The 57,671-nt window shown below is 39.6% G+C and carries 56 protein-coding genes and 2 tRNA genes (1 of these 58 running past the window's edge); 29 read left to right on the top strand and 29 right to left on the bottom strand.

Annotation, left to right across the window (positions count from 1 at the left end; genetic code table 11):
- From ACXIUD_RS03865 to mutS, 8 genes are all read right to left on the bottom strand, one after another.
- Positions 1 to 265, bottom strand: partial view of a carboxypeptidase-like regulatory domain-containing protein gene (locus ACXIUD_RS03865; RefSeq protein WP_458051299.1) — the 5' end (the start) only. 2,549 nt of this gene lie to the left of the window's left edge; only the first 265 of its 2,814 coding nucleotides appear in the window; it begins with the start codon at positions 263 to 265; its stop codon lies beyond the left edge, outside the window.
- Between the two features lie 209 nt (positions 266 to 474).
- Positions 475 to 1,446 (bottom strand): AAA family ATPase, encoded by a 972-nt coding sequence (locus tag ACXIUD_RS03860; RefSeq protein ID WP_458051298.1) that lies wholly within the window; start codon positions 1,444 to 1,446, stop codon positions 475 to 477.
- Between the two features lie 147 nt (positions 1,447 to 1,593).
- On the bottom strand, positions 1,594 to 2,253 hold the full coding sequence (locus tag ACXIUD_RS03855) for a pseudouridine synthase (protein WP_458051297.1): 660 nt from the start codon (positions 2,251 to 2,253) through the stop codon (positions 1,594 to 1,596).
- A 156-nt stretch (positions 2,254 to 2,409) separates the two neighbouring features.
- Positions 2,410 to 2,661 (bottom strand): GIY-YIG nuclease family protein, encoded by a 252-nt coding sequence (locus ACXIUD_RS03850; RefSeq protein ID WP_458051296.1) that lies wholly within the window; start codon positions 2,659 to 2,661, stop codon positions 2,410 to 2,412.
- A 55-nt stretch (positions 2,662 to 2,716) separates the two neighbouring features.
- A tRNA-Leu gene (locus ACXIUD_RS03845) sits at positions 2,717 to 2,800 on the bottom strand.
- A 62-nt stretch (positions 2,801 to 2,862) separates the two neighbouring features.
- Positions 2,863 to 2,935 (bottom strand) — tRNA-Gly (locus ACXIUD_RS03840).
- A 136-nt stretch (positions 2,936 to 3,071) separates the two neighbouring features.
- Positions 3,072 to 3,872, bottom strand: coding sequence for a LuxR C-terminal-related transcriptional regulator (locus ACXIUD_RS03835; protein WP_458051295.1), 801 nt, complete (start codon positions 3,870 to 3,872; stop codon positions 3,072 to 3,074).
- A gap of 50 nt (positions 3,873 to 3,922) precedes the next feature.
- Positions 3,923 to 6,526, bottom strand: a complete 2,604-nt coding sequence (gene mutS, locus ACXIUD_RS03830) for a DNA mismatch repair protein MutS (protein WP_458051294.1) — start codon at positions 6,524 to 6,526, stop codon at positions 3,923 to 3,925.
- 85 nt (positions 6,527 to 6,611) lie between these two features.
- Between mutS and ACXIUD_RS03825 the strand changes: the two genes are divergently transcribed.
- Positions 6,612 to 7,148: an RNA methyltransferase gene (locus ACXIUD_RS03825; RefSeq protein WP_458051293.1), complete on the top strand. Its 537-nt coding sequence runs from the start codon at positions 6,612 to 6,614 to the stop codon at positions 7,146 to 7,148.
- A 46-nt stretch (positions 7,149 to 7,194) separates the two neighbouring features.
- On the opposite strand, the gene ACXIUD_RS03820 is transcribed toward ACXIUD_RS03825, so the two are convergent.
- A complete protein-coding gene (locus tag ACXIUD_RS03820; RefSeq protein WP_458051292.1) occupies positions 7,195 to 7,563 on the bottom strand; it encodes a hypothetical protein in 369 nt (122 codons plus the stop codon).
- A 76-nt stretch (positions 7,564 to 7,639) separates the two neighbouring features.
- Here ACXIUD_RS03820 and ACXIUD_RS03815 point away from each other — a divergent pair, with 76 nt between their 5' ends.
- Positions 7,640 to 7,975 carry a tRNA-binding protein gene (locus ACXIUD_RS03815; RefSeq protein WP_458051291.1) on the top strand — a complete coding sequence of 112 codons (336 nt, stop codon included), beginning with the start codon at positions 7,640 to 7,642 and terminating at the stop codon, positions 7,973 to 7,975.
- 65 nt (positions 7,976 to 8,040) lie between these two features.
- Here the strand turns inward: ACXIUD_RS03815 and ACXIUD_RS03810 are convergent, their stop codons facing one another.
- Positions 8,041 to 8,370, bottom strand: coding sequence for a Rieske (2Fe-2S) protein (locus ACXIUD_RS03810; protein WP_458051290.1), 330 nt, complete (start codon positions 8,368 to 8,370; stop codon positions 8,041 to 8,043).
- Between the two features lie 51 nt (positions 8,371 to 8,421).
- On the opposite strand from ACXIUD_RS03810, the gene ACXIUD_RS03805 reads away from it, so the two are divergent.
- The gene (locus ACXIUD_RS03805; protein ID WP_458051289.1) at positions 8,422 to 9,165 is read left to right on the top strand and encodes a hypothetical protein; all 744 of its coding nucleotides are present in this window, start codon (positions 8,422 to 8,424) and stop codon (positions 9,163 to 9,165) included.
- Between the two features lie 95 nt (positions 9,166 to 9,260).
- On the opposite strand, the gene ACXIUD_RS03800 is transcribed toward ACXIUD_RS03805, so the two are convergent.
- Positions 9,261 to 9,563, bottom strand: coding sequence for a DUF4286 family protein (locus ACXIUD_RS03800; RefSeq protein WP_458051288.1), 303 nt, complete (start codon positions 9,561 to 9,563; stop codon positions 9,261 to 9,263).
- 91 nt (positions 9,564 to 9,654) lie between these two features.
- Here ACXIUD_RS03800 and ACXIUD_RS03795 point away from each other — a divergent pair, with 91 nt between their 5' ends.
- The 12 genes from ACXIUD_RS03795 (at position 9,655) to ACXIUD_RS03740 (ending at position 21,481) form a co-directional block, all read left to right on the top strand.
- Positions 9,655 to 10,329: a carotenoid biosynthesis protein gene (locus ACXIUD_RS03795; protein WP_458051287.1), complete on the top strand. Its 675-nt coding sequence runs from the start codon at positions 9,655 to 9,657 to the stop codon at positions 10,327 to 10,329.
- Between the two features lie 31 nt (positions 10,330 to 10,360).
- Positions 10,361 to 10,807, top strand: a complete 447-nt coding sequence (locus tag ACXIUD_RS03790) for a sterol desaturase family protein (protein ID WP_458051286.1) — start codon at positions 10,361 to 10,363, stop codon at positions 10,805 to 10,807.
- 1 nt (position 10,808) lies between these two features.
- Positions 10,809 to 11,705 (top strand): MerR family transcriptional regulator, encoded by an 897-nt coding sequence (locus tag ACXIUD_RS03785; RefSeq protein ID WP_458051285.1) that lies wholly within the window; start codon positions 10,809 to 10,811, stop codon positions 11,703 to 11,705.
- A gap of 215 nt (positions 11,706 to 11,920) precedes the next feature.
- Positions 11,921 to 12,433, top strand: coding sequence for an RNA polymerase sigma factor (locus tag ACXIUD_RS03780; protein WP_458051284.1), 513 nt, complete (start codon positions 11,921 to 11,923; stop codon positions 12,431 to 12,433).
- Between the two features lie 4 nt (positions 12,434 to 12,437).
- Positions 12,438 to 13,919, top strand: coding sequence for a phytoene desaturase family protein (locus ACXIUD_RS03775; RefSeq protein WP_458051323.1), 1,482 nt, complete (start codon positions 12,438 to 12,440; stop codon positions 13,917 to 13,919).
- A gap of 21 nt (positions 13,920 to 13,940) precedes the next feature.
- Positions 13,941 to 14,783, top strand: coding sequence for a phytoene/squalene synthase family protein (locus ACXIUD_RS03770; RefSeq protein ID WP_458051283.1), 843 nt, complete (start codon positions 13,941 to 13,943; stop codon positions 14,781 to 14,783).
- 73 nt (positions 14,784 to 14,856) lie between these two features.
- Positions 14,857 to 15,702 carry a 4-hydroxy-3-methylbut-2-enyl diphosphate reductase gene (locus tag ACXIUD_RS03765; RefSeq protein ID WP_458051282.1) on the top strand — a complete coding sequence of 282 codons (846 nt, stop codon included), beginning with the start codon at positions 14,857 to 14,859 and terminating at the stop codon, positions 15,700 to 15,702.
- A 23-nt stretch (positions 15,703 to 15,725) separates the two neighbouring features.
- The gene (locus tag ACXIUD_RS03760) at positions 15,726 to 16,433 is read left to right on the top strand and encodes a fatty acid desaturase (RefSeq protein ID WP_458051281.1); all 708 of its coding nucleotides are present in this window, start codon (positions 15,726 to 15,728) and stop codon (positions 16,431 to 16,433) included.
- A gap of 92 nt (positions 16,434 to 16,525) precedes the next feature.
- Positions 16,526 to 18,934, top strand: a complete 2,409-nt coding sequence (locus tag ACXIUD_RS03755) for a TonB-dependent receptor (protein WP_458051280.1) — start codon at positions 16,526 to 16,528, stop codon at positions 18,932 to 18,934.
- Positions 18,935 to 18,979: 45 nt separating this feature from the next.
- The gene (locus tag ACXIUD_RS03750; protein ID WP_458051279.1) at positions 18,980 to 20,113 is read left to right on the top strand and encodes a BamA/TamA family outer membrane protein; all 1,134 of its coding nucleotides are present in this window, start codon (positions 18,980 to 18,982) and stop codon (positions 20,111 to 20,113) included.
- A 5-nt stretch (positions 20,114 to 20,118) separates the two neighbouring features.
- The gene (locus tag ACXIUD_RS03745) at positions 20,119 to 20,763 is read left to right on the top strand and encodes a TatD family hydrolase (protein ID WP_458051278.1); all 645 of its coding nucleotides are present in this window, start codon (positions 20,119 to 20,121) and stop codon (positions 20,761 to 20,763) included.
- On the top strand, positions 20,756 to 21,481 hold the full coding sequence (locus tag ACXIUD_RS03740; RefSeq protein WP_458051277.1) for a tRNA threonylcarbamoyladenosine dehydratase: 726 nt from the start codon (positions 20,756 to 20,758) through the stop codon (positions 21,479 to 21,481). Before ACXIUD_RS03745 ends, ACXIUD_RS03740 begins: the two co-directional genes overlap by 8 nt.
- Positions 21,482 to 21,523: 42 nt before the next feature.
- Here the strand turns inward: ACXIUD_RS03740 and ACXIUD_RS03735 are convergent, their stop codons facing one another.
- Positions 21,524 to 22,303: a superoxide dismutase gene (locus tag ACXIUD_RS03735; protein ID WP_458051276.1), complete on the bottom strand. Its 780-nt coding sequence runs from the start codon at positions 22,301 to 22,303 to the stop codon at positions 21,524 to 21,526.
- A gap of 192 nt (positions 22,304 to 22,495) precedes the next feature.
- On the opposite strand from ACXIUD_RS03735, the gene dapF reads away from it, so the two are divergent.
- The 5 genes from dapF to ACXIUD_RS03710 all read left to right on the top strand — a co-directional run bounded on the left by dapF (position 22,496) and on the right by ACXIUD_RS03710 (position 29,447).
- Positions 22,496 to 23,275 (top strand): diaminopimelate epimerase, encoded by a 780-nt coding sequence (gene dapF / locus ACXIUD_RS03730; RefSeq protein ID WP_458051275.1) that lies wholly within the window; start codon positions 22,496 to 22,498, stop codon positions 23,273 to 23,275.
- Positions 23,276 to 23,390: 115 nt separating this feature from the next.
- Positions 23,391 to 26,771: a preprotein translocase subunit SecA gene (secA, locus tag ACXIUD_RS03725; protein ID WP_458051274.1), complete on the top strand. Its 3,381-nt coding sequence runs from the start codon at positions 23,391 to 23,393 to the stop codon at positions 26,769 to 26,771.
- Between the two features lie 9 nt (positions 26,772 to 26,780).
- Positions 26,781 to 27,359 carry a hypothetical protein gene (locus ACXIUD_RS03720; RefSeq protein WP_458051273.1) on the top strand — a complete coding sequence of 193 codons (579 nt, stop codon included), beginning with the start codon at positions 26,781 to 26,783 and terminating at the stop codon, positions 27,357 to 27,359.
- Positions 27,319 to 28,512 carry a M20 metallopeptidase family protein gene (locus tag ACXIUD_RS03715; protein ID WP_458051322.1) on the top strand — a complete coding sequence of 398 codons (1,194 nt, stop codon included), beginning with the start codon at positions 27,319 to 27,321 and terminating at the stop codon, positions 28,510 to 28,512. The genes ACXIUD_RS03720 and ACXIUD_RS03715 overlap by 41 nt, the downstream gene beginning before the upstream one ends.
- Before the next feature lie 155 nt (positions 28,513 to 28,667).
- Positions 28,668 to 29,447, top strand: coding sequence for a S1/P1 nuclease (locus tag ACXIUD_RS03710; protein WP_458051272.1), 780 nt, complete (start codon positions 28,668 to 28,670; stop codon positions 29,445 to 29,447).
- A 99-nt stretch (positions 29,448 to 29,546) separates the two neighbouring features.
- Here the strand turns inward: ACXIUD_RS03710 and ACXIUD_RS03705 are convergent, their stop codons facing one another.
- From ACXIUD_RS03705 to ACXIUD_RS03660, 10 genes are all read right to left on the bottom strand, one after another.
- Complete coding sequence (locus ACXIUD_RS03705) at positions 29,547 to 30,188, bottom strand: carboxypeptidase regulatory-like domain-containing protein (protein ID WP_458051271.1); 642 nt, start codon at positions 30,186 to 30,188, stop codon at positions 29,547 to 29,549.
- Between the two features lie 5 nt (positions 30,189 to 30,193).
- The gene (locus ACXIUD_RS03700; protein ID WP_458051270.1) at positions 30,194 to 31,576 is read right to left on the bottom strand and encodes a CsgG/HfaB family protein; all 1,383 of its coding nucleotides are present in this window, start codon (positions 31,574 to 31,576) and stop codon (positions 30,194 to 30,196) included.
- Between the two features lie 18 nt (positions 31,577 to 31,594).
- A complete protein-coding gene (locus ACXIUD_RS03695; protein WP_458051269.1) occupies positions 31,595 to 32,017 on the bottom strand; it encodes a curli production assembly/transport component CsgF in 423 nt (140 codons plus the stop codon).
- A 12-nt stretch (positions 32,018 to 32,029) separates the two neighbouring features.
- Positions 32,030 to 32,533, bottom strand: a complete 504-nt coding sequence (locus ACXIUD_RS03690) for a CsgE family curli-type amyloid fiber assembly protein (RefSeq protein ID WP_458051268.1) — start codon at positions 32,531 to 32,533, stop codon at positions 32,030 to 32,032.
- A gap of 131 nt (positions 32,534 to 32,664) precedes the next feature.
- Positions 32,665 to 33,930: a hypothetical protein gene (locus ACXIUD_RS03685; RefSeq protein WP_458051267.1), complete on the bottom strand. Its 1,266-nt coding sequence runs from the start codon at positions 33,928 to 33,930 to the stop codon at positions 32,665 to 32,667.
- 300 nt (positions 33,931 to 34,230) lie between these two features.
- Positions 34,231 to 34,881, bottom strand: coding sequence for a hypothetical protein (locus ACXIUD_RS03680; protein WP_458051266.1), 651 nt, complete (start codon positions 34,879 to 34,881; stop codon positions 34,231 to 34,233).
- Between the two features lie 107 nt (positions 34,882 to 34,988).
- Positions 34,989 to 35,912 (bottom strand): hypothetical protein, encoded by a 924-nt coding sequence (locus ACXIUD_RS03675; protein ID WP_458051265.1) that lies wholly within the window; start codon positions 35,910 to 35,912, stop codon positions 34,989 to 34,991.
- A gap of 134 nt (positions 35,913 to 36,046) precedes the next feature.
- Complete coding sequence (locus ACXIUD_RS03670) at positions 36,047 to 36,466, bottom strand: hypothetical protein (protein WP_458051264.1); 420 nt, start codon at positions 36,464 to 36,466, stop codon at positions 36,047 to 36,049.
- A 240-nt stretch (positions 36,467 to 36,706) separates the two neighbouring features.
- Positions 36,707 to 37,699, bottom strand: coding sequence for a hypothetical protein (locus ACXIUD_RS03665; protein WP_458051263.1), 993 nt, complete (start codon positions 37,697 to 37,699; stop codon positions 36,707 to 36,709).
- A 191-nt stretch (positions 37,700 to 37,890) separates the two neighbouring features.
- The gene (locus ACXIUD_RS03660; RefSeq protein ID WP_458051262.1) at positions 37,891 to 38,862 is read right to left on the bottom strand and encodes a LuxR C-terminal-related transcriptional regulator; all 972 of its coding nucleotides are present in this window, start codon (positions 38,860 to 38,862) and stop codon (positions 37,891 to 37,893) included.
- 258 nt (positions 38,863 to 39,120) lie between these two features.
- Between ACXIUD_RS03660 and recG the strand changes: the two genes are divergently transcribed.
- Positions 39,121 to 41,211 carry an ATP-dependent DNA helicase RecG gene (gene recG, locus ACXIUD_RS03655; protein ID WP_458051261.1) on the top strand — a complete coding sequence of 697 codons (2,091 nt, stop codon included), beginning with the start codon at positions 39,121 to 39,123 and terminating at the stop codon, positions 41,209 to 41,211.
- 13 nt (positions 41,212 to 41,224) lie between these two features.
- Here the strand turns inward: recG and mtgA are convergent, their stop codons facing one another.
- On the bottom strand, positions 41,225 to 41,920 hold the full coding sequence (gene mtgA, locus ACXIUD_RS03650; RefSeq protein ID WP_458051260.1) for a monofunctional biosynthetic peptidoglycan transglycosylase: 696 nt from the start codon (positions 41,918 to 41,920) through the stop codon (positions 41,225 to 41,227).
- Entirely contained in the window at positions 41,920 to 42,741 is an 822-nt protein-coding gene (locus tag ACXIUD_RS03645) for a class I SAM-dependent methyltransferase (RefSeq protein WP_458051259.1), read from the bottom strand. The genes mtgA and ACXIUD_RS03645 overlap by 1 nt, the downstream gene beginning before the upstream one ends.
- Positions 42,742 to 42,837: 96 nt before the next feature.
- On the opposite strand from ACXIUD_RS03645, the gene ACXIUD_RS03640 reads away from it, so the two are divergent.
- Genes ACXIUD_RS03640 through ACXIUD_RS03630 form a run of 3 tightly spaced genes read left to right on the top strand, consistent with a single transcriptional unit; the run spans position 42,838 to position 44,369 of the window.
- Positions 42,838 to 43,305, top strand: a complete 468-nt coding sequence (locus tag ACXIUD_RS03640; RefSeq protein ID WP_458051258.1) for a MaoC family dehydratase — start codon at positions 42,838 to 42,840, stop codon at positions 43,303 to 43,305.
- A 3-nt stretch (positions 43,306 to 43,308) separates the two neighbouring features.
- Positions 43,309 to 43,776 carry a pyrophosphohydrolase domain-containing protein gene (locus ACXIUD_RS03635; protein WP_458051257.1) on the top strand — a complete coding sequence of 156 codons (468 nt, stop codon included), beginning with the start codon at positions 43,309 to 43,311 and terminating at the stop codon, positions 43,774 to 43,776.
- Between the two features lie 8 nt (positions 43,777 to 43,784).
- A complete protein-coding gene (locus ACXIUD_RS03630; protein WP_458051256.1) occupies positions 43,785 to 44,369 on the top strand; it encodes a DJ-1/PfpI family protein in 585 nt (194 codons plus the stop codon).
- A 34-nt stretch (positions 44,370 to 44,403) separates the two neighbouring features.
- Here the strand turns inward: ACXIUD_RS03630 and ACXIUD_RS03625 are convergent, their stop codons facing one another.
- From ACXIUD_RS03625 to ACXIUD_RS03615, 3 genes are read right to left on the bottom strand one after another with little or no spacing between them, the layout of a single operon-like run.
- Complete coding sequence (locus tag ACXIUD_RS03625) at positions 44,404 to 45,558, bottom strand: lycopene cyclase family protein (protein WP_458051255.1); 1,155 nt, start codon at positions 45,556 to 45,558, stop codon at positions 44,404 to 44,406.
- A gap of 12 nt (positions 45,559 to 45,570) precedes the next feature.
- Positions 45,571 to 46,263 carry a response regulator transcription factor gene (locus ACXIUD_RS03620; protein WP_458051254.1) on the bottom strand — a complete coding sequence of 231 codons (693 nt, stop codon included), beginning with the start codon at positions 46,261 to 46,263 and terminating at the stop codon, positions 45,571 to 45,573.
- The gene (locus ACXIUD_RS03615; RefSeq protein ID WP_458051253.1) at positions 46,260 to 47,957 is read right to left on the bottom strand and encodes a sensor histidine kinase; all 1,698 of its coding nucleotides are present in this window, start codon (positions 47,955 to 47,957) and stop codon (positions 46,260 to 46,262) included. Before ACXIUD_RS03615 ends, ACXIUD_RS03620 begins: the two co-directional genes overlap by 4 nt.
- Positions 47,958 to 48,111: 154 nt before the next feature.
- On the opposite strand from ACXIUD_RS03615, the gene lysA reads away from it, so the two are divergent.
- From lysA to ACXIUD_RS03595, 4 genes are all read left to right on the top strand, one after another.
- Positions 48,112 to 49,344 (top strand): diaminopimelate decarboxylase, encoded by a 1,233-nt coding sequence (gene lysA, locus ACXIUD_RS03610; RefSeq protein WP_458051252.1) that lies wholly within the window; start codon positions 48,112 to 48,114, stop codon positions 49,342 to 49,344.
- Positions 49,345 to 49,750: 406 nt separating this feature from the next.
- Positions 49,751 to 51,604, top strand: coding sequence for a T9SS type B sorting domain-containing protein (locus ACXIUD_RS03605; protein ID WP_458051251.1), 1,854 nt, complete (start codon positions 49,751 to 49,753; stop codon positions 51,602 to 51,604).
- A gap of 4 nt (positions 51,605 to 51,608) precedes the next feature.
- The gene (locus tag ACXIUD_RS03600) at positions 51,609 to 52,637 is read left to right on the top strand and encodes a PorP/SprF family type IX secretion system membrane protein (protein ID WP_458051250.1); all 1,029 of its coding nucleotides are present in this window, start codon (positions 51,609 to 51,611) and stop codon (positions 52,635 to 52,637) included.
- A 108-nt stretch (positions 52,638 to 52,745) separates the two neighbouring features.
- Positions 52,746 to 54,275, top strand: coding sequence for a cryptochrome/photolyase family protein (locus tag ACXIUD_RS03595; RefSeq protein WP_458051249.1), 1,530 nt, complete (start codon positions 52,746 to 52,748; stop codon positions 54,273 to 54,275).
- Between the two features lie 27 nt (positions 54,276 to 54,302).
- Here ACXIUD_RS03595 and ACXIUD_RS03590 read toward each other — a convergent pair whose 3' ends face one another.
- Both ACXIUD_RS03590 and ACXIUD_RS03585 read right to left on the bottom strand, forming a co-directional pair.
- Entirely contained in the window at positions 54,303 to 55,400 is a 1,098-nt protein-coding gene (locus tag ACXIUD_RS03590; protein WP_458051248.1) for a DmpA family aminopeptidase, read from the bottom strand.
- 51 nt (positions 55,401 to 55,451) lie between these two features.
- A complete protein-coding gene (locus ACXIUD_RS03585; RefSeq protein WP_458051247.1) occupies positions 55,452 to 56,885 on the bottom strand; it encodes an aldehyde dehydrogenase family protein in 1,434 nt (477 codons plus the stop codon).
- Between the two features lie 577 nt (positions 56,886 to 57,462).
- Here ACXIUD_RS03585 and ACXIUD_RS03580 point away from each other — a divergent pair.
- The coding region (locus tag ACXIUD_RS03580; RefSeq protein ID WP_458051246.1) for a type IX secretion system membrane protein PorP/SprF at positions 57,463 to 57,671 on the top strand (209 nt) is incomplete at its 3' end.

Here is a 57,671-nt window from a genome sequence, read left to right as displayed (position 1 = left end):
TTTGGATGTCTTCAAACTTGATGGACTTGTATGAGATAAAAGAGATGAGCACTGTATATTTCCCAGGTTCAACTCTCGTAATTTCAAAATCTCCATCTAGACCCGTGGCAACTCCATAAGAAGTCCCTTCCAAACGGACGTTTGCTCCGATAATGGTTTCACCCGTACGGGCATCTTTCACTACTCCTCTAAGTGAACCGGACTGGGCTATTGCAGCAGACCCAATCAGGACGAGTAGAAATGTTATAAGTAAATTCTTTTTCATTGGATGTTCTCTTTGTACAGCGTGTTTTTTACGAACGCTACAAAGGTCTTCACCAAATGTTACTTGAGTGGGTATGAAAAATTATGAATTTATGAATCTGCTAGCCTAAAATGAAAGAAGCCATCACAATAGTTTCATATTGCAATGGCCTCAAACTGTGTATAAATAATTTAAAACTTACAAAACCCTGAAAATTTGGATAATTTGAGTTATTTCAATGTTACGGATTTGTTAATTGGGATTTTATCCAAAAAGCGCTTCACCAAGTCTCTCGTACTTACATTATCGGCCTCCGCTTCGTAATTCAAAATAATGCGGTGGTTAAGCACGTCTTCAGCAATGGCCTTGATATCTTCCGGCAATACGTAGTCACGCTTATCCATGTAGGCCACAGCTCTGGCTGCAAGATTGAGGTTGATACTTGCCCTAGGAGACACCCCAAATTGGATGTATTTAGACTCCTCTTTTAGGCCATACTTCTCTGGGAATCTCGTTGCAAAAACTAACTCAATAATGTAATGTTCTAACGGTTCTGCTATTTTGACTTCATTGATCTGATTTCTGATAGCGAAAATATCTTCTTTCGAAAGAATAGCCTGAACATCTGAAGTAAAGGTCATATTGGACATTCTTCTCATAACTTCCATCTCATCTGCTTTGGAAGGATAATCAATATGCACTTTCATCATAAATCTATCCACCTGCGCTTCGGGAAGTGGATAAGTACCTTCTTGGTCTACAGGGTTTTGAGTTGCTAATACCAAAAACGGTCTATCCAATTGAAACGTAGTTTCACCGATGGTTACTTGCTTTTCCTGCATGGCTTCCAACAAAGCTGATTGAACCTTTGCTGGAGAACGGTTGACTTCATCTGCTAAGATAATATTGGCGAATATCGGACCTTTCTTCACTTCAAAGTTAGCCTCTTGCTGATTGTAAATCATGGTACCAACCAAATCGGCGGGTAACAAATCAGGGGTAAACTGAATACGCTTGAAATCTAGATGAAGTACCTTTGCCAAGGTGTTAACTGTCAAGGTCTTTGCCAAACCAGGTACACCTTCCAAAAGAATATGCCCATTAGTAAACAATCCGATCAATAATCTATTGATCATACGGTCTTGGCCTACCACTACCTTTTTTACTTCCTCTATTGCCTGTTGGATCTTCTCCTGATGCATGAAATTTATATTTTCTTCGATGAATAGCTATTTAACTAATTGCCTGTTTATTCTTTTTTCTAAACAATCCGCCTAAATTAGAATAATTTGATTTTTTTGGCAACGTGCCGGCCTTCTTCTTGATAAAAGGTAAGAATAATTAACATTTCAACGTCTTCGCTTGACTGAAGGATTGTAGGAAGTCTTTTTTTCTGAACCTTTTTTAGTGTTTTGGATTTTTTTATCGGAAGTATTCAGAAGCTTATAGATTTCCTCCTGGGTAAACTCGCGGACCTCACCTACCTCATAACCTTCAATCGTCAGGTTCTCCATCGACCACCGAACCAATCTTAAGGTAGGAAAACCAACAGCAGCAGTCATCTTTCTCACCTGCCTATTTTTTCCCTCCACCAATGTCAGGGAAATCCATGCATCAGGAACTGACTTTCTGTAACGGATAGGCGGATTCCTCTCTGGAAGTAAAGGGGTCGATTCCAAAAGTTTAGCAAATGCCTTTTTGGTCTGATACATTTTCCCGTCTACATTGATAGAAACACCATTTTCTAAAGCATGAATAGCCTCATTTGTAGGCGTTCCCTCCACTTGGGCCAAATAACTGCGTTTATGACCAAAGACAGGATGCAACAAGAAATTATTTAACGCTTTATCATCTGTGATCAACAGTAATCCCTCACTATCCTTATCCAAACGACCTACAGGATAAACATTTGGGGGAAAATTGAACACATCTTTCAATGTTTCTTGATCCCCACTAAATTGGCTTAGGATTCCAAAGGGTTTGTAGATGACGAAGTAGCGGTAAGACATGTTGATAAGTAATAATTAGATTACAAAGCTAGAAAAAACGATGGGAATGCCATTAAACAAAAAACCCCACATTTCTGTGAGGTTTTGTACTAGGAGCGGGAGCTACCAAAGGTAGCTAAAATCGAATCTACCTGTCGGTAGACAGGCCTGCACGGCTTAGTGGCTACTAGACTCTTCTAAAGCACGTAAAAAGCTTTTTCCACTAGTTGTTTTTAAATATTTCTCTCTTTCACGTGCTTCAGATCTAGTCATAAACTCTTGTGTATAAATTAACTTAAATGGTCTATAAGGCTTTGTTATTCGCTCATATCCACTATTATGTCTATGTAGTCTGTCATCGAGGTTTGATGTTAGACCCACGTAAATATATTTTCTCTCTTTGCTTGAAATAGCATACACGGTAACCATATTCCTTAAAATTAGCTAAAAAAGAAAAACCCTCACAATAAATGTAAGGGTTTTGTACCAGGAGCGGGAATCGAACCCGCACGGCCTAGTGGCCACAAGATTTTAAGTCTTGCGTGTCTACCAGTTCCACCATCCCGGCTTACTCTACTGCTAGAGTGTATGCTTTAAAATACGAAAGCCCTTTATCCAAGGGCCTTTTTGAGCGAGAGACGAGATTCGAACTCGCGACCCCGACCTTGGCAAGGTCGTGCTCTACCAACTGAGCTACTCTCGCTTTTGTGACGTTCACCGTGCGTTTCCGTCTTTTGTGAGCACAAAGGTATACCAGTTTTCTAAATTTGCAAAAGGTGTGAATAAAAAAAATTTCACTTTTTTTCTCAGAACTAGGCTTGAATTTGATTTTCAAGGCCTTACTTTATTCCATTTGCAAAAAGAATTTTCAACATTTCCGGTGTATTCTTTGCACCTACCTTTTTCAATATATTTTTCCTATGTGTATATACTGTATTCACGGAAATATGGAGTTGACCTGCAATCGCTTCAGAGGTAAGTCCATTCATTAGCAGACGAGCCACTTGTTTTTCCTTTTTTGTCAAGTTGACATTCATCTTGAGAGGTTCAGTACGGGTACTTAGGATTTTAGTTCCGTCCTCAAGGGTGTAAGATAAGCTCCAATCATAGCCGGATGTTTGGGGTACAGTAGTGAGCTCTACTATCAAATGTAGGTCAAAAACAATATTACCATTATTGTCTACTAAATAGGGCCTCACCCTGGCGAAAAACCACTTGACTTTTTTGGTATCCTTATGCACCCAACGTACCGTATATGTCCACTCAAATGTCTCCTTCTGTTTTGGTGTTAAGGAATGCCAAGTATCGAATACAATCTTTTGGAAGCGGAACAACTCCGGTAAATCATCTGGGTGAACCATACCCAAGCCCCCTTCCATTCCCTCATTTTTAAGGTAGGATGAAGAAAAACCAGAGATATCCTCGACATTATCCGTGTAAAAAGCCAATTTTAATGCACGGTAATCGAAACAAGCAATTACCAAGCCCTCCTTTAAGCCAATATTTTGTGCCGTAAATTCCAAATTGGCTAATAGTTGGTTTTCATCAGGGTTTGGAACAAACTCCCTCGCCTGCCATTCTTTAAAATAGACAGCATATTTGTCCTGCTTTTGCAGATCTTGAATCAATGACTCTTTCATAAATCGTTCAAAAAACTAATCTAAGAAATTAAAGGAAATTAATTACTTATTTAGTCAAGTTTTTTCTTGATTTCATTTAATTTTAAAAGGGCCTCAATGGGTGAAATCGTATTAATATCAATCGCCTGTAAGATTTCCTGAGCCTCTTTAAACTTGGGGTCAATTTCAAACAGACTTAGCTGATAATTGTTTTTGGGAACGTCTTTCATTTTGTCCGTGGGATGATTCATAGCCTTGTCTTTTTCCAAGTGTGCCATTATCTCTGAAGCACGAAGGACTACCGGATTTGGCATACCTGCCATTTGGGCTACGTGTATACCAAAACTATGTTCACTACCCCCTTCTTTTAACTTCCTCATAAAGATCACCTTATTGCCCACCTCTTTTACAGAAACATTGAAGTTCTTAATCTTTGGAAAATCGCTGGCTAATTGGTTTAATTCATGATAATGGGTAGCAAACAAGGTTTTCGCTCTATATTTTGGATGATTGTGCAAATACTCCACTATGGACCAAGCAATGCTAATGCCATCATAGGTTGAGGTCCCTCGACCTATTTCATCCATTAAAACCAAAGATCTATCCGAAAGGTTATTTAAAATGCTTGCTGTTTCCGTCATTTCAACCATAAAGGTGGACTCTCCTTTGGACAGGTTATCAGAGGCACCCACACGGGTAAACACCTTATCAATAATACCTATCCGAGCATAACTTGCAGGAACAAAGCTTCCCATTTGAGCCATCAACACGATCAATGCTGCTTGTCTTAGTAAAGCAGATTTACCTGCCATATTGGGCCCTGTAATGATGATAATCTGTTGGGAATCATTATCTAGGTAAATATCATTTGGGATGTAAGGCTCCCCTACCGGCAATTGTCGCTCGATAACTGGATGCCTACCGTCTTTAATTTCCAAGGTATCCGTATCCGAAATCTTGGGCATTACATAGTTATTCGTCCGCGCCACGGTTGCAAAAGACAACAGACAGTCAACAGTAGCTAGAATCCGTGCATTTTGCTGTATATTGACCACATATTCAGAAGCATCCTTGACAAGTTCTGCAAAATAGCGTTGTTCAATGGCAATCATTCGATCCTCTGCATTCAGGATTTTTTCTTCATACTCCTTTAATTCTGGAGTTATGTATCGTTCTGCATTGACAAGAGTCTGCTTGCGTATCCACTCTTGAGGCACTTTGTCTTTATGGACATTAGTGACTTCTAAATAATACCCGAACACCTTATTATAAGCGACCTTCAGTGAAGAAATCCCTGTACGCTGTGTTTCTCGTTGTTGTAATGCCACCAAATAGTCTTTTCCTTGATTGGCAAGACCTCTGTATTCATCCAACTCAGCATCCACTCCAGATTTGATGATATTTCCTTGATGCACCAACATGGGTGCATCCTCCATCAATTCCCGCTCAATTTTTTCTAATAAAAACTCACAGCTATGAATTTGATCAGCTAGCTTCTTTAATGATTCATTGGATGATTGCCTCAGCGCCTCCTTAACAGGTAAGGTGTTTTTTAGTGCTTTTTTGAGCTGATTCATCTCCCGAGGATTGATTCGGGCAACAGCAACTTTGGAAATTAACCGTTCCAAATCTCCAATTTGCTTCAAATGCTGTAGAATATCATCCACCAATTCCGCATGCTGATAAAAATAATCCACGATACGCAAACGCTCATCTATGGGCTCTTTCTCTTTCAATGGCAAAACGAGCCACTTGCGCATCATGCGAGAGCCCATAGGGGTGATGGTCTGATCAAGGATCGTAATCAATGGGATACCTCCATCCTGCGGCGAGTATACCAACTCCAAATTGCGAACTGTAAACTTATCCAGCCACACATATTTTTCCTCTGCTATGCGTGCTATGGAAGCAATGTGTTTGACCTCTTTATGTTCCGTTTCTTCCAAATAATACAGAATCGCTCCAGCAGCAATAATCCCTTGCGAAAGATTTTCTATTCCAAAACCTTTCAATGAGGCGGTTTCGAAGTGATTAGTTAATTTTTCATAGGTATAATCATACTGAAAGACCCAATCCTCGCAATGAAATGTTGAAAAATTTTCTTTAAGCATCTCTTGGGCTTTTTGCTTGAAAGCTTTGGAATAAATCACTTCTGATGGGGCAAAAGACTGTATCAGTTTTTCTACATAGGCTTCATTGCCCTCTGCCACCATAAACTCACCCGTCGATAAATCCAAAAAAGCAATTCCAAATAGATCTTTTGAAAAAGCAATTGAGGCCAAATAATTGTTTTTACGCTTGTCGAGGACATTGTCATTGAAGGAAAGTCCAGGTGTCACGAGTTCTGTCACTCCTCTTTTAACAATACCCTTGACCTCTTTAGGATCTTCTAACTGATCGCATATAGCCACTCTATTACCAGCGCGCACCAATTTGGGCAAATAGCTATCCAAGGAATGATGCGGAAATCCAGCCAATTCGATATGGGCTGCCGCACCATTGGCCCGTTTGGTCAGGACAATATCCAAAACCTTACTCGCAACGATTGCGTCCTCTCCGAATGTCTCATAGAAATCCCCTACCCGAAATAGCAATAATGCTCCAGGGTGCTTTGCCTTAATGGCATTGTACTGCTTCATCAATGGGGTTTCTTTTGCGTCCTTTGCTTTGGCCATTTCAACCTGATTAAAATCTTTCTGCTATTTTTGAACTGGAATAAAGCCTGAAATTAACGCATATCATCAGCCTAAACAAAAACACATGAAAAAATTAAGCATGGATGAACTCAACCGACTCAGTGTAGAGGAGTTTAAAAAGGTAGAAAAGATTCCACTAGTGATAATTCTAGACAATGTAAGAAGCCTCAATAACGTGGGGTCTGCCTTTCGTACATCCGATGCTTTTTTGATTGAGAAAATTTATTTGTGTGGGATTACCGGCACTCCTCCCCATAGGGAAATCCAGAAAACTGCACTGGGCGCCACCGAGTCTGTTGCATGGTCTTATGTGGAAAATACCCTTCAGGCTATTGAAGAGTTGAAGAAAGAAGGCTACACTATTTGCTCAGTAGAACAAGTAGATGAATCTATTGCCCTCCACCGATTTGAAGTCGAAAATTCAGGAAGGTATGCCTTAGTTTTCGGGAATGAAGTATTTGGAGTAGATGAAGCTGTGATAAAATCCTCAGACAAGGTAATTGAAATCCCTCAATTAGGAACAAAGCACTCGCTCAATATTTCTGTTTCTATGGGTATCGTAATTTGGGATTTTGTCTCCAAACTAAAAGTTTTACCATAAAAAAAGAGGCTAATAGCCTCTCTTTTGGGTTTATTGGTATTTGCATTTAATCTTCTCTGAATTTGTCTACGATATACAAAAATAAATTGAATGATAACGTAGACATACTTTCTTTTTTAACCTGTTCTTTATCACTCCCTTGTTTGAACAAAGGGTTTTCTTTGCGCTGAACTGGCAGTGCTGGACTTTGAGTAGGCTTAGTTGGCGCTGGTCTCACACCGACAGCGTCTCTTGATTCCATGTATGAGGCATCTGATGATTCAAAATTGATTACATCGGCTGTCCTTGGTACATCCGGCATATTCCTATCCTTATCACTTTGAGCTTCAGCTTTACCGGAGAATAAAAAACCGAAAAATATAAAGCTTAGTATTGCTGGGAAATATTTAAATTCGATTTTATTAAGAGAGTTCATATGATTGATGGCTTGTACAATCTTTTAACACCTAATTTTACGTAAGGTTTCCAAAAGTATAAAAATTTCTTATCGAATGCAAACGATTGACTTTAGTGATTTTCAAAGAATTGAGCTCAGAGTAGGCACAATCGAAAGATGTGAAATCTTCGAAAAAGCCAAAAAACCATCATTTAAGTTATGGATTAATTTAGGCGATCTTGGAATCAAAAAATCTTCTGCTCAAATCACTCAAATTTACAAACCCAAGGACTTAATAGGTAAACAAGTATTGTGCGTCTGTAATTTTCCTCCGAAGCAAATCGCAGATTTTATGTCAGAGGTACTTGTGACAGGTGTGAATAATGAGGAAGGGCATGTGGTTTTGATGACTGTTGATCAACAAGTCCCGAATGGAAGTAGACTTTATTGAAAGAACGAGTTAGGAAGGAGGAAGGGTGAAGGAAGATCATGGCGTAAAAGGCATAAACACAAAATTCAAATTTGAGGAACGTCGATCTCCAATCCACTTTCTGACAGCCTACATGGATATACTTTCAAATCTGGGCAAGCTCCAGCTTTTACCTGGCCACTTTGGAGATCAAACCTGTATTCATGGAGTGGACAAACCACCTCTTTATAATGTGTGATACGGCCCTGGGTTAAGTCTGCTTTTCTATGGGGACACTGTATCTCAAATGCAAAAACCTCTTCTTCCATCCGTACAATTCCCAAATTCATTTCTCCAACCTTAATTTTTTTTACCCGTTGATTGGGAAGGAAGCTTTGAACCTCTTCTTTGCTCCGTCCAAGGAAATATGTTTTCATAAGCGTGAATTTACTCCTAATTTAGTATTTAAACATCTATCAAACTACTGTATGAAAAAGCTATTGATACTACCGTTCCTATTTCTAGGTTCCATCCTAGTAGCTCAAAGCATCGAAGGAGCTTGGAAATTGACCCATCAAAATGGACAAGAAATCACCAATGCCGAATACATCAAACTGATTCAGGATGGTTATTTTGCATTTGGAGCCAAGCTAATGGATGGCAACAAATTTTTAGGAGCAGGGGGCGGAAACATGAAAGTAGAGGGAAATCAATATATAGAATACTTAGATTTCTACACATTGGACCCCGAGCTTGTTGGTACATCATTGATTTACACTTTTGAATTAAAAGGAGACCAACTAGTGTTGAACAAAACGGTGGACGGTCAATCAGTCCAAGAAACCTGGCAGAAGGTGGGTAGTCGCAATGATGCCTTGACAGCCAACTGGGTATTCACAGGAAGAAAATCTGATGGGGAAATCCGAAGAAGTACACCTGGCGATAGAAGAACTGTTAAGATTTTGTCAGGAGGCAGATTTCAATGGATAGCCTTCAATTCTGCTACCAAGGAGTTTATGGGTACAGGAGGAGGAACTTACATTGCTGAAAATGGAAAATATATAGAGGATATTACCTTCTTCTCAAGAGATGACAGTAGAGTCGGCGCATCCTTAGGCTTTGATTTTGAAGTGAAGGATAATGAATGGCACCACTCTGGACTCAGTTCTACCGGAAATCCAATTTATGAGATTTGGAGCAAGTATCGTGACGCCTATAAGCCAGTCAAATAACTTAATAATCCATCTGGATCTAAAAAAAATTTAAGTTTGGTGTCTTTTGGATATATCCCACAGGATACCAAACTTTTATATTTATTACGGAAAGCTTAAACCAGCTTTAACAAGGTTCTGAAGATGACCAATCTATCTCCATACTTCTTTTGTGTTTCAGCCTGAAGTTGGGGAGCAAAATTGCGTTGATAATTCATAATATGGTCCATGCTTTCTGCGAAGTATTGCACCGAATAATTAAGGCTACCATCTTCCGAATCGTGCATGATTTTGAATAGTTTGTTTTCAAGAAACATCCCAGTACTTAGAACATCAGGGATATGGACAGACTTCATCCAGTCCAGCCACTCTTCTTCCATTTCTTTCTCTACATTGACGGTCACATTATATAAATACATATTTTTACGCGTTGAATGAGTTTATATACCAAATAAGTCAACAAATATAGGGTAGTCTTGTTAATTATCAGGGGAAAATAACGCATCATACATGTTCACAAGTACGCTTACCGATAAACTTACTATGCTCGATACTTTCAGACAAAAGCAATCACTTGTCAAACTCGTACTATCCATTGTGTATATCGTGGGAATAGTAGGCATGAGTATTCCTGCTGTAAGGCCTATATTTCAGGCATTAACTCCATTACATTTATTATTTAGTCTTGGTATACTTTTATTATTCCATACTGATTGGAGCAAGGCTTTTATCGGGTTTGCAGTTGCAGCATTTGGAATTGGTTTTATGTCAGAAGTATCTGGCGTACATACAGGTTTTCCATTTGGAAATTATATATACGGACCTGTTTTAGGGTTGAAGCTTTGGGAAGTACCCTTGATGATTGGTGTTAATTGGTTTTTGCTGATCTACACAAGCGGAGAACTCCTCAGAAGAGTTATTTCCAATAAAGTCATGGCTTCCTTGGTAGGTGCTTTGGTTATGACGGGAATTGATTACTTAATCGAACCAGTCGCAATTGCTTTAGACTTTTGGACCTGGGAAGGAGACATTATTCCTCTATCCAACTATTTAGGCTGGATTGGCGTATCTTTTTTAATTCAATTGATTTACCATTATGTGCCATTTAGGAAAGATAATCCTTTGGCAAGTTACTTACTTATCCATCTGATTATTTTCTTTGCAGTGTTGAATTTTATACTTTGAGATATTTGAACAATCTAATTATATCCAAGTTATGTCTGTAATGTATGCTGTAATATTTACAATTTTGGGTTTTTTGTCCATGGAATTGGCAGGTTGGTTCATACATAAGTATATAATGCATGGTCCCTTATGGTCTATTCATAAAACACATCATGAGCCGTCTAAGTCGTTCTTTGAGCTTAATGACATCTTTTCCTTCATCTTTGGCTCTGTTGCCATTGCTCTGATCTTTTTGGGAGTTGGAGAATTGGATTACCGATTCTGGATGGGTGTTGGAATCAGTATTTATGGAATGAGTTATTTCTTTATCCATGATGTACTGGTGCATAGAAGGTTCAAGTGGTTTGATAGACCTAAAAGCAAATGGCTTTTAGGAATATTTAAAGCACATCAAGCGCATCATGCTACCAATAAAAAAGATGATGCGGTATCCTTTGGTCTGTTTATAGTTCCAAAAAAATACTTTAAATTCAAGTAACGTGAGTACCTATTCAATTAAAGATCTCGAACAGCTTTCAGGAATTAAAGCGCATACACTACGTGTATGGGAGCAGCGCTATAATCTATTGCTGCCAAAGCGGACAGATACCAATATCAGGTACTATGATGATGATGACTTAAAGCTGATTCTCAACGTAGCATTATTAAATGATAATGGCTATAAAATCAGTAAAATAGCTAACATGTCTGACGCAGAAATGCGGGAGGAAGTAATGAAGCTTACCGATCGTACCCTAACGCACGATGATCAAATTCACGCATTGACCCTTAGCATGATTGAAATGGATGAGGAGAGGTTTGATAAGGTGTTATCAACCAATATTCTCAAACTTGGCTTTGAACAAACGATGATGAATATCATCTATCCATTCATGTCAAAAATCGGTGTATTGTGGCAAACAGGTGCAATAAATCCTGCGCAAGAGCATTTTATGAGTAATCTGGTACGTCAGAAACTTATTGTGGCTATCGATGGACAATTGTATAAAGGCGGAGGAAAAAAATTCCTATTATTCCTTCCAGAAGGTGAATTACACGAAATCTCCATCCTGTTTGCCGCATATCTCATCAAACTGAGTGGGCATAAAGTAATTTACTTAGGTCAAAGCACTCCAAGTGCTGATTTATTTTCAGTTTATAAATTGCACAAGCCAGATTTTTTAATGACGGTGATCACAACTTCACCGGCAACTGAGTTTGTACAGGACTATATGGATAATCTTGCTGAAAATTTTCCAGATGCTAAAATCATCGTTTCCGGTTATCAAATAGTTGGACAAGACTTTAAGTTTGCAAAAAATGTAACTCCACTTTATTACTTAAGAAGTCTAAAGGAGTATTTGTCTGAAATCAATCAAGTGCTTCAGGAGAAATAGTTGAGCGAATTAGAATAAATGTTAAACAAGGCAGGTTTTTATAAATCTGCCTTTTTTTATTTTAAACCGCTTCAAAATGGGTATAAATGGATATTATGGGACATTCATCGACTAACAATTTTCTTTTTGTTTAAGTTTTTGAAAAAATAATTAGACAAAATTTTTGCAAGTTGTTTAAGTTTTACTACATTTGATTAAACAAAATGATAGAAGCCATGACAACTCTAGAATTCAGTTACTCGTTAAACAAATTATCAAGTTCTTTGAAGCCTTTTGCGCTCAAACTCACAAGAGACGCTGACGATGCCAATGATCTGCTTCAGGACACAATGGTAAAAGCTTTTACAAATAAGGATAAGTTTACAGAAGGTACGAATCTAAAAGCATGGTTGTACACCATCATGAAAAACACCTTCATCACTAACTATCAAAGAATGGTCAGAAGAGGAACATTTGTTGACACTACTGACAATTTGCACTACCTTAATTCGGGTGATTCATTGGTAGAAAATGGTGCTTATGGTGATTTTACCATGGACGATATCTACAGCGCAATTGAGAAATTAGATGATGTGTACAAAATACCATTCATGATGCACTACAAAGGATTCAAATACCATGAAATTGCCGAAAAACTAAACATTCCAATTGGAACTGTCAAAAATAGAATCCATATTGCTAGAAAACTATTAAAAGAGGACTTACACGTGTATCAACACAAAAACTGATATGATGCCTAAAAAAAATGTTGTGGTGATAGGTGCTGGATTTGCAGGTCTATCAACCGCTACACATTTGGCGCACAATGGATATCAAGTTACGCTTCTGGAAAAAAATGATACCCCCGGTGGGAGAGCGAGAAAGTTCGAAGCCGAGGGTTTTGTTTTTGATATGGGGCCAAGCTGGTATTGGATGCCGGATGTATTTGATAATTACTTTGGCCATTTTGGAAAAAAGCCATCAGATTATTATAATTTATTACGATTAGATCCTTCTTACACTGTTGTTTTTGGAGAGAATCAGTTTATTCCTATACCTGCTGATCTTCAGAAATTCCGAGATTTATTGGAAAGCATGGAGCCTGGCGTAGGCCCCAAGTTTGATGAATTCATGGATCAAGCCGCCTACAAATATAAGGTGGGTATTCAAGACCTTGTCTACAGACCTAGCAGATCCTTATTCGAATTTACCAATCCAAGTTTATTGATTGACGTCATCCGAATGGATGTATTCCAATCCATGGCCAAGCATGTGCGTAAATTCTTTAAAAATGAAGAGATTATTCGGCTGATGGAATTTCCAGTCATCTTCCTAGGTGAAACCGCAGAGAATATCCCTGCACTCTACAGCTTGATGAATTATGCAGATATCAAATTAGGTACATGGTACCCAATGGGTGGTATGCATGAAATCATTAAAGGAATGGTGGCTCTTGCTGAGGAAAAAGGTGTAAAGATCCACCTAAGTGCCGACGTATCACATATCAATGTGAAAAATGGAGTAGCCACTGACGTTGTTTTGACAACTGGTGAAAAATTTGAAGCAGACGTAGTAGTGGCAGGTGCTGACTACCACCATGTAGATTCCAAGTTACTTGCCCCAGAATTCAGGAATTATGATGAAAAATACTGGGATAAGCGTGTCATGGCACCGTCCAGTTTATTGTTTTACCTAGGTATTGATAAGAAATTAGACAACCTTACTCATCACATGTTATTCTTTGATGAGCAAATGGGCCCACATGCGGATGCTATTTATACGAATCCAAGATGGCCTGAAAGACCATTATTTTATCTTTCCGCAGCTTCTAAAACTGACCCGAGTGTCGCACCAGAAGGAAAGGAAAACTTGGTTATACTCATTCCGCTAGCTCCAGACTTGAACGATGAGGAAGATATCCGTGAGAAATACTTCAACATTGTAATGGACAGATTAGAGAAATTAACTGGTCAGGAAGTACGCAGTCATATCATCTACAAGCGTTCCTATGCACACAGTGATTTTAAAAAGGATTATAATGCATTTAAAGGCAATGCTTACGGACTAGCTAATACTTTATTTCAAACAGCTATCCTAAAACCTTCACTTAAAAATAAAAAAGTAAGAAACTTGTACTACACAGGTCAGTTGACCGTGCCCGGTCCTGGTGTTCCTCCAACCCTTATTTCGGGACATGTAGTATCAAAAGAAGTTATGAAGGAAAACAAATTATAAACAAATTGGTATATTATGGGTATGGATGCAAAAAAACTCTACGATGATACTACTTTCGAGTGTAGTCGGTTGATCACCCAGCGGTACAGCACAAGCTTTACCTTAGGTATCAAAACCCTCGATTCGAAGTTTCATCTTCCCATTTATGCTATTTATGGCTTTGTACGGTATGCGGATGAAATCGTAGATACCTTTCATGACCAAGATAAAAAGGCTTTGTTGGAAGATTTTAAAAAGGACACCTACGAAGCCATAGAAAAAGGCATCTCCCTGAACCCAGTCCTCCATGCATTTCAGTTGATTGTCAATCAATACCAGATCGACTTGGATTTGATCGAGGCTTTTCTGAAAAGCATGGAAATGGACTTGGATTTTAAAACTTACAACGATTCCAAATACAATGAATACATCTATGGTTCTGCGGAAGTAGTGGGATTGATGTGTTTGAAGGTGTTTGTAGAGGGAGATCAGCAAGAATATTTACGCTTACGCGAGCCTGCTTGTAAGCTTGGCGCAGCCTTCCAAAAGGTGAATTTTCTTCGGGACATCAAGAGTGATTATGAAGAAAGAGGTCGGGTGTATTTCCCAGGTGTGGATTTTATGTCCTTTGATAAATCTGCCAAGGAGTTGATCGAAGAAGATATCCAAAAAGATTTTGATGAGGCATTGATAGGTATCAATCAACTTCCCAAAGGAGCCAAACTTGGAGTAAAGGTGGCCTACCTGTATTATCAAAAACTCTTTGATAAAATCAAAGGCCTCCCTGCTGAAACGATTACGCATGAGCGGATAAGAATTCCAAATGCTAGAAAAATATCTCTGTTAGTAGGTACGTATTTTGGAATGAAATTAGGATTTAGTTAAAATATTTGAGTTATTCAAGTCCCAACAAAAAAGAATTGTCAAACAATTTCTAAAAAACCAAAGTTTCTAGCGTATGATGAATCTGAGAGTTCATATTGACCAACATTCTGGCTTCTGCTTTGGAGTTGTTTATGCAATTGAAATGGCCGAAGAGATCCTAGACGAGCAGGGTTACCTCTATTGTTTGGGAGATATTGTCCATAATGATGAGGAAGTCAATCGATTGACCAATAAAGGTTTGCGGATAATTGATCATTTGGAGTTAAAAGAATTGAGAGATGAAAAGGTCTTGATTCGTGCCCATGGTGAACCTCCTTCTACCTACGAATTAGCTATCAATAATAACCTTACCTTGATCGATGCCAGTTGTCCCGTGGTATTGAAGTTGCAAAACCGCATCAAAAACTCCTATGACAAAGATGAGACGATCTACATCTACGGAAAACATGGACATGCAGAGGTCATTGGTTTATTGGGCCAAACAAGTAATAATGCAGTTGTCTTCCAAGATATCAATGAATTGGACTTGGATACACTTCCTAAAAATTTGACTTTATACAGTCAAACCACCAAGAGCACAGATAAATTCTATGAAATCAATAATATCCTTCGTGAAAAAGGGATAACGGTTAATACAAATGATACCATCTGCCGTCAAGTTTCCAACAGGGATAAAGAATTGAGAGATTTTGCAGATAAATTTGATAAAATCGTATTTGTGAGTGGCACTAAATCCTCCAACGGGAAAGTATTGTATAACGTCTGTAAAGAGAAAAATCCAAATACCTATTTCGTATCAAATTCCGAACAGGTGGATCCTGCATGGTTCAATGAAAATGATAGTGTAGGCATTTGCGGAGCAACTTCCACGCCTATGTGGCTCATGGAGGATGTAAAAAACAGGCTTGAGACCTTCTAAGCCAAATTGCGTATATTTGAAGTATGGCTCATCATACAAACATTTCTTCCGATTCTTTAGGGTATAAGGGTATAGTAGTGGCAGTCTCCATTATTATCTCTTGGGCACTATTACTGGTTTTTTTACTGAATTGGGAGTTTTCGTGGAACAATCCGCTTGTTTATGTAGCCATCCTACTTCAGATGCATTTATATACAGGTTTGTTTATTACTGCCCATGATGCCATGCATGGAGTTGTGGCTGCCAACAAAAAGGTGAACCACACCTTGGGTTGGATTTCGGCAATCTTTTTTTCTTATAATTTCTACTGGAAACTATTTCCCAAGCACCACGAGCATCATCGCTATGTAGCTACTGATAAAGATCCTGATTATCATCCTTCGGGTAATTTCTTTATATGGTACTTAAGTTTTATCCGTCAATATGTTAATATTTGGCAGATACTCTTGATGGCCATCACCTTTAATATCCTAAAACTCTTCCTCCCAACAGAGAATTTAATTATCTTCTGGATGATACCTGCAATACTTTCCACGTTACAGTTATTTTATTTCGGAACATATCTACCACACAAAGGGGAGTCTGACAACAAACATCACTCACATTCCCAAGAAAAAAATCACTTATGGGCTTTTGTCTCTTGCTACTTCTTTGGCTATCATTTTGAGCATCATGACTCTCCTGGTACTCCTTGGTGGAGATTATGGAAAGTAAAAGAAAATAACCATTGATCACTTTTAACTAATTTACCCCAAAATATCCCCTTTTTTGTTGAACAATTCTTCGTTCAAATGCATTTAGCTTTTATCAAAAAGCTAAACCAATGAAACGTTCATTTATAATTTTAATTTGTTTGTTGCTATCAATCCCGATTTTTGCACAGCAAGGAGCAGAAATCAGAGGTCGTGTATTTAATCCAGTCAATAATGAAGGAATCCCATTTGCAAATGTGGTTATCATTGGTACAGATTACGGTACTGTTACAGATATTGATGGAAATTATGTGCTCACTAACTTGGAGCCTGGCCTCTACAATGTTAGGGCTAGTTTTATCGGGTACAGATCCCAGACTCAATTTGAAATACAAGTTACCAGAGCACGTGCGGTACAGCTGAACTTTGAATTAAGGGAAGAAGCATCAGACTTATCAGAGGTTACCGTGAATGCTGATTTTTCAAGATCAGATGAGACACCTATTTCTGTCAGAAGACTCAATACCAACGAAATAGAACGCTATCCCGGAGGTAATCGCGATATCAGCCGAGTGATTCAATCATTGCCTGGCGTGGCGAGTACTGCAGCTTTTCGTAATGACATTATCATCCGAGGTGGAGCACCTAACGAAAATAAGTTTTTCATAGATGATATCGAAGTCCCAGTAATCAATCACTTTGCCACGCAGGGTTCGTCAGGCGGTCCAGTCGGAATCCTAAATGTAAACCTGATAAAAAATGTGGATGTCATTACAGGTGGATTTCCTGCAGATAGAATGAACTCTCTAAGTTCTTTCTTTAATTTTGAACTTAAAGAAGGTAGAAGCGATAAAATGTTTACGCAAATGACCATCGGTGCCAGTGAGTTTACGGTATCCAACGAAGGGCCATTGGGAGAAAAAACCACCTACTTGATTTCTGCAAGAAGATCCTATTTGCAATTATTATTCAGAGCGATTGGCTTACCTTTTTTACCAGATTTCTATGATTTTCAAGTCAAGACGGTTACCAAAATAAATGATAAAACAGAGTTGACTTTCTTAGGAGTTGGGGCGATCGATTTGTTCTCGTTGAATTTCGACGAACCACGCAATGAAACAATCGAAGAGCGCGAAAACAGACTTTTCTTATTAGACAATTTACCCATATCAACCCAATGGAATTATGCCACGGGATTACGTTTAAAGAGATTTCGGGAAAATGGATTCTGGACATTTGTTTTGAGTAGAAACATGTTGAACAATCGCTCTTTCAAATATGCAGGAAATGATGATTCGAGCAGAGACAACCTGTTGTTTGACTACCTTTCCCAAGAAAGTGAGAATAAATTCAGAGCAGAAAACTCCATCTTCAAAGGTTCATTTACTTTAAAATATGGGGTGAATTATGAGTTTTCAAGATTTACAATCAGCAACTTTGACAGACAAACATTAGCCCCCATAGGACAAGTACTAGATGTGAGTGCTAAATCATTTTTTAATAGTTATGGAGCATTTGTTTCAGGTACTAAAAACTACCTGAATGAGCGATTATTAATCTCTGGGGGAGTACGAATTGACGGCTCGGACTTTGGCCAAACGGCACAGAACCCCTTCAATCAGATTAGTCCAAGAGTTAGTGTTTCATACCAATTTAAGCCTAATTTATTTTGGACATCCAATGCAGGTATCTATTATCAAAGACCTCCCTACACTGCTCTTGGATTTAGAAATAATGAAGGGGTATTGGTAAACCAAGAAAACAATATTCAATTTATCCGTTCATCCCAACTCATTACCGGTATAGAAAAAGTCATTCCTGAAAAGAGTAGAAGATTCAGCGTGGAGGCCTTTTATAAGCACTACAACAATTATCCCTCTTCTGTCCTGAATGGAATAGCCTTGGCAAATTTAGGTGCTGATTTTGGTGTGATCGGTAATGAAGAGGTAAGGTCTGATGCTGAAGGCAGAGCCTATGGATTAGAGTTTTTGGCCCAACAACGATTCTTCAACAACTTTTATGGAATCGGTTCAGTCACTCTTGTTAGGAGTGAATTTACTAATCCAAATACAGAAGGTTTTATCCCTTCGGCTTGGGACAATCGATTTATTGTCAGCTTAACAGCCGGAAAACGATTCGGTAAAAACTGGGAGGTAGGTGCACGTTGGAGATATCTTGGAGGAACTCCTTATACTCCTATCGATATAGAAACATCATCTCTAATTGAAGTATGGGATTTAAGGGGACAAGCGCTCTTGGATTTTAATCAAATCAATGCACTTAGGCTTAGAGCATTTCACCAATTGGATTTGAGAATTGATAAAAGATATTTCTTTGATAAATGGAATTTGAACTGGTATTTTGATGTACAAAACGCCTACAATTTCCTAGCTGAACAACCGCCAAGGTTAATCCCAGTCAGAAATACTGATGGAAGTCTTCAAGTCAATCCAAATGATCCTAGCAGATACAACATGAGACTTGTGGACAATCCTGCTGGCACTATCCTTCCTACTGTTGGCTTAATCGTAGAGTTTTAATATTGACAACCTAAATTTCAGGCTTATTTGACTACTTTTGTCCCCATGAAATTATTACTGATTTCTTGGGGACTTTTCTTTTTGAGCTTAAGTGGGTTTGCGCAAGAAGCCGATACTCTTGAAGTAAACAAAAAACCTCTGATTGAGCAGGCTTTTGATTTTGGAGATCGGGTTATTGACTTGATTTCAGGAGAAAAATGGGCGGTTATTCCAGCTGTAGTTTACAGCCCAGAAACCAGTTTAGGTTTGGGAGCACGTGCTCTGAGAATTTTTAGGGATCAAGAAAATCCCAACTTACGTCCTTCCACGCTTCCGATTACATTTCTTTATACGCTCAATAATCAACAGATTTTTACAACAGAGCTGGAATGGTGGGCGGATGATAATAAATCCTATACAAATGCTCGATTGGAGCTATCCAATTTTCCTTTCAAATATTTTGGAATTGGCAACAACCCTATCTCAGGAGATGGTGAATCTTATACCACACAGTATGCTTACTTTCATATCAATTATGAACGCATGCTTTTCAAAGGTGTCTATATAGGCCCTCGTTATGAATTCAGAACTGACCGCATTTCCAAACGCATCGAAAATGGTATTCTGGAAACAGATCGCCCATTGGGTTTTGATGGGCAATTAATTTCCGGGTTAGGACTTGCTTTAAATCATGATACACGGGATAACATTTTTCAGCCCGAAAAAGGTTGGTTTAATCGGATCGCATGGATGCAATTTTCCCCTGCTTTTGGAAGCAGATTTGAATTCAGTCAGGTGACCTTAGATCTACGAAAATACATAGCAATCAAGCCTCAACAGGTACTAGCCTTACAGTCTTGGTGGAGCTTCACTCAGGGAAATGCTCCTTTTCAACATATTTCCTTAATCGGTGGAAGTGAACGTATGCGTGGTTTTTTTGAGGGGAGATTCCGGGATAGACATGCCATGGTCCAACAGGCGGAATATAGATTTCGGGTTCATAGAAATCTGGGTATGGTAGCTTTTACCCATGCGGGTCAGGTAGCTCCTAGCTTGAGCCGATTTTCGAGTAATCAGTTGAGATTTGGTGCAGGACTTGGGTTTCGGTATCGTCTGACTCCTGATGGGTTAAATATTCGATTGGACATTGCCGTGGGTGATCAGCGTGCATTTTATTTTGGACTTAATGAGGTAATTTAAATCAGATGAAGTTCATTGATTTTCATACCCATCAACCCCCACAGTCCAATCGGCTATACAATTTGCCGAACTTAGATCCCGTAACATCCCCCTTTTCCATAGGAATCCACCCTTGGTACCTGAATGAAAACTGGCCAGAAAATCTAGAAACAGTCGAACCGCATTTAAAGTTACCTCAGGTATATGCTCTTGGAGAAATAGGATTTGATGGAATCAAAGGTCCCTCAGAAAATATGCAACAAGCAGCATTTCAGGCACAAGCTGATTTGGCCAAAGCGTATGAATTACCAATTATCCTGCACTGTGTCAAAGGCCTTCATTTGCTTCAAGCCTATTTGAAAAAGAATCCTGATACTGTTCCCATCATTTGGCATGGTTGGAACCTTAAGCCATCAATTGCACAGTCATTAATGAACTATCCCGTATTTTTTTCCTTTGGTAAACAGCTCATGTATGCCGGTTCAAACGCTGAAGCTTGGCTGAGAGCATGTCCGGTGGAAAAAATATTCTTTGAAACAGACGATTCCGACTTGCCGATAGAGGCAATTTATCAGCAAGCTTCAGTAATTTTGGGCCGCTCTTTGGAAGAGTTGGCTGTGTTAGCAGCATCAAATTGGAAATCTATCTCAAAAAAACATTGGTATGAATGATTTTGCATGGTTGTCTAGGACCGAACTGATTGTAGGGAGAAGTGGATTGGAAAAATTGGCGCAAAAACATGTGCTAGTGGTAGGTCTTGGTGGCGTTGGTTCATTTGCGGCTGAATTTATCTGTCGCTCGGGTGTAGGGGAAATGACCATCATCGACGGAGACATCGTAGACATCTCCAATTGCAACAGGCAATTACCGGCGACTCAAAAGAATGTAGGACAGTCTAAAGCTGAATGGATGGAAGAGCGCTTGCTGTCCATCAATCCAAACTTAAAGATTCATGTCATCAAGGAGTTTTTAAACCCAGAACCGATGAACGAACTGTTGGAGAAAAATAGGTTTGACTACGTGGTGGACTGTATTGATAGCATTACACCAAAGTTAGTGTTGATCCAAAGTGCCCTCAATAAAGGCTATCCAATTGTGAGTTCTATGGGTGCAGGAGGAAAAGTCGATCCTACGAAAATCAGGATTGCTCCCATTGAAAAAACTTACAATTGCAAGTTAGCCCGATATGTACGCAAATACTTACAACGCATGGGTATCAGGAGAGGCTTCAAAGCTGTATTTTCGGAAGAACTACCGATGAAAGAAAGTTTGATGCTTACCGATGGTAAAAATTATAAAAAGTCTGCCTACGGTACCATGTCATTTTTACCTGCGGCATTTGGATGTAGCTGCGCATCGGTCGTTGTCAACGATCTGTTGGCGAGTTAACCATTAAAAAAGGCCAGCTTTAAAGCTGGCCTTTTATTATTTTTATCCCTGCATAAGGGTATTGTATCTTTTTTCTACTTCGGACCAATCAAGTACATTCCAAAATGCTGAAATGTAATCTGGTCTTCTGTTTTGATAGTTCAAATAGTAGGCATGCTCCCAAACGTCAATACCGATCAATGGGATTCCTTGGAAATCAGAGATATCCATCAAAGGATTGTCCTGATTTGGGGTAGAACCGATTTGAAGCAAGTTATTTTTATCCAACACTAACCAAGCCCAACCTGATCCAAATCTACCTTTGGCAGCATCTTCAAACTTGGTTTGGAATTCCTCATAGCTTCCAAATGCACCATTGATGGCTTCTGCCAGATCCCCACCGGGCTGTCCTCCACCATTGGGTGACATGATTTTCCAGAATAATTCATGGTTGTAGTGACCTCCACCATTATTCCTCATTTTGGTGGAATACTTGGACATATTCATCAATACTTCTTCCAAAGGCTTGCTCATGTCTACACCTTCTTCACCCGCAGCTTCTACGGTATTTTTTGCATAAGCAGCAGCATGCTTGGTGTAGTGAATTTCCATGGTCATGGCATCAATATGCGGTTCCAAAGCAGTATAGTCGTAGCCCAAAGGCATTTGCTCAAAACCCGTACTCAAAATGGATTTAGCAGATTCACCACCTTCAGAGCCGCCTGCACAGGCTGTCAAAAAAGCAGAACCCACTAAGCTACTCCCAATTCCCAAAGCCAGGGTAGCTTTTCCGCTTTGGCTTAGAAATGTTCTTCTGGATACGCGATAGTTTGTTTTTTTCATAAGTTATATGGTTTTCTTTTGACTGGTTATTTAACAAAAGACACTTCCAAGTTAACCAATTCGTCTTGAATACAAAACCTAAATACGACAATACGTCGCATTTTGTGACAAGATGGTTATGTTTGCAAAACTATATAAACTTGGATTGGTTTTTGAATAAGACGAAAGAAATCCCAAAAGGGATGAATTCTTATGGAAATTTTATTTTACAAGTATCAAGGCACAGGGAATGATTTCGTCATGATTGATGATAGAAAGGAAGAATTTCTTATTACCGACCTTGAATTGGTACGTTTCTTATGTGATCGGAAATTTGGAATTGGTGCTGATGGTTTGATTGCGCTCAGGCATCATCCTTCATACGATTTTGAAATGATCTATTTCAATGCTGATGGAAGCCAAAGTATGTGTGGAAACGGTGCGAGATGTGCCGTAGCTTTTGCACATTTCCTTGGCATGATAAGTCAAGAAACACATTTTCTTGCCATTGATGGCCCTCATCAAGCGAAAATCAATGAACAAGCTTGGGTAGAACTGGAAATGAGTCCAGTAGCTCAACTAGTACAGAAAGGTACCGACTATTTTGTAAACACAGGTTCACCCCATCACGTACAGTTTGTTGAGGATATTCATGAATTCCCAGTAGTAGAAGAGGGCTCTAAAATCCGCTATAATACCATCTACAGTCCTGGAGGAACGAATGTTAACTTTGTAAGCCCCATCAGTCCAGAGGAAATTTATGTTCGCACCTATGAACGTGGAGTTGAAAATGAAACCCTGTCCTGCGGAACGGGAGTTACCGCATGCGCACTGGTTTATGGGGAACGCATTGGCTTAACGAAAGTAGCCATTCAAACCTTGGGAGGAAATTTAGAAGTGTCATTTTCAAAACAAGCGAATGGGAGCTTTGACAGCATTATCTTAAGTGGTCCTGTCCAACAAGTTTTCAAAGGAAGCATTGAAATAGCTTAGATTGAAAAAGGAAATTTGGTAATCAGGCATAGGAAAGCTGCCTTTATCTAAAGAAGGTTACAATTATTCATAAAAAGGGCGTAATTTTAAGGCCCTGAATTATACAAGAGGAGATATGTTAGAATTTATTGCCAAAGGATTGGCCAAAGTTTTTGGAACGAAATCCGATAGAGATATAAAAGAGTTGAGGCCAAAAGTTGCCGTCATCAATGCCGCCTATAGCAAACTGCAAGGTCTCAGCGATGATCAACTACGGGATAAAACCTCAGAAATCAAAGGTATCATCAATTCAGAATTGAAATCCTTTGATGATAAAATTGAGCAGTTACGTGCACAAATTGATGCCCTTGACCCCGAAAAGGTCCATGAGAAAGATGCGTTATTCAATGAAATTGATAAAACGGAGAAGGACAGAAATGCTGCCTTAGAGGTGGTCTTAGACAAAGTAATGGCAGATGCTTTTGCTGTTGTTAAAGAAACCGCGAGAAGATTCAAAGAAAATGGCAAATTGGTCGTAAAGGCTACTTTGAAAGACAAGGAAATGGCTGCCCGTAAGCCGAATGTTGAAATCCAAGGCGAACAAGCTATTTGGCATAACAAATGGATGGCAGCTGGAAGTGAAGTAGTATGGGACATGGTCCACTACGATGTGCAGTTGATTGGTGGTATGGTCCTTCACTCAGGAAAAATTGCTGAAATGGCTACTGGTGAGGGTAAAACTTTGGTGTCTACCTTACCTGCCTACCTTAATGCCCTTTCTGGACGTGGAGTTCACATTGTGACAGTCAATGATTACCTGGCAAAAAGGGACTCCGAGTGGAACGCTCCTTTATTCGAATTCCATGGCTTGACTGTTGATTGTATAGACAAATACCAACCTAACTCTGATCAGCGTAAAAAAGCCTATCAGGCGGATATTGTTTACGGAACCAATAATGAATTTGGCTTCGATTACCTGAGAGATAATATGGCAAGAGATGTCAATGACTTGGTTCAAGGAAAGCATCACTTCGCTATGATCGATGAGGTTGATTCTGTATTGATTGATGATGCCCGTACGCCTTTAATTATCTCTGGTCCGGTACCAAGGGGTGATCAGCATGAGTTTATGGAAATGAAACCTCGGGTGGCAACCTTGGTGGAAGAGCAAAGAAAATTGATTCAAGGCTATTTGGCCACAGCTAAAAAGTTGATTGCAGAAGGGAATGAAAAAGAAGGTGGACTGGCTTTGTTCAGAGCATATAGAGGTATTCCGAAATACAAGCCTTTAATCAAATACCTTTCCGAACCAGGCATCCGTGTAATTCTTCAGAAAACAGAGAACTACTATTTGCAAGATAATAAGCGGAACATGCATGAAGCTGATGAACCGCTATTATTTACTATTGATGAAAAAACCAACGGTGTCGAATTAACAGATAGAGGGATTGAATCCATCACGTCAAAAAATGAAAACCCGAACTTCTTTATTCTTCCTGATATCGGTGTAGACATCGCTGAGATGGAGAAAAATCCAGATATCGACGATAAAGAAAAGCTAATCCGTAAGGAAGAAATCATCAAAGATTACTCTGTCAAAGCGCAGCGTATCCATACAGTGAATCAGCTCTTGAAAGCCTACTGTATGTTTGAAAAGGATACGGAATACATCATCGTAGATGGAAAAATCAAGATCGTTGATGAGCAGACCGGTAGGGTGATGGAAGGCAGAAGGTATTCTGATGGTCTTCACCAAGCCTTGGAAGCGAAGGAAAATGTAAAAGTGGAAGACGCCACTCAAACCTACGCGACCATTACTTTGCAAAACTATTTCCGGATGTACCACAAATTAGCTGGTATGACGGGTACAGCCGAGACAGAAGCCGGAGAATTTTGGACAATTTACAAATTGGATGTGGTAGTAATTCCTACCAACAAACCAATTGTCAGACAAGACCGAGAAGATAAAGTATATAAAACTGTCCGTGAAAAGTTCAATGCAGTAGCGGACGAAATCGTTGAATTAACGAATCAAGGACGTCCTGTATTGGTGGGTACGACTTCGGTAGAGATTTCTGAGGTATTGAGCCGTATGCTCACCATCAAAAAAATCAATCACCAAGTATTGAACGCCAAACAGCATGCTAAGGAAGCGGATGTAGTAGCCGAAGCAGGAAAGCCTGGAACAGTAACCATCGCTACCAATATGGCAGGCCGTGGTACGGATATTAAACTGACTCCAGAGTCAAGAAAAGCAGGTGGTTTGGCTATTATCGGTACCGAGCGTCACGAATCCAGAAGGGTCGACAGACAGTTGAGAGGTCGTTCGGGTCGTCAAGGAGATGTAGGGTCCTCCCAATTCTTTGTTTCCTTAGAAGACAGCTTGATGCGCTTGTTCGGTTCTGACAGAATCGCCAAGTTGATGGATAGAATGGGCTTGGAAGAAGGAGAAGTGATCCAACACTCCATGATTACCAAATCCATCGAGCGCGCTCAAAGAAAAGTAGAAGAAAACAACTTCGGTATCCGTAAACGTCTCTTGGAGTATGACGATGTCATGAACTCTCAAAGAGAGGTAGTGTATAAGAGAAGAAGAAATGCCCTGAAAGGGGAGCGTCTGGAGTTGGATATTCTGAATGTGATGTATGACGTGTCAGAAGGTTTGGTCAATATGGCTAAAACCACAGACGACATGGAAAACCTTCGCATGAATATCTTTACATCCTTAGGAATTGATTACCAATTCTCTGAATCAGATATCGGCTCTAAAGATACTGCAAGCTTAACTTCCATGTTATTCAATGCTGCTTACCAAAATTATACTACCAAAAACAGTAAAATTTTGGAGAAAGCCATGCCGGTATTGAAAGATGTATATGCACAGAGAGGTGCTACAGTTAAAGAAATAATGGTACCGATCACCGATGGTATCAAGCAAATCGGTGTGGTCATCAACTTAGAGTCAACACTTCAGCACGATGGTCGAGATTTGATCCGTGCAATCGAAAAGAACGTGACCCTAGCAATTATCGACCAAAACTGGAAAGAGCACCTGCGTGATATGGATGACTTGAAGCAGTCTGTTCAAAATGCAGTCTATGAGCAAAAAGATCCATTGTTGATTTACAAGTTTGAAGCATTTGAGATGTTCAAGCGCTTCGTCGGTAAACTCAACGAGGATACGATTTCTTTCCTTTCCAGAGCAGAACTGCCAACACAAGATCCAAATCAGGTTCGAGCAGCACAAGCACCACGAAGAGAAGAAACACAGGTTAAAGCTTCTAAAGAAGAAGTAGGCAGCAGTTTAAATCCTGGTGCAGGAAGGCAGGCAGCAGCAGCTGTAGCAAACAGAACGGCAGCTCCCCAAGTAGTCGCTCCAAGAAAATCAGAAAAAGTATACGGTAGAAATGACCGGGTCAATGTACAATATGCTGATGGCAGGCTTGTCAAAGATGTAAAGTACAAGAGTGTAGAGCAAGATGTAGAAGCAGGTAAATGTGTCATCCTTGAAGATTAATTGAAAACTATGAACAAATCATCCCTTTTTCTGATCCTAGGATTGGGATTTTTGTCCTCTTCCTGTGCACTCTTTGCCCCAAAGCAAGGGAGCACAGCCTCTTCTTTTGACACCTACACTGAAGACCTGAGCGTCAACAGAATTACATTTACAGATTTGGATGATATCCAACTGGCTCAGCCGGAAGTAGCACCTGCTGCAAGCTCTGGCAGCTTAGCAGTAGATGCTGATTTGTCGGTAGCTATACAGCGAAACATTGATAAAAACAGATCAGAGCGTACTTGGAGTGGTTTTACCGTACTTGTGTACAGTGGAGTTGACCGGGAACAAGCCTTCAAAACCAGGAATGAATTATTCACACAATTCCCTGATTTAAAACCTGATTTACAATACCAGCAACCGCGCTACCTTTTGAAGGTAGGAAAATATCTCAACCGAATAGAGGCGCAAACGCATTATTACCAATTACGAGAAAAATTCCCCATGGCTAGAATCATCCAAGATAGGTTCCAGCGTGAGGGCTATGTCAACCCTGACCCAATAGATGATGGTGAAAGACCTAATCAAGTCACTGGCGGCAGACTATAAAGCTTCGATTATCGCCCATAGAAGGCATCTCCACGCCCATCCCGAATTATCCTTTCAAGAATTTGAGACCGTTTCCTATGTCGAGCAGGAGTTACGGGATATTGGGATTACCGAGATAACAACTAAGGCAGATACTGGTCTTGTTGCACTCATCCAAGGCAAAAATCCAGACAAAAAAATTATTGCCCTACGCGGCGATATGGATGCCTTACCCATTCATGAGCAAAACGAGGTCCCTTATAAATCTACCAAAGAGGGAATCATGCATGCTTGTGGACATGATGTACATACCTCCTCTCTATTAGGTACGGCAAGAATACTTTTTCAATTACGAGATCACTTTGAAGGTACGGTTAAATTGATATTTCAGCCCGGAGAAGAATTGATTCCTGGGGGTGCTTCTTTGATGATCAAAGATGGAGCCCTCCAAAACCCTACTCCTTCCAGTATATTTGGACAACATGTAATGCCCTTGATACCCGTAGGTCAGGTAGGTTTCCGCAAAGGCATGTATATGGCAAGTGCAGATGAATTGTACATTACAGTGAAAGGCAAAGGAGGCCATGGTGCTATTCCCGAGTCCTTGGTGGATCCTGTCTTGATTGCATCCCATTTAATAGTAGCTTTACAACAAGTCATCAGTAGAAATGCTTCTCCAAAAATCCCATCTGTTCTTTCTTTTGGACGGGTAGAGGCCTTGGGTGCTACCAATATCATTCCCAATGAAGTGAAGATTCAAGGAACCTTCCGCACACTTGACGAGGCTTGGAGAGCGAAAGCCCATGAACACATGACTGCTATTGCTAAAGGCTTGGTGGAAGGTATGGGGGGCACTGTGGACTTTGAAGTGCGAAAAGGATATCCTTTCTTGAAAAATGCAGAAGCCTTAACAAGCAGAGCTGAAGAAGCAGCTATTGAATACCTTGGACAGGAAAATGTATTGCCATTAGATATCTGGATGGCGGCAGAAGATTTCTCCTACTATACACAAGAAATCGATGGTTGCTTTTACAGATTAGGGACTCGTAACGAAGCCAAAGGAATCACATCAGGTGTACATACACCTACCTTCGATATCGACGAAGATGCCTTGGAGATAGGAGCGGGGTTGATGGCATGGATTGCCGTGAGTGAATTGAAATATACTACTTGAAATAAGTAGAAATATGCTGAAGCGAAATAAGGTTGATATAATGGGGGATATTGGTTGATATTGGATATTGATAAATATTAACTAAGTGAAATAAGGTGGAAGTAGACTGAAGCGAAATACGATTAAAATAATTGGAGATATTAATAGTTAGATATATGAAAACAACAAAACACCTGACACTGGCCATTTTAATGGTTTTTTCCTTTCAGACGAGTTCCTTTGCCTGGGGGGCGATTGGACATTATGTGATTGGAAAAATTGCTGAGTGGCAAATGCAGCAAGAAACAGTCAAGAAAGTAGAGGCTGTATTGAAACAGGAATCTATCTCTGGAGTGGGGGTATGGATGGATAATATCCGCTCAGATAAAAATTACAACTACACCAATACCTGGCATTGGGTAACAACAGTTGACGGTGAATACGATCCAAGTATTCAGGAACCTACTGGGGATGCCTATTCTGCTTTTTTACAGTTGAAAGAAAACTTGAAAAAAGGTGGTCTAACTCCAGAAGAGGAGCGCGATCAGTTGCGTATGTTGATCCACATAGTCGGTGACTTACACCAACCTTTCCATGTGGGCAAACCTGGCGACAGAGGAGGTAATGATGTCAAGGTGAGTTATTTCAATAAAGAGACCAATATCCATGCAGTTTGGGATTCAGATTTGATTGAAAACAAAAAAATGAGCTACACCGAAATCGCTACCGAACTCCAAAAAAGAATCAACGGAGACGTATTGAAAAGATATCAAGCAGCTACTCCTTTGGATTGGTTGAAGGAAGCTGTAGCCATTAGACCTGCTATGTATGATATCCCTGATAACAACAGAATTGGCTATGAATACATCTATAAGCACTACCACCATGTGGAAGAGCGCTTGATGGCCGGCGGCATTAGATTGGCACAGGTCTTGGAAGAGATTTATGGGAGGTAGTTGCTTTACTGCTAAATGAAAAAGACCAATCACTTATAAAAGTGGTTGGTCTTTTTTTATTGATAATCAATTAAAGATAAGAAATCGCTCAAATTGAAATTAATTACCTGTTCTAAAACTCCAAGTTGGGCTATTCGCAACATTTCTACCTTCAAATCTTGCGAGCACATACCAGAAATAAGTTGTGTTAGGTCTCAAATCCGAAACAATCACCTCGGTAGTTGCCAAGTTTTCACCTACCAAACGTTGAGTAGTTGAGTTTGATTCGAAAATAAACACATTGTATGTTAACTGTCGATCCCTTACATCTTGTTCAACTCTCCAGCGGAATGCAAAAGTTAAAGGCTGATTAGTTGACCCATTTCCAGGAACAGGATCAAAAATGTTAACATTTCCGATATTTCTCTCATCTTTTAATAAGAAGAAAGTAGCGAATGTATTTTCTCCTTCAAAAACTGCCACACTCACATTTGAATTAAGAAAATCTCTTCTTCGCGCAGAAATACTTACATCCCCTCTTCTTACCCGATCAAAACGAAACTCACCCGTTGGACCGGTAATTATTGTAGTACTGGCAGGAGTTGTCGCCACCAATACCCCCTCAAGTGGTTCGAGTGTTTCTCCATCTACCACAATTCCAGAGATTGATCCAAAGCGATCAATATCTACTCGCTCTTCTTCACATCCAGTAAAAAAGATGAGTAGTAATACAAATGAAAGATATTTTAAATTTTTACACATAATTTTTACTTGCCCAAATGAAAGCGTAAACCGACTTTAAAACCCCAAATAACATCATTGAAACTACCTGAAACTACTCCATCGTAATTATCACTCAATAACTGATTAATGTAACCCTCTGAAATCAAGCTTACTTTATTCCCTATGAGGTAATCAATACCAATTCCGGTAGTTACAAACGGCATAACAGAACTATTGGAAAGACCAACATTTTCACCAAAATTATAGATGAGCCCTGCACCTCCCCGTAGATATGGAGACAACTTACCCGTTGGGTTGGTTAGGTACATCAGGTTTAGTGAACCATAGTAATCAGTTGTCTGTAAAACTTCCCTTATTTGAATTTCTTGGAAGCCTAACCTTGTTTCCATGAAAAGAGTTGGTGAGAAACCTATGCCAAGGGAAGTCTCAAAACCAGGACGCATAAAGCTAGTAGAATAGTCTCCTAAATACGACTGACCCTTGCCAGCTAATGATAGAAACATAGATGTTCTATAATTTGGTCTATGCAATCTTCCAATATAATCTGTCTGAACGTTTGCCTCTTTTTCTGCTAAATAACTTTTTACATGTTCTCCGTTCACCTCATTCTCATCCTGAGGTAACCAAAGATTGTCAACAATACCTTCCAAGATCAAGCTATGAACAGCCTTTTCAACTGCCTCATTAATTGCCATTTCTCTTGGTTCATTGTATGTGAAACCGGTTTCAGCCTCCAAAAGTCTTCTAAACCTCACAAAACGAAAAAACCCTGAAGTAACTTCTTGGGATAAAATAGATTTTGTGGTGTAAACAGTCTTAAGAATTTTTCCATTACTAGTGGACACTGCTCGCAGATAAATACTTACACGATCTTCCCTGTATTGAGAAGAAGCATCTGCTCCAAAATATCGAACACCTGCACCACCTGTAAAAACATTGGTTTCGTAGGAAATAATCCCTCCTTCCAATAACACACCTGCAAAGAGAAGTGGAGGAAGTAGAATATTCGTGGTCCCCTCATATTGCTCTCTACTCGAACGAATAATTTTTCGCTCATTTAACAGGTTACTGATATTCTCCCGCTCGATTGGTACAAACCAACCAGACTCCTCAAGGGCACGAATAAGAATATTGGTTGCACCCTGTGTGATTGCAGTGGAGAAACTAGCTCCTACTGTGGACTCTTTCAATTGTCCTGTTTGGTCACGGAACTTATAAACGGCTACAACTATTGGCTCTTTGGGAGTCGGGAGGTCTAACAACTCTGATTTCATAGGTGTCTCCTGTCCTAATCGAGCATCTCTATTGCCCAAAGGTTGATAATAGAATGGAGAACATCCCATGATAAGCAACACCAATAGCACAGAAAGTTTGTATGCAAAAGCTTTTATGGGGAATTTAAGCATGAATAAGTTTATTTTCAGTTAAAAAAATGGAACTTCAACAACCGTTGTTGCACCCGTTCGAATGTCAACAATTGTAATATTAAGGCCCCTCCCCCCGTCGCTGATTTCGATTTGAAAGTCTCCTAATAAATATGTCCCCTGCTCAATTGAACCTTCGCCAAATTGACGTGTAACAAGCTCTCTTGACAATCGAGAAAGGATTTGTCTATTCAAACTTTCAGAAAACTCCTGCAATGGATCTCTCGAAAAACCAAAGCCTCTATCTGTTTGATTAGGGTCTCTCGTAGTATCTTGGGCCTGAGCAGAGCTCAATAGCCATTGATAATTAAAGGTATTACCACCAAACGCAGGGTTCCTTGGTGTATACACCAATTGCTGAGAAAAAACATCAGCCATGGAAACCAAGCTTAAAAACAATGTAAAAACGAATACTTTTTTCATGGTTATTTAAATTTAGAATATGCCTGAACCTTTACGATCTTCACCATCCAGTTCTCGAATAAGTTCTTCATATTGGGCTAAATACATTTGGGTTATTGCAAGGGAATCAACTACTATTTCTTCTATATAATCAAGACGAGGCTGCAAAAATGATTGATATACCATCGTTTCATTAATCAATACCTCAATTAATGTTTGATTGGCCCGGAAAGGTCTTTCAACTACAAAAATAGAATAATTTCTTGCATCTGCTGGTGGCTCCCAGTCTCGGTAGAAAAGGTCAAAAAAATCTCTTCCGCTCTTCGTCTTGGTCTCATCAATTAATAAACCATCTATCTCAAGAGTTGCATCTGACTTTACTTTTTCAGTAGCTTGCTCGATAATATCATTAAGCAGTAGCCTAAGACTTTCTGGAGCCTCTTTAATAACTTTCGTAGTATCGGTTTGCGCCTGGATCGACAGTGAACCAACTACTACAAAAAACAATGTAAATCCAAATTTCCAAAAGCCACGCATAATCAATTAGTCTTAAGAATTTGTAAATTAGATACTAATATTAAATTTCACAAACCTATATGCAAACATTGTGAAAATCTCCCCGAATTTGATCGGGGAGATAGTTGAAAATTAACACTTTTGATAGTGAATTAATAAGGTCTTTGGGTAATTGTTGCCATGTTTCCATTACCAATAATACTCAAGGTAGCAGAATTCCCATTGCCAAACTGATTGATTATACCCACGTTGTTATTTCCTTGGATAAGGAATCCTTCCGCAGCGAAGTTGGATGCTCCAGCATTCACAACATTAGCATCACCATATTGATTGATTACTAGTGAGTTGTTGTCACCTCCCATAGCACCGCTGATGATGTTTCTGTCTCCATTTTGAGAAGCCATGAATTCAGAGTTATTTGCAGACAAGCTATTTAACCCTGGACCTGTACCTCTTGAATTCACATAGATGAAGTTTCTGTCTCCAACCTGAGAAGCCATGTAAGTATTACTGCTACCGGTAATTTCAATTCTTTGATTATTCAGATTACCATTTTGAATCTGAGTCACTTCATTAAAGTTCCCAGCTACCCACTGACTCGCTCTATTATCAGACCCAGTCTGACTAATAGAACCAACGTTTTCATCTCCTTGCTGACGAATTGCAGCAGAGTTATCTCTATCAAACTGATTGATCAATGCAACATTTTCATCACCAATCTGAATAGTTTCTCCCAAGATTGTATTTCTTGTAGAGTTGATGGTAGATCTATTGAGATCACCAACCTGCTCTTGAATGAACGTTCCTCCGATAGAACCAGCACCAGGAGCACTATTAATTGAAGCGTAATTATAATCACCAGTCTGAAGCTGTCTTACGAAACCACCATCAGCATAGTACTGAGAGCTACCTGTAGGGTTCAAAAGAGCTGTATTATCGTTACCAACTTGAGTTTGGGTGATTTCAGTGATATTAAACCCTCTTAATCTCCTTGCATCCGCAGTATTTCTATCACCAATTTGAGTTTGATACACGCGGATATTAGTAGGTTGAGTCCAATGTGCAGTTGTAGCTCGGTTATCATTTCCTATCTGTATCTGCTCAATAATTGATCCACCAGCGAATACTTGAGAACCCTGACCAGCAGAAGCGAAGTTTCTATCTCCCTCCTGATACTGAAGACCCTGTACATTCTGACGACCTAAGAAGGAAGCCGTATTGTTGGCCCCAATCTGAGTTACCTCCACATCAGACCCACTTCCACCAGTGATAGTAACAGCACTGCTGTTTTGACTACCAGTTTGCACTACAGTCGCTTGATGGTTGTTGCCCTCTTGACTGACATTTGCATCATTGCTTTGTGCCATCGCAATGGAACCGCTAAACAATAGAGCGGCGAATAGATTTAATTTTTTCATAAGAATGAATTAAGTTGATTATTAATTTTTTTCAAATATAATAAAATGTATTTGAAAACAAATAAAATGCATTATAAAAATTATTCATGCGGACTATAAGGAAATTCAATTCAAAATTTCGAACATTTTTTCAAGCTTAAAACCATATTATTTACATACTTAATTCTGTTTAAATAGAAAAACACAAGAGAATGTTTTGTAAAAAAGGAAAGAAACAAGGGTGTCGGGAGTCCAAAAAAATCTTATGAACTCAAGGAAGTTTCTAAGAAAAATAAATTTCTGGAGGTACTCGTCTTCAAGTTAGCGAACTCCTAAAGGAAATGTTGAGACATTAACTTGCATGCCTACACCTCCTATCCCAGGTGTTTGTGTTATTTCTATTGGGGTAGAAACTGTACTGATATCACCTCGAAAAGATTGTCCATCCCCAAATTGGTTAAGAACAAATTGCTCTCCAAAGGAACTATTGCTTCCGCTAAAAATGATGTCAATTAAATTGTTAGAGCCCACTTGATTAAGGGCAACATTAAAAACTGCATTGCTAAAGTTCTCAATATTTGTATTCACAACATTTCGGTTACCCGTTTGCTGAATATTTTGGGTGATATTTTGTCCTGTAGAGGACATATTCGCTGAATTACCAATACCAATTTGTAAAAGAGTTGAACTTAAATAAGTACCCACCTGCTGAATAAATCCTTTATTTTGTTCGTCAGATTGTAAAATAACAGCAGCGTTTACAGAATTACCGGTATTTTGTTGAAAAATTTCGGCTTGATTGGAATTACCTAATTGTTGGATTGCAGCCAGATTACCATTACCACTAAAGTCAACTGAAATGATTTCCGAATTTATTAATTCAAGATTATTTGAAATAGTTAAAGCGTTTTGAGCAACAGCAGAAATAAGACTTATAAAAAAAACAAATATTAAACCAATGACATTTTTCATAAGGTGCTGTTTCTGGTATTAGAAATTGAATATACGAATCTTAGGTATAAGGGTTGAAATTAAAAAAAACCCCATGGAATGTTAAGGAATACCATGGGGTTTAAATATTATCTGCCTTGAATTACAGAAGCGGTATTGTTATTACCTCTTTGAGTAATTACCGCAGAGTTCATATCACTTGTTTGTGATACAATGGCCGTATTACCAATTCCAAACTGTCCAACATTCATTTTGTTATCATCACCTAATTGCAAGGCTGGATCAGATGCACCAACTCCTCTTAGAACATTACCAGAACCATCTTGCGTCAAGAGTGCTTCACTACCTGCACCATCCTGTCTTAAGTATGCACTGTTATCAGTACCAAATTGTGCAAATTGGGCTAATGAACCTGTGCTACCTTGCTGATTGATAATGGCGGAATTTTCATTGCCTTGCTGATTGACTAGACCAACGTTATTTCTGCTACTCAATTGATTAATATCAGCAAAATTCTCATTACCACCTTGAAAAATATTAATCTCGTTAGGCGCAGCTGACTGTCTACCACTGGCTCTATTATCATCACCAATTTGATTAATTAATCCTTCATTACCACCATTGAAGGTTACAAATGAAGCATTATTGAAACTACCGGTTTGAAAAATTTGATGATTACTTACAGCTGTTCCTGAGGCAAAGCCTTGACGCTGTTGAATTGAAGCATTATTTTCATTACCAATTTGACTGATAGATGCTACTGCATTATTGGACTGAACATTTCCGCCACCAAAATCACCTTGTTGTATTAATCCAGTATTTAAATTACCTTCTTGGTATAAGTAAGAAGCAAAGTTTTCATTACCTGTTTGCGCTACAGAAGCCACATTATTATTACCTCTTTGATCAGTAGAAGCAATATTTCTTAAACCTGTTTGTTCTGTAGAAGACACATTGTTATTTCCGGTTTGCGAAACAAGTGCCTCATTTTCTTGCGCCAATACAAATCCAGCGCTTAACAACATTGTGAATAATAGACTCGACTTTTTCATAAATTTTTGTGTGTGTAAAATTGAAATAAGAATTTTGTTGATTTTTAATTACTACTAAATTTTGCCTATTGCAAAAAAACCAGTGGAGCCAATGATGACTCCAAGCGCATCACATAAAAAAGAAGTGAACTTCTTTATTTTGGGTCTATTGAACCAGACCGAATAACAACCCTATTATTATTACCCGACTGCTTAATTTCTACTTGTTGAGGAGATGATGATTTTTTCCCCGATTGAATATCAATGGTATTGTCTATACCATTCTGTTGAATCTTTCCATTCATCCAAGAACCTTTTAATGTTTTTTCAATTGGTCCATTGAATTTTAAACTGTCTAACTGAATCTGATTCCCCTCCCCAATGGCTTTTATCTGTAATGAATCGGTAGAGTATTTCATGATTATTGTATGATGTACCTGTTTGACACTATCTATTTTAGCTTTCACGTAAGCTTTACGCTCCTCCAAATTTTGTTCAATATCAGTTTGAGCAATGCTTATGCTACTTATGCCAAAAGCAATTACCAACATCCCAAACCTGATTAAATTATACATTTAATTTTAGAGTTTTATTTTCACTTAATTGTATTTCAAAGGTATATATTTGCTTTTGATGCTGAAATACGTAATTTCCGAAATCTTGAAACAGCATGGGTAAAATCACGTATATGGTCATGAAATTACTTAGTGTAAAGCTTCTTTTCCTCCAATATCTAGATTAAGAGCATACTACTTGGGAAAGATTTAAAAAAGCTCCAGTAATTCACTAGAGCTTTTTTTAAGGAGATTAGCAACTTAACGCTGAATTATATTAGCCAAATTAAAATTACCTGTTTGATTGACAATTGCTTTATGACCATCTCCTCTTTGCAAAACAATAGCAGCATTATCATTACCTAGTTGAAGTACATTACCAATGTTGTTATTACCAATAACATCAATATCCACAAAATTGAAATCACCTGTCTGTCTTACAAAATGATTGTTTTTATTCCCTTCTTGAATTAAACCTACCAGGTTGTTGTTTCCAAATTGATCTATACCATAATTTTCACCTGCATTTCCCCAATAGGGGATGGCTCCCGTGTTATTCATGTATCCTGCTTGGTCGACAAATATCGTATTGCCTGTTCCCCCTCTTTGACGGGTGGTAGCTATATTTCCATCGCCAACTTGATCAACTGCAACAAACTGACCACCGATACTTTGACCAGAGAAAGCATAATTACTATTTCCAATTTGATTGTGAAGCGCTTGGTTATTACTTTGTGCTTGATTGACCAAAGACCAATTATTATCACCAATCTGTGTTTGTTCACTATAATTACCCCCATTAAATTGATTCAACGTGGCACTATTACCATCACCTTCCTGCACTTGAAAAGCAACATTCGGCGCAGCAGGATTTCCCCAAGGATTTCTTTGGGTAATAGAAGCAGTATTTCCATCACCATCCTGCTCTTGAGACGCAAAACTATTTCCCTGCTCGCGCTGCTCAATAGTGGCAGTATTACCAGATCCGCTTTGAAGCTGAATGGCTAAATTGTCAAATGTAAGTGAATTAGTAGTATTTTGCCCTACCTGTAGAATTGAAGCAGAATTGGAACCTGTTTGTGATTGTTGAGTGGCATTTCTGCTGCCAACTTGCTCGACAGAAGCAGTATTTGAACCAGTTTGATCAACGTTGGAGCCATTTTGATCACCTGTCTGACTTACAGTAGCTGTATTTTGAGCAAAAGCGATTGAGCTAGCAAACAGCATGGCAAAGATGAGCGTAGGTTTTTTCATAATTAAATAAGTTAGAATTTTTTCCCAGTAATTTCAGATATATTTATCTGTATTTCAAAACTACTTTTTTGCCGAATATAAAAAAATTGGTATTTTCCATTACTTTGAAATAATCATGAGTAAAATTACTTACACTCCAAAATATATAATCCTGTTAATCAATTTCTTAAACAAAAAAAGATGATTTAATTTTATTTATATTTTGCTATAGCTTCTACTATATTTCCAGCCTGAAGTTTCTGCATAATATTCGCTCGGTGACGCTCCACTGTTCGATTAGAAATTTCTAACTCCTTAGCTATAACTTTAATTGGCACCCCTAATTTGGAAAGATTTAAAATTTCCATCTCACGCTTAGTAAGAACTGTTTTATTGTTTAATGGCATTGGGGAAACTTGTATACTACTTGTTACTTCCTCAATGCTTATACTAATGATGTAAGATGCATGATCTTTATCCTTCAACCTTAAAAAGGTTATGTTCAAATCCCTACTTAGTTCAGTATTTTTTAAAATCCCCTTTACTGAAAATTTCGATAATAGACTTGACTTAAAACGAAGATAAGAATCATGAAAATTTTCAATAGTCAGTGTAATAATATGTGTCAATAAATAATCTAAAGACTTATTTTTTAAAGAATCATCGAATTGGGGAAATAATGACTTATTTCCAACAATTTTTTTAATCCGATCATGCTTAATCCTAAGAACTATAGATGAAGTAAGATTGAGTAATTTGTCCGCATCCGGATGATTCAAAATACTGTATCCAAATCGCTTACTGATGCAATTATTCAGTTTATTGTATAGTGCATTTCGATCAAAGGGAGCAAAAAATACATTATCAGCGCCCGATTCTAACAAAATTTTGACATCTGTAAGCTTTTGATCGGGACCCACTACAGGAAAAAAGAACGATGAATTATAAATATAGAAATCTTTGTATCTATTATAAAATCCAATAACCCTAGAAATATCTCCCCTAAAATCTACAAAATGTAATATAGGTTTGACTGACCTTTTGATTTCTTCAATTGCCTCCTCTTCCGAGCATTCTAAAAATTCGGAAATCTGAACTGTTACACAGCTTTTTAATAAGTTAATCAACTCAATTTTAAAAGCTTGATTCGATGATGTGACAACAATATTAAAACAAATACTCATATCGTTTAAAGAATTTCGATATTATACTTAAAATTCGTTTTTTTGTTTTACAAATGCATTTATTTGTATATTAAATAATCGTTAATTGACCAAAATTTATATAATTGGTAAAAATTTGGTTTAAACGCAGACCTCCTACACCATTTACATCATTGTAACTTTACCTATTTGTAAATTCTTTTTTTAAAGATTAGATGTTTTATTACTTTTCTTTGTATTTGTTAATTTCAAATTAAACTGTTAATCAAAACCGTACTAGTGTCATTTTTCGATACCAAAATAGAGTACCTCAAGGGTGTAGGCCCTCAAAAGGGCGCCTTATTCAATAAGGAGCTGAACCTGTTCACCTATGGAGAATTTTTGCAGCATTACCCTTTTCGATACGAGGACCGCACGCAGTTTTACAAAATCAAGGATGTACACGAAGATTTGGAAAATGTACAGGTCATCGCTCAAATCCGTCATGTGGAGACGATTGGGGATGGACGTAAAAAGCGATTGGTGGCTTATGTTTACGATGAAACGGGAGAATTAGAACTCACCTGGTTTAAAGGCATACAATGGGTAGTCAGAAAATTGGTAAAAGGTATTCCCTTGATATTTTTCGGAAAACCCAACCGCTATGGGAGAAAAATCAGCATTGCCCATCCAGAAATCGAGCCACTAACCCAGACAGCCGAGGAACGAAGCTTCTTTCAACCAGTGTACTCCACAACGGAAAAACTGAAAGCAAAATTCCTTGACTCCAAAGGTATCTCTAAAATCATGGAAGGACTGATTCCTTTGGCCTATCCACAAATCCATGAGAGTTTGCCACAAAGCGTATTGGAACGCTTCAATTTGATGCCCAAAAATGATGCTATCCGACAAATTCATTTTCCAACGAGCGTAGATTTGCTCAAGAGAGCACGCTTTCGCTTAAAATTTGAGGAGTTTTTCTTCGTACAATTACGATTACTTCACCTGAAACTTTCCCGCACAGAAAAATCCCAAGGTCAAATTCTCAACCAAACAGATCTCTTGACAAAGTTTTATAAGGAGCATTTACCCTTTGAGTTGACGGAAGCACAAAAGCGGGTGGTGCGTGAATCTTTTGCAGATATGAAGTCCGGCAAGCAGATGAACCGATTAATCCAAGGAGATGTGGGCTCAGGCAAAACTATGGTGGCGTTTATATGCATTTTGATTGCCATCAGTTCGGGTGCGCAGGCCTGCCTGATGGCACCCACTGAAATCTTGGCCAATCAACACTATGAAGGATTAAAGGACTATGCAGAGACCATGGGACTGAACATTGCCCTATTGACAGGCTCTACCAAGAAATCTGCCCGCAAAGTCATCCACGAAATGTTACTTTCGGGTGACCTACACATAATTATCGGTACCCATGCACTGCTGGAGGATATCGTGCAATTCAAGAATTTGGGATTGGCCATTGTAGACGAACAGCACCGCTTTGGGGTGGCCCAACGGGCAAAATTGTGGGCTAAAAATGAGCAGTACGTTCCGCATGTATTGGTGATGACTGCCACTCCAATCCCACGGACGCTTGCCATGACCTTGTATGGTGACTTGGATATCTCGGTAATTGATGAATTACCTGCAGGACGAAAGCCTATTCAAACCGTGCATCGGTATGATAAAGATCGCTTGAAAGTTTTTGGTTTTATCCGCAAGCAAGTTCTCGAAGGTAGGCAAGTATATATTGTATATCCATTGATCGAAGAATCCGAAACCATGGATTTAAAAAACCTGATGGATGGCTATGAAAGCATTTGTCGGGCCTTTCCTGAATTCCCTGTATCCATTGTGCATGGAGATATGAAACCTGCGGATAAAGATTTTGAAATGCAGCGCTTTGTCAAGGCAGAAACCAAAATCATGGTTGCTACGACGGTGATTGAGGTAGGTGTTAATGTACCTAATGCCTCCGTGATGGTGATAGAAAATGCCGAGCGATTTGGACTGTCTCAGTTGCATCAGTTACGTGGTCGTGTGGGACGAGGTGCAGAGCAGTCGTATTGTATCCTGATGAGTAAATACGAGCTTAGCAAGGATAGTCGTATCCGATTGGAAACCATGGTCCGGACCAATGATGGATTTGAGATTGCAGATGTAGACTTGAAATTACGTGGCCCAGGTGACTTGATGGGTACGCAGCAAAGTGGCGTAGCAGATTTGTTGATTGCCGACCTGAGTAAAGATGCTCCTATTTTGACCATGGCCCGTGATGCAGCGACTTTATTGATCTCGGAGGATCCTGACTTGACTCAGCCTCAACATGCCATGGTCCTCAAGCAAATCAAATCCCAGAAAAAACACCAAGTCAATTGGAGCAGGATTTCTTGACCCAATTTAGACATCAACTTCCCATCCCCACTGGCTTGAGATTATTCATTTGGCGTAAAATCCATGCTTGCCTACCCACGATATAAGGCGTAGGTCTAGCAGGTGTCCAGCGTCTTGGATTGGGCAAAACTGCTGCAATCAATGCCGCTTCATTTCGATTCAATTGATCTGCTGACTTTTTGAAATTAGCTTGTGCGGCCGCTTCTATCCCATAAATCCCTTCTCCCATTTCAATCACATTGAGATAAACTTCCATAATACGTTCTTTACCCCAAATCATTTCAATAAGGAATGTAAAATAAGCTTCTAGCCCTTTTCTAACAAGATTTCTACCTGGCCATAAAAAAACATTCTTGGCCGTCTGTTGGGAAATGGTACTGGCACCTTTTATCCGCTTTCCCTTTTTGTTGTTTTCCCAAGCTTTCTCCATGGCTTCAAAATCAAACCCTTTATGATCCATAAATTTTTGATCTTCCGCTGCCACTACTGCTTGGGGCACATGCTTGGAAATTTTCTCCAAAGCTACCCAGTCCTTGTAGAGCCTCAATTCTTTGGCGGGATCCTTGGCTTGCTCATACAGGCGGATAAGCATCAAAGGGGTGACCGGAACCATTACAAATTTGTAAATGATTACCAAGCCAATAGTAAGACCGAAAAACCACAGGGTGATTTTCAATAGGAGACGAAGGAGAAATTTTACTAGTTTCATTACACCACAGCTGAAGCTTGAATAAAGCTATAGTAAAAAATAGAATCTTCCATAGACTTCAATACATCTAAACCCTCTTGCATCGCCAACACATCGGTTGGATTGATTACACCTGCGTCTATCAATACGGGAGCTCCGCTACTCATCAGGTTTTTCCAATACTCAAATACCTGTACTTTTTGGCTAAAATTTCGTTGGTCCAAGTGAAACCCATCTGCTCTCAGTTGGATTTTCTGATATTCTGCCTTAGCCAATAAATTCCCCAATTGAGCCCCGATATGAGGATTTCCCCCCAGTGATAACTGAAACTCATTATACACTTTCCAGTAGTGCATCACGGCAGGGATCAAGGGATATGTATAAAAACTGGCATTGAAAACTTCTGTTATAGACACGATTGCTCCTTCCTTGAGAAAAGGCTTCATGGAAGTCAACACCTTCAACGGATCATCCACATGCTCCAATACCCAACAGATAAAGGCTCCGTCATACTGTTGAGGCAAATCTAAGTGTTGAGCATCTTGCTGTATAAACCTCACTTTATCTGAACCTATCCCCAAACGTTGCATATTCCATTCAGCTTTATGGATCTGTTTGGCCTCATATTCCACTCCTGTGATCTTCAAATGAGGGAATCTTCTGAGTAAAACCTCTGTCTGTGCTCCTACTCCACTTCCGATTTCCAATAAATGTGTAACCGAAGAAAAATCCAATACATCATAAATTGGTTGTTCGATAACCAATGCCTGTTCCCGTAGTCGCTCTTGCTCTACTTCCTGATATCCATGAATATAGCGTTTCTCTGCCGATGTGTGTTCCATACACCTAATATTTACGCAAAGAAAGTCACTTTATTCGATGGATTTAAAATTTTGGATTTTTTTCTACCTTTAACCTTTCATCAAATCCGTAAACTTATGAGTCAGCTTATCATTGGTAGCTTCGAAGACTTCGAAAAATATATTGGACAAGAATTGGGCGTATCCGATTACCACGCTATCAGTCAGCAACAAATCAATCTTTTTGCAGATGCAACCTTGGATCACCAATGGATTCATACCGATCCAGAAAGAGCAAAAACAGAAGGAGCTTTTGGAAACACTATTGCACATGGCTACCTGACACTTTCCCTCGTTCCTTACCTATGGGAACAAATCGTACAGGTTGAAAACCTCAAAATGATGGTGAACTATGGCATCGAAAATCTTCGATTTGCACAGGCAGTGTTGGTCAATGATCGGGTACGATTAAATGCCAACTTAAAAAATGTAGCCAATCTTCGAGGAACAATTAAGGCCGAAGTCAATGTCAAATTAGAAATCGAAGGACAGAAAAAACCAGCATTCACAGGGACCTTGGTTTTCCTTTACCACTTCAATAGCTAAGCCATGGAAGATCCAAAAAGTTTAACCTCGGTGGCTGCCTTCCATCAAACATTCAAGCACCCCATCCTTCCAAGCCCCCAAGTTCCGGATGAAAAGCGTTCTGCCCTTCGGGTTTCCTTGCTTGCAGAAGAGCTCAAAGAGCTTCAAGAAGGTATAGCAAACAAGGATATTGTCGAAATCGCCGATGCTTTGTGCGATTTGCAATATGTCCTTTCAGGAGCAATCTTAGAATTTGGATTAGCCGAAAAATTCAAAGCGCTATTTGATGAAGTACAGCGCTCCAATATGAGCAAAGCCTGCAAATCTGTAGAGGAAGCGGAAGCTACAGTAGCTCATTACCAACAAATGGGAACAGATTGTTTCTACGAACAAGCAGGAGATTTGTATTTGGTGTACCGTACTGGGGATAGAAAAACCCTCAAATCAGTTCAATACTCTCCTGCTGACTTGGAACGTATCATCAACTCCTAAAACAAACTATGCAAGCCAAATTACAACTGGGATTACTCGCATTTCCAGACATGGAAGTACTGGATTTTGCGGGCCCTTTTGAAGTTTTCTCTGTTGCCAATCAGTTATCGGAATATTCCATCTTCGATGTACATGTCGTTGGATTGAATGAACAATTAGTCAAGGCCAAAAACGGCTTGAACATCATGCCTGATTGTGGAATGGATGCAATTGCTAAGCTCGATATACTGATCGTTCCTGGTGGAGATGGCAGCAAAGCACTTCTCAAACATGAAAAGGGAATGGTATGGATTGATTCAATTATTCCACAAGCTCAAATAGTAGCCACCATTTGCTCAGGTGCTCGCATCCTTGCTCAATTAGGTTACCTCCGCAATCAAACATTCACCACGCACGCATCCGTATTTGAAGATGTACTAAGCATAGAGCCCACAGCAAAAGCTTTGAGAGATGCACGCTTTATCGATCATGGAAAAATTATGACAGCTGCAGGAGTAGCTGCTGGCATAGATCTATCCCTGCACATAGTAGAAAAGTTATTTGGGACAGCCCTCAAAGAAGAAACTGCCCGCTACATGGAATATCCCTTGTAGGTACTTTAAAGTTTGAATGAAAGGTACTGATAAATTAATCCATCAGTACCTTCATTCCTGATACAATAAACGGTACTTGAGGCACTGCGTTTCTGATTTTAAACTCTTCCCAAAATCCACTTTCGTTGGCCAAAAAAGCGAGAATTCTTTCAGGATCAACTTTTTTGAAAAGGTGTGAAAAAATCTGCTCTCCACTAAGACGCTTACTCATCAATACTTCTAGTAGCGTCATATCGTACCAAAGGAACATGTGTTCCCTCCAGTTCAGGGAAACCAAGGGGGATTTGCCATCGGCCAGCTGCTGAGCCATTTGGGTGACATGTTTTTGTACAAACTGAAAAGTATATCCTGTACTTGGCTTGGTATGGCCTCCCGCAGTCCCGATATTAATGATGCGCTTTTGAGCACCAATGCTCGCTTGAAATTTTGCTTTAGACATAGGAATGACCCCAAATTCATGATGAGTAATTTCGTAGTGATGAATCCCCAATTTTGTCTGAATATAATTTTCCAAAGCTTGTACATATTCGCTTTCATCCAACACCCGTGGAGAAAATAAGGTGTATTCAACCAATGCTTCCGTAGCGCTTGTGGGTAGCATATACATAAAGGTGGCTCCATGATGTTGGGAAAGTGTGAAATCCATCAATGTGCCCACTTTTTCATTGAAAACAGGAGAATCGGTTTTGATAAACCAACCCATAAAGTGCTGCAGCAAGGTATTTTCCTCATTTAGGTCAGGATTATACAAGGAGGTGGAATTAAACACATACTCCCCCTGATAAGTCGCTTTGTCCGTACGTACACTTGCCCCATGGCTTTCCTCTTGGATGGATTCAATCTGCTCTTTCACAAAAACTACATTGGGGTGTTTTTGGGCGAGGCTAAGGACTTTCGCATAAAAGTCACCTGATTGGATCATTTTATACTTGTACTCTTTCATTCGGAACTCTCTAGACACTGTGGGAGAAAAGAACTGTAAGGTATCCCAAGCATGGCAAACCAAGGACTCAAATGGACCAGCTTCCTTTTCCCAAAAGCACCAAGTACGGTCGTTGAGATTCTTCTTTGCACTGTCGATTACAAGGATATTTTTTTGCATCAATTCCTCCTTGGTGAGTAAAGCATGCAACAAACTTAATCCTGCCAATCCGGATCCTGCGATGATGTAATCGTATGTCAGTGTCATTTAGTTGTCAAATTATTCGGTAACCACCATTTTAAAACCCTCCCCATGGATCGTAATAATCTGCACTTTTGGATCCTCTTTGAGGATTTTTCGGATTTTGCTTAGGTACACATCCATGCTGCGGGCATTGAAATAAGAGTCATCACCCCAAATTTGTTTTAAGGCATGACTTCTATTGACAATTTTATTCATCTCCGAGGCCAATAATCGAATCAACTCATTCTCTTTGGAAGTCAGTTTGTGTTTGCCCGTAGGACTATTAATATACTGCTCATCATAGTGAAGTTCAAAATCTCCGAACTGGTAGACCTTAAGTGCCTCAGTTTCCTCAGATTTTTTGGTCCTTCTCAAAATGGCAGCAATCCTTAGAAGTAACTCCTCCATGCTAAAGGGCTTGGTAATGTAATCATCTGCACCGATTTTCAAACCTTCAATGATGTCTTCTTTCAGGTTTTTGGCGGTAAGATAGATGATGGGCAAATCAGGTTGCACAATTTTGATTTCTTTACCCAAGGTAAAGCCATCCTTTTTTGGCATCATGATATCCAAAATGGCCAAATCATATTTATCCTTTTTAAACTTGGACCAACCTTCCTCCCCATCCCTGCATAGGGTGGTTTCATACCCCTTCATCATCAGGTATTCTTGCAAGATGTCACCCAAGTTTGGGTCATCTTCTACTACTAAGAGTCTTGATTTGCTCATGCTTGTTTCGGTAGTTTAATAGTAAATGTACTTCCTTTTCCTAAATCACTGCTGACAGTCACCTGACCTTGATGGGCCTCCACCATAGTTTTGACATAGGCAAGACCCAAGCCAAAACCTTTGACATCGTGAATATTTCCAGTCGGAACACGGTAAAATTTTTCAAAAATCTTTTTCACAGCATCTTTGCTCATGCCTACTCCATTGTCTTTCACGCTCACACAAAGCAAATTTCCTTCCTCCCACAGATTTATCAAAATAGTGGGATTGTTGGGTGTGTATTTGAGGGCATTGTCTAGCAGGTTGTTGATGATATGGGCAATATGAAAAGCATCCCCCTGCATCAAGGTGTTTGCAGCGGTATATTCCAAGGTGATTTTTCCCCCTTTATTTTCCACCTGCAAGGAGAACTGTGATTTGATTTTCTTCACAATTTCCAAGAGATCTATTTCCTCCAGTTTCAGTTTCAGCTCTTCTTTATCCAAAGTGGCTGCCTGCAATACTTTTTCAACCTGCGTTCCTAAGCGCTTATTTTCATCTTTTATAATATTCAAATAGCGTTTTCTGAAGGAATCCTGACTGGCGAATGCAGGGTCTTGAAGAGCTTCCACCGCTAAACTAACCGTAGCAATCGGGGTCTTGAACTCATGCGTCATATTGTTAATGAAATCATTTTTGATTTCTGATAGCTTTTTCTGCATGATAATCACTCGGATGGCATAAACAAAACAGAAAATCACTATCCCCAAGAACAACAGGGAGCTGATTAACGGTATCCAAATTTGCTGCAGGATATAGCGTCGTTTTTCAGGGAAATTGACGATCAAAAAATTGTCCTTTCCTAAAATGTCTGCGGGGAACAACTTGGCTTGAATCCCGTTGGTGACCAATCCAACGGTATCTAAAATTTTGGTCAAAGGAATCAAATCCTTTGCATCCTCTACAATAGCCAGCTCAAACCGCTGATCAATCCCCCGTTCGTTCAATTGATTTCTGAAAAGCTCACGTACTTGAGCAGTATCGAGTCTGCTAAGGATGTTTTTCTGACCCTCCAATAACTCTGCCCAAGCCTGATTCATGGCTTCAATCTTCATATTGGCACGGCGGATTTTTTCCAGAGCATCCGCAATGTTGTATTCGGTCACCACTTCCTGCCCCCTTCTTCTGGAAAAGGCCGTTTCTGTTTGATCCAGGTATTGTAGCTGACGTTCTTTTTCCTGAAGCAAAATCTCCATTTCATCCGGAGTAAACATGGAAGAAGCAATTTCTGGGGTCAGATAGAGAAAAAACTGCTCCAAGTCACTCAAGACATTAATCTCCACACCTCTTGACTGAATGATTCTGCGGAACCGTTGACTGACATTGGGAATCGTCAGTTGCATCATGGAATCCCTAACGGAAGGACGCCTTGGCTGCATAGGGCGGGTTCGGATTTGAATATCTATTGGCTCAATCTTTTGGAATAAAAACTCCTGTAAATTAGGGTCCTTGGCCAGGTAACTTAAAAAGATCTCACTCGTCTCCCCTTTCTCCAACTGATTGACGGTGCTGAACAATGATTGATACACATTTTGCTCAAAGCGCTCTTCATTGATCTTGAATGCATTTCTCACCCAATAATACTGAAAACCTATCAGCCCAATACTGGCTAAGGTCATCAATACGATGATTACATTCATTTGGAACTTTGACATACAACAAATTTAGAGGGATTCATTTGGTATTGAATTTACTTAACAAAATTTAACCCTAGCATAATTCCTTAACTGCCTATGGAGAATCAATTTACGGTTTTGCCCCCATTTTTTCAGCGGATAACTGTATCTTTGAAGCTCAAATTACCATTCCATGCAAATCAAAGATAATTTCTATCATATTCAAGGGGTGCCATTGACTTCTATTGTGGAAGAGTTTGGATCACCTGTCTATGTGTACGATGCAGATAAAATCGTCAATCAGGTAAATTTACTCAAGCAAGCATTTGCGACGGTAGATTTGCGGATCAAATATGCTACGAAAGCCCTTTCGAATATCAATATTCTGAAATTATTGAAAAAAGCGGGAACAGGGGCAGATGCTGTTTCCATTGAGGAAGTATTGCTTTGCCTACATGCGGGATTTGAGCCTAAAGAAATTATGTACACCCCCAACAGTGTGGGCTTTGAAGAAATCCAACAAGCGGTGGACTTGGGTGTCATGATCAATATTGATAGCATTCCTATGCTAGAACACTTCGGTACTTATTATGGTAACCAAGTTCCTGTATGCATTCGCTTAAATCCACATATTCTTGCGGGTGGGAATGCCAAAATATCTGTAGGTCATATTGATAGCAAATTCGGTATCTCCATCTTGCAACTGAAGCATATCCTGAAAGTAGTGGAAGCCTACGATCTGAATGTGGCAGGACTTCATGTGCATACTGGTTCGGATATTTTAGATGCAGAAGTATTCTTAAAAGGAGCAGAAATCCTATTCGATGCTGCAAGAGAATTTAAAGACCTTCAGTTCCTAGACTTTGGTGGTGGTTTCAAAGTGGCTTACAAGCCAGGCGACATTGCCACAGATATTTTAGATGTAGGAGCAAAAGTATCCAAAGCCTTCCAAGTATTCTGTGAAGAGTATGGCAGACCATTGGAAATTTGGTTTGAACCAGGCAAGTTTTTAGTATCTGAGTCAGGAGTTCTACTCACCAAAGTAAATTTAATCAAAGCAACTCCAGCCTCTACATTTATAGGAGTAGATACAGGATTGAATCATTTAATTAGGCCCATGATGTACGATGCGTATCACAGCGTGGTCAACATTTCCAGATTGGAAGGTCCAGAGCGTGTCTATACCATTGTTGGCTACATCTGCGAAACGGATACGATTGCTGCTGACCGTAAGTTGAAAGAGGTGCAGGAAGGGGATATCATTGCCATCAAAAATGCTGGAGCCTATGGCTTTTCAATGGCGTCCAATTATAACTCGCGGCTAAAGCCGGCAGAAGTTTTGATTTTAGATGGAAAGGCACAGCTCATCCGGGCACGTGAAACCTTCGATGATATATTAAGGCATCAAATAGATTTAGGCATCTAAGCTATTGAAACCCGGAAATTCTCCGGGTTTTTTTATTGGGAATAATTAAATCAAAAATTTTTTTCTAAAGAATGAAATTTTTTTTTTCGGGAAGTTTTTTGTCCGCCTGCATTACATATACACAAAAAAGCTAGCTCAATCAAGGATTTTGATACATGTAACAATTCGAGGAAAAGTAGCATATTTTGGTGATTAATGTCACATTTGAAATCCCTTACAACTGTTTGTTTTTCACAATAATATTTTCTAAAATAAGGAATAAGACGATGATTTAGCAATATCATTTTGGTAGTTACAAAAAACAAAAAATAATATTCTAAATCACAATCTTCAAAAATCCAATTCTGAAATACAAAATTGGTACTAGTAAAAGGGACTAAATCGGGCAAGAGCCCATTGACAAAAAATGAAAGCTATCATCACACAATTTTCTCTTGTTTTAGGGTTGGCAGTGGCCCTATTCTTGGGTAATGATGGTTTTGCTCAACAACTCCGCTCCAGCAATAATCCCATCGAGGAGTTTGCAAGCAATCAACGAGTTGAAAGCCAACCTTCCGGCACCAAAATCCATGTAACTGTTTCAGGGAAATTAGCTCTTTGTACACATCAAGAAAGAGGTCACATTATTTTAGATGTCAAAGGTGGAACAGCGCCCTACACTTTCTTATGGAATAACAACGAAACTGTCCAAAACAGATATAATTTATTTGCAGGAACCTATACAGTAATCATTACTGACCAATCGGGTATTTCTACTACACAGCGCATCATTATTCAGCCTCCATTTCCATTTATAGTTGACTTGGTGGAAAAAGTAGATGCAAGCTGCGCTACCGGCAATGTAGGCTCAGCCAAAATCAATGTGAGATTTGGTAGAGGTGAACCATACCGAGTAAGATGGAGCAATGGCTTAGAAGATAGCATGGAAGCTAAAAACCTTCGCCCAGGTACTCACCAAGTGACCATTTACGATGTATATAATTGCGAAATCACTATTTCATTTGCTATTCAAGGTGATGACGATGGCATGAGGGTTACCGAGAAGGTAGAGCAGCCTTCTTGCGATAATGGACAAAAGGGTGCTATCAGCCTAGACGTGAGTGGGGGTAAAGCTCCTTACACATTTTTATGGTCCAATGGCAGTACTGCTAGAGAATTAAAAAACTTGGATGCAGGTAATTATGTGGTATTGGTAAGAGATGCCAATGGATGTAAATATGAGCAAGAATTTGCAATAGCAGCTGGTGAGGTATTGGCCATTGAGCCAATCAATGTACTCGATAACCTCTGTGCTGCAGCTCAAGATGGTGCGATAGAAGTAGCAATTTCCGGTGGTAAGGCCCCTTATCAGATCCGTTGGAACAATGGAGCGAGCACTGCAAGTATTCAAAACTTATCAGCTGGAATATTTACCATAGAAGCTACAGATGCAGAAGGTTGTAAAGTAAGCAGATCTTTTGAAATCAAGTCTCCTCAAGCCCTTCAAGCTCGCATAGAATCTTCTGTAGAGATGAACTGTGAGACTGGAAGAGCCATGGGTTATGCTTGGGTAGAAATTGCAGGAGGAGTAGCACCTTATGCAATCAATTGGAACAAAGATAACTCCAGCAATAAGGAAGTTACATTTACTCAGACTGAGGACTTACAAGTACAGATTACCGATGCCAATGGCTGTACAGTCAATGCTCGCGTACGGGTAGACTTACCTTATTATGGTGAGTTGGGAAGAATTGATTTTGAATATAGAAAATTGGAAATCAGCTCTCAAGATGAAGTATTCGCAAGTGAACCGTTACAGTTTATCAGTTTCATCTCTCCTGATTTTATTGCTTGGGAGTGGGAGTTTGGAGATGGAGCTAACAGTACAGAAAAAGATCCTATACATATCTATAAGCAAGCAGGTAATTTTCAGGTAACCTTACGTGCCTACGATATGTACGGTTGTTCTGCTGCACAGGTCCATGAAGTAATGGTGCTCAAGTCAAACGAGTGGATCACCATTCCAAGTGCCTTTACACCGAACGGTGATGGGCTGAATGACTTCTTTATGCCAGTGGCAGAAGGGTTCGCAAGTTTTGAAATGAGAGTGTTTAACAACTGGGGGGAAGAGTTATTTGCCTCTTCCAGAATAGAGACCGGTTGGGATGGTACCCACAGGGGAAGATTGTTGCCGAGAGGCAATTACATGTACAGGATTTCGATGACTATGCTCAGTGGTGAAGTCATCCACAAATCAGGTTCTTTCACTTTAATCCGCTAAGGTCATGAAAAAGATACTCTTCATTATCGCCCTCATGATGCTTGGAATCTCTGTGAAAGGCCAAGATATTCAGTTCTCCCAATTTTATGCTGCGCCGATTTTCCTAAACCCTGCCTTTGCAGGAAGTTCTGAAATGACACGCTTCGGAGTCAACTACAGAAATCAATGGCCTGGAATGGACCATTCATTAAGTGCTTATTCAGCTTACATAGATCACTATTCGTTCAGCTTGAATAGTGGCTTCGGTATCATCGCTAATGGAGTTACCGAAACCATGTCTAATTTGAGAACCAGTGAAATTGGTGCTGCTTACAGTTACAGATTGCAATTGGGATTCAATAGCTTCCTTCGCTTCGGAGGTCAGGCAAGCTTTGTCAGCAGAGATGCAGATTTTAGCAATGTGATTTTTGGAAGTATGATTGATCCAATGACCGGAGAAGCTGGCCTTCCCTCTGGTGAAAATTTAGGGTTGGATGTCAATCACCGCTATTTGGATTATCATTTTGGCATGTTATACACCAATGAAATGGCATGGTTGGGAGTATCTGCCCATCACATCACACAACCAAATATTTCTTTTGTGGATGATCAAATTGCAAAATGGCCAATCAAATATTCCGTACATGGTGGTATTAGCTTTGACTTGGGAAGCGGAATGAGCAGGAATTACATGAATAATGTAGAAAATAAAAAATTATTGGTGCTTGCCTTTAACTATAAGCACCAAGATCCGTTTAACCAATTGGATTTAGGCACTCAGTTGGTACTTCAACCACTTACCTTAGGTGTATGGTACAGAGGTCTCCCAACTCCTGGACTTAATCGGCCCAATACAGAGTCCCTTATAGGCGTAGTAGGAATTTCCCTTGGCAATGGCCTTGACATCGGATACAGCTACGATTACACCTTATCCAAACTAGGCATAGCCAATACCGGCGGAGCTCATGAGGTTTCCATGAGATTCTCTTTCTTGGCAGGAAGTGCCCAAAACGCAGCAGGCAGAAAATCCAGTATGCCTTGCTTCCGATACTAGAATTTAGTCCCTATAAATACCAAAGCCTCTCTAACCTGTGGTTCTAGAGGCTTTTTCTTTTTTCAAACATTCTGCTACCTTTTTGATTTTACTAGCAAAGAAATTCCCATGACCCAAACACTTCGACTCATCCTAGGAGATCAGCTTAACAGTCAACATTCTTGGTTTCAGCAACCGCAGCCCCATGTGACTTATGTCCTCATGGAAATGCGGCAGGAAACGGATTATGTCAAACACCACATCCAAAAGATCATCGGTTTTTTTGTGGCTATGAGAGCTTTTGCTGAGCATCTGAGAAAGCAGGGGCATAATGTCATCTATTATGAACTCAATCATGAGGATAACAAACAATCGCTGGATCTGAACCTACAACAGCTTATTGAAAAGCATAGTATCGAATGCTTCGAATATCAGCTACCGGATGAGTTCCGCTTGGATGAGCAATTGAAGAACTTCTGCGAAAAGTTGACAATTCCTTCTCAGGCATTCGACACAGAACACTTTTTGACTGCTCGAACTTTTTTAAAAGAGTTTTTCCACGGGAAAAAAACCTACTTAATGGAATCTTTTTACCGAGAAATGCGGAAAAAATACAACATTCTCATGGATGGGAAAGAGCCCTTGACCGGTAAATGGAACTACGACCATGACAATCGAAATAAGCTGAAAGATCCTCTTTTGATCAAGGAGCCTAAAACCCATATCCGTGATGTAAGCGAAATCCTATCCCTTTTGGAAGATTCGGGAGCTTCTTGGATTGGAACTGTCAATCCTCAAAAATTTGATTGGCCCTGTACTAGGGAGGAAGGATTGGAGGTATTGGACTACTTCTGCAAGCAACTGTTGCCAAATTTTGGTCAATACCAAGACTCCATGTATACCGGCCATGCATTTTTATTTCATAGCAGGTTAAGCTTTGCTATGAATTCAAAGCTGATTAGCCCATTGGAAGTCGTCAGCACCGTAGAGAAATACTGGTATGCCCATCAAGATAAAATTGACATTGCGCAAGTAGAAGGTTTTATCCGTCAGATTATCGGTTGGAGAGAATATATGCGCGGCATCTATTGGGCGAAAATGCCTGAATATGCTGATCTCAACTTCTTTGGACATGACAGAAAGCTTCCCGAGTGGTTTTGGACAGGAAAAACTTCCATGAATTGCCTAAAACATGCCATCGGACAATCCTTGGAACATGCCTACGCACACCATATTCAACGATTGATGGTGACAGGAAATTTTATGCTCTTGGCAGGAATAGACCCCAATGATGTAGATGTCTGGTATTTGGGCATATACATAGATGCTATCGAATGGGTAGAAATCACCAATACCCGAGGCATGAGTCAGTTTGCAGATGGCGGGATTGTCGGTACGAAACCCTATGTTTCTTCTGCCAATTACATCGATAAGATGAGCAATTATTGTGACTCCTGTAAGTACGACAAAAAGAAAAAAACAGGAGTAAACGCCTGTCCTTTCAACAGCCTTTATTGGGATTTTTACCACCGCAATGAGGATAAATTGGCTAAAAACCCCAGAATTGGAATGATGTACCGAACTTGGAGCAAAATGACTAATAAGCAAGAAATCTTGAATCAGGCGAAAACCTACTTAGAAAACATTGAAAATCTATAATCAACTATGGCTGTAGAGATTTGAGGTCTAAGGAACTTTTAGCTTTCCATAGGTTTTCATGATTTGCAAGACTTGAGCGATGGGAAGGGATTCCACTTTCCTGCCATCTTTTCCTATCATGCTTTCTGCTGCAAAAAGAGAATTGATGATTGCCTCCTCTGTAGCTTCTATGGCAGCAAGAAACAGGGCGCTAATATGGTCATTTGGTAATAAGGTAGGAGTATAGAATTCACCTCTCTTGGCATCGTGTGGAATCAAATTATCGGCATAGGTAGAAAAAGCAATCACGTAATCTCCTGAACCGTTGGATGCAATGCCACCCGTTTTCCCCAAACCCAACATAGCACGGGAAGCCAAGCGTTTGAGATTACGTTCACCCAAAGGGGCATCTGTCGCCACCACAATCATACATGAACCATCTGCCGATTCCAATTGGTTTTTGAAAACATACTGCCCCAATTCCTCTCCAATGGGGACTCCATCGATTTGCAAAACCCCTCCAAAGTTACTTTGCACCAATACCCCGACGGTATAGCCTCCCAAAGAAGGCGGGAGCACTCGAGAAGATGTTCCAATCCCACCTTTGAATCCAAAACAAACAGTTCCTGTTCCTGCCCCCACATTTCCCTCCTGTATAGGACCGAAAGATGCTAGCTCAATGGCTTGAATGACATCTTCTTTACTGACATGCATACCTCTGATATCGTTAAGAAAACCATCATTAGTTTCCCCGACCAAAGCGTTGACAGATTGAACCTGTTCATTGCCCGCTTCTTGAAGGGTATACGTCACTATTCCTTCAATCCCAGCTGCGACACTTAAGGTATTGGTCAGTAGGATTGGGCTCTCCAAATTCCCTAATTCCTCTACCTGCGTACTCCCAGCCAACTTCCCAAAACCATTTCCTACATGGATGGCTGCGGGTGTTTTTTGTTGAAAAAGATTACCAGTATGCGGTAAAATTGCGGTTACCCCTGTACGAACAGATGTTCCTTCAATCTTGGTAACCTGCCCAACAGAAACTCCACTCACATCTGTGATGGCATTAAGCGGTCCTATGGGCAAGACCCCTATGGATATACCATGTTTTCGGGCAGAGGATTGAGCAAAAGCATAAGTAGCCATGAACGAGAGACTGGTGACAAGAATCAGTTTAGTAAAAGACCACATTTGTTATTAAAACCATTTGAGTAGAGATTCCACCACTTTTTTTGCTAACGCTCCATAAGGAGGATAGAGAGGTTTGGACGCTGTGAACCCTATACGCTGTTTCATTACGGCTTTTTCATTGCTAAAGGCAAGAAAACCATAATACCCATGGGCTTTTCCTATACCACTGTTATTAACACCACCAAAAGGTAACTCCGTCTGAAGAAAGTGTAGCACGCAATCATTGGCCACAGCTCCACCCGAAGAGGTCTGGGCAATCACTTGTTTATTGAATGCGTCAGACTTGGAAAAGCTATACAAAGCCAAGGGTTTAGGGTGCTTATTAACATAGTCAATGGCCTCCTCTACGTTTTGATAATCCATAATAGGAAGTATGGGGCCAAAAATTTCTTCCTGCATAATTTCCATTTCCTCGGTTACACCAGAAATAATCGTAGGTTCAAAATAATTTTCCCCCACATCGATGACTCCACCAAACTCAATGACAGCACCTTTGTCTACTGCATCTTGAAGCATGGAAGATAACCTATTCAAGTGTTTGGTATTGACTATTCTTGCATAATCTGGAGAAGCTTGCACCCCCTTTCCAGAAGAATTATACATAGCTTCAATACTTGATTTCAAGGCATTGATAAGCTCTTTTTTGACAGAAGCATGTACAAGCACATAATCAGGCGCAATACAAGTCTGTCCGCAATTGACAAATTTCCCCCAAATAAGCTTGGACGCCGCATCTTTGAAATCCACTCGTTGATCAATGACTGCAGGCGACTTTCCTCCCAATTCCAATGTCACCGAACTTAAATGCTCTGCAGCAGCCTTCATGATAATTTTTCCAACTGCGGGGCTTCCTGTGAAAAAAATATGGTCAAATGGTTTTTGAAGAAGCAATTGGGCCTCCTCCACTTCTCCTTCCACCACAGCTACTACATGTTCATCAAATACTTCTGCTACCAATCGCCTCAACAGCGCTGAGGTATGTGGAGTCATTTCTGAAGGTTTGATGATGGCTGTATTTCCTGCTGCCAAAGCTGAAACCAAAGGACCAAGTGCCAAATTGAAAGGGTAATTCCAAGGTGAGATGATCAAACAAACACCTTTTGGTTCATAATGTATGTAAGAAGTACTTCCTAGCATTGTAAGTGGGGTAGGAACCTTCTTGGGCTTCATCCAAGCGGATAAGTGTTTGATCGTGTGATTGATTTCACTCGTAACCACGAAAATCTCACTGATATCAATTTCAGGATATGGCTTTTTAAAATCTGCATGAATAGCTTTACGAATATCTTCTTGATGAGTCATGATCCATGCTAGTAGTCCTTTCAACAATTTGATTCTTGCAGTGGCCGGACTCTTCCGCAACTTGACGGCATGTGCTTGCTGCAAGTCAAAAAGTCTATCGATAGTATGTTGGGTCTCTGTAATTGTCTGAATAGTCATAGGTGATAAATTTATTTCAAGTTATCAATTTTATTCTATCCCTCAGAGGCATAGCCAAAAAATTACACTGCACAGAAACCTTCCAGACCTTTTGTCGTTAGTTTACCATCACCTAAAAAGAAAAATTTATGCAGTGGAGTTTGGAAAGGATAATTCCCAAAGAGATTTTGGGAGAAAGTCACAAAATGCGTGTTATAAAAGAATACATCAAAAAAATTAAAAAAGAGCATAGAAAAAAAGGTTAAAAGAGGCAAAAAGCCTCTTTTTTTTGGTTTTAAGGCCTATATTTTTGTTTTAAAAATACATGAAAAAGCATTTCATTGCTAAAAAAATGAATTACAAATAAATTTTTTTTGAAAAACACTTTGATATGAAAAACAAAAAAGTGTATTTTTACTGCATAATTAAATATTTGAAAATTTAATGACCCTTGTGCACTTAAAAAGTAGTATAAAATTACTCATAAACTGATATAATAACCCGGGTATTCGATTGAACTCTAACTTAATAATCCAGCGAAACTCTCATGAGCTCAAAAGCTGAATCCAGGTTATCAAAAGCTAAAAATTAATAACAGATGAAAAAGATTTTTGGATTCCTGATAATCATTTCGATAGCCGCCACTTGGGCGCCATCGAAATCTTGGTCGCAACAGCTACCACAATTCAGTCAGTACATTTTCAATGGGCTTCATATCAACCCTGCATATGCGGGTTACAAGAATCAGGGCTACATTCAGAGTACCTTCCGCAATCAGTGGGTGAATTTTCCGGGAGCTCCCCGAAC

It is taken from the genome of Mongoliitalea sp., from assembly GCF_054166905.1.
The sequence above is the reverse complement of the archived record's forward strand: the minus strand, read 5'-3'. Positions and strand labels throughout refer to the sequence as shown.

What these genes read in the sequence shown, in the direction of transcription:
- ACXIUD_RS03640 (WP_458051258.1), top strand. Translation starts at nt 42,838, where the DNA reads ATGAGTCAGCTTATCATTGGTAGCTTCGAAGACTTCGAAAAATATATT.
- ACXIUD_RS03700 (WP_458051270.1), bottom strand. Translation starts at nt 31,576, where the DNA reads ATGCTTAAATTCCCCATAAAAGCTTTTGCATACAAACTTTCTGTGCTA.
- ACXIUD_RS03820 (WP_458051292.1), bottom strand. Translation starts at nt 7,563, where the DNA reads ATGAACTCTCTTAATAAAATCGAATTTAAATATTTCCCAGCAATACTA.
- ACXIUD_RS03855 (WP_458051297.1), bottom strand. Translation starts at nt 2,253, where the DNA reads ATGTCTTACCGCTACTTCGTCATCTACAAACCCTTTGGAATCCTAAGC.
- mutS (WP_458051294.1), bottom strand. Translation starts at nt 6,526, where the DNA reads ATGGCCAAAGCAAAGGACGCAAAAGAAACCCCATTGATGAAGCAGTAC.
- ACXIUD_RS03685 (WP_458051267.1), bottom strand. Translation starts at nt 33,930, where the DNA reads ATGAAAAAATTAAATCTATTCGCCGCTCTATTGTTTAGCGGTTCCATT.
- ACXIUD_RS03825 (WP_458051293.1), top strand. Translation starts at nt 6,612, where the DNA reads ATGAAAAAATTAAGCATGGATGAACTCAACCGACTCAGTGTAGAGGAG.
- ACXIUD_RS03780 (WP_458051284.1), top strand. Translation starts at nt 11,921, where the DNA reads ATGACAACTCTAGAATTCAGTTACTCGTTAAACAAATTATCAAGTTCT.
- secA (WP_458051274.1), top strand. Translation starts at nt 23,391, where the DNA reads ATGTTAGAATTTATTGCCAAAGGATTGGCCAAAGTTTTTGGAACGAAA.
- ACXIUD_RS03715 (WP_458051322.1), top strand. Translation starts at nt 27,319, where the DNA reads ATGGTGAAAGACCTAATCAAGTCACTGGCGGCAGACTATAAAGCTTCG.
- ACXIUD_RS03740 (WP_458051277.1), top strand. Translation starts at nt 20,756, where the DNA reads ATGAATGATTTTGCATGGTTGTCTAGGACCGAACTGATTGTAGGGAGA.
- lysA (WP_458051252.1), top strand. Translation starts at nt 48,112, where the DNA reads ATGCAAATCAAAGATAATTTCTATCATATTCAAGGGGTGCCATTGACT.
- ACXIUD_RS03765 (WP_458051282.1), top strand. Translation starts at nt 14,857, where the DNA reads ATGATGAATCTGAGAGTTCATATTGACCAACATTCTGGCTTCTGCTTT.
- ACXIUD_RS03810 (WP_458051290.1), bottom strand. Translation starts at nt 8,370, where the DNA reads ATGAAAACATATTTCCTTGGACGGAGCAAAGAAGAGGTTCAAAGCTTC.
- ACXIUD_RS03835 (WP_458051295.1), bottom strand. Translation starts at nt 3,872, where the DNA reads ATGAAAGAGTCATTGATTCAAGATCTGCAAAAGCAGGACAAATATGCT.
- ACXIUD_RS03670 (WP_458051264.1), bottom strand. Translation starts at nt 36,466, where the DNA reads ATGTATAATTTAATCAGGTTTGGGATGTTGGTAATTGCTTTTGGCATA.
- ACXIUD_RS03750 (WP_458051279.1), top strand. Translation starts at nt 18,980, where the DNA reads ATGAAATTATTACTGATTTCTTGGGGACTTTTCTTTTTGAGCTTAAGT.
- ACXIUD_RS03660 (WP_458051262.1), bottom strand. Translation starts at nt 38,862, where the DNA reads ATGAGTATTTGTTTTAATATTGTTGTCACATCATCGAATCAAGCTTTT.
- mtgA (WP_458051260.1), bottom strand. Translation starts at nt 41,920, where the DNA reads ATGAAACTAGTAAAATTTCTCCTTCGTCTCCTATTGAAAATCACCCTG.
- ACXIUD_RS03600 (WP_458051250.1), top strand. Translation starts at nt 51,609, where the DNA reads ATGAAAAAGATACTCTTCATTATCGCCCTCATGATGCTTGGAATCTCT.
- ACXIUD_RS03720 (WP_458051273.1), top strand. Translation starts at nt 26,781, where the DNA reads ATGAACAAATCATCCCTTTTTCTGATCCTAGGATTGGGATTTTTGTCC.
- ACXIUD_RS03635 (WP_458051257.1), top strand. Translation starts at nt 43,309, where the DNA reads ATGGAAGATCCAAAAAGTTTAACCTCGGTGGCTGCCTTCCATCAAACA.
- ACXIUD_RS03850 (WP_458051296.1), bottom strand. Translation starts at nt 2,661, where the DNA reads ATGGTTACCGTGTATGCTATTTCAAGCAAAGAGAGAAAATATATTTAC.
- ACXIUD_RS03790 (WP_458051286.1), top strand. Translation starts at nt 10,361, where the DNA reads ATGTCTGTAATGTATGCTGTAATATTTACAATTTTGGGTTTTTTGTCC.
- ACXIUD_RS03595 (WP_458051249.1), top strand. Translation starts at nt 52,746, where the DNA reads ATGACCCAAACACTTCGACTCATCCTAGGAGATCAGCTTAACAGTCAA.
- ACXIUD_RS03605 (WP_458051251.1), top strand. Translation starts at nt 49,751, where the DNA reads ATGAAAGCTATCATCACACAATTTTCTCTTGTTTTAGGGTTGGCAGTG.
- ACXIUD_RS03760 (WP_458051281.1), top strand. Translation starts at nt 15,726, where the DNA reads ATGGCTCATCATACAAACATTTCTTCCGATTCTTTAGGGTATAAGGGT.
- ACXIUD_RS03800 (WP_458051288.1), bottom strand. Translation starts at nt 9,563, where the DNA reads ATGTATTTATATAATGTGACCGTCAATGTAGAGAAAGAAATGGAAGAA.
- ACXIUD_RS03625 (WP_458051255.1), bottom strand. Translation starts at nt 45,558, where the DNA reads ATGACACTGACATACGATTACATCATCGCAGGATCCGGATTGGCAGGA.
- ACXIUD_RS03805 (WP_458051289.1), top strand. Translation starts at nt 8,422, where the DNA reads ATGAAAAAGCTATTGATACTACCGTTCCTATTTCTAGGTTCCATCCTA.
- ACXIUD_RS03680 (WP_458051266.1), bottom strand. Translation starts at nt 34,881, where the DNA reads ATGAAAAATGTCATTGGTTTAATATTTGTTTTTTTTATAAGTCTTATT.
- ACXIUD_RS03645 (WP_458051259.1), bottom strand. Translation starts at nt 42,741, where the DNA reads ATGGAACACACATCGGCAGAGAAACGCTATATTCATGGATATCAGGAA.
- dapF (WP_458051275.1), top strand. Translation starts at nt 22,496, where the DNA reads ATGGAAATTTTATTTTACAAGTATCAAGGCACAGGGAATGATTTCGTC.
- ACXIUD_RS03665 (WP_458051263.1), bottom strand. Translation starts at nt 37,699, where the DNA reads ATGAAAAAACCTACGCTCATCTTTGCCATGCTGTTTGCTAGCTCAATC.
- ACXIUD_RS03775 (WP_458051323.1), top strand. Translation starts at nt 12,438, where the DNA reads ATGCCTAAAAAAAATGTTGTGGTGATAGGTGCTGGATTTGCAGGTCTA.
- ACXIUD_RS03755 (WP_458051280.1), top strand. Translation starts at nt 16,526, where the DNA reads ATGAAACGTTCATTTATAATTTTAATTTGTTTGTTGCTATCAATCCCG.
- ACXIUD_RS03690 (WP_458051268.1), bottom strand. Translation starts at nt 32,533, where the DNA reads ATGCGTGGCTTTTGGAAATTTGGATTTACATTGTTTTTTGTAGTAGTT.
- ACXIUD_RS03735 (WP_458051276.1), bottom strand. Translation starts at nt 22,303, where the DNA reads ATGAAAAAAACAAACTATCGCGTATCCAGAAGAACATTTCTAAGCCAA.
- ACXIUD_RS03695 (WP_458051269.1), bottom strand. Translation starts at nt 32,017, where the DNA reads ATGAAAAAAGTATTCGTTTTTACATTGTTTTTAAGCTTGGTTTCCATG.
- ACXIUD_RS03585 (WP_458051247.1), bottom strand. Translation starts at nt 56,885, where the DNA reads ATGACTATTCAGACAATTACAGAGACCCAACATACTATCGATAGACTT.
- ACXIUD_RS03710 (WP_458051272.1), top strand. Translation starts at nt 28,668, where the DNA reads ATGAAAACAACAAAACACCTGACACTGGCCATTTTAATGGTTTTTTCC.
- ACXIUD_RS03615 (WP_458051253.1), bottom strand. Translation starts at nt 47,957, where the DNA reads ATGTCAAAGTTCCAAATGAATGTAATCATCGTATTGATGACCTTAGCC.
- ACXIUD_RS03770 (WP_458051283.1), top strand. Translation starts at nt 13,941, where the DNA reads ATGGATGCAAAAAAACTCTACGATGATACTACTTTCGAGTGTAGTCGG.
- ACXIUD_RS03590 (WP_458051248.1), bottom strand. Translation starts at nt 55,400, where the DNA reads ATGGCTACTTATGCTTTTGCTCAATCCTCTGCCCGAAAACATGGTATA.
- ACXIUD_RS03675 (WP_458051265.1), bottom strand. Translation starts at nt 35,912, where the DNA reads ATGAAAAAGTCGAGTCTATTATTCACAATGTTGTTAAGCGCTGGATTT.
- ACXIUD_RS03815 (WP_458051291.1), top strand. Translation starts at nt 7,640, where the DNA reads ATGCAAACGATTGACTTTAGTGATTTTCAAAGAATTGAGCTCAGAGTA.
- ACXIUD_RS03745 (WP_458051278.1), top strand. Translation starts at nt 20,119, where the DNA reads ATGAAGTTCATTGATTTTCATACCCATCAACCCCCACAGTCCAATCGG.
- ACXIUD_RS03620 (WP_458051254.1), bottom strand. Translation starts at nt 46,263, where the DNA reads ATGAGCAAATCAAGACTCTTAGTAGTAGAAGATGACCCAAACTTGGGT.
- ACXIUD_RS03630 (WP_458051256.1), top strand. Translation starts at nt 43,785, where the DNA reads ATGCAAGCCAAATTACAACTGGGATTACTCGCATTTCCAGACATGGAA.
- ACXIUD_RS03795 (WP_458051287.1), top strand. Translation starts at nt 9,655, where the DNA reads ATGTTCACAAGTACGCTTACCGATAAACTTACTATGCTCGATACTTTC.
- ACXIUD_RS03860 (WP_458051298.1), bottom strand. Translation starts at nt 1,446, where the DNA reads ATGCATCAGGAGAAGATCCAACAGGCAATAGAGGAAGTAAAAAAGGTA.
- ACXIUD_RS03705 (WP_458051271.1), bottom strand. Translation starts at nt 30,188, where the DNA reads ATGTGTAAAAATTTAAAATATCTTTCATTTGTATTACTACTCATCTTT.